A 49,237-nucleotide genomic window follows, 5' to 3' on the forward strand; every position below is an offset into this window, starting at 1 on the left:
GCAATCCTGCGGTTATTGCCAGCCGAACCGGCGGATGTAGAAGCCTTTCACCGCCTGGGTCAGCGCCATGTACGCCAGCAGAATCACCGGCAGGAACACGAAGTACAGCGATGGCAGCGCCTGCAATTTGAAGTAGTGCGCCAGCGGCCCCATCGGCAGAAAGATGCCGACCGCCATGATGATCCCGGTCATCACCAGCAGCGGCATGGCGGCGCGGCTTTGCAGGAACGGAATCTTCGGCGTGCGGATCATGTGTACGATCAGCGTCTGGGTCAGCAACCCGACCACGAACCAGCCGGACTGGAACAGGGTCTGGTGATCCGGGGTGTTGGCGTCAAACACGTACCACATCAAGGCGAACGTGGTGATGTCAAAGATCGAACTGATCGGGCCGAAGAACAGCATGAAGCGCCCGACATCGCCCGGCTGCCAGCGTTGCGGTTTTTTCAGCATTTCCTCATCGACGTTATCGAATGGAATCGCAATCTGCGAAATGTCGTAGAGCAGGTTTTGCACCAGCAGGTGCATCGGCAGCATCGGCAGGAACGGAATGAACGCGCTGGCCACCAGCACCGAGAACACGTTGCCGAAGTTGGAACTGGCGGTCATCTTGATGTACTTGAGCATGTTGGCGAAGGTGCGCCGCCCTTCGAGCACGCCCTCCTCCAGCACCATCAGGCTCTTTTCCAGGAGGATGATATCGGCCGCTTCCTTGGCGATGTCCACCGCACTGTCCACGGAAATGCCGATGTCGGCGGTACGCAGCGCGGGCGCGTCGTTGATGCCGTCGCCCATGAAGCCGACTACATGGCCGTTGCCTTTGAGGATGCGCACGATGCGTTCCTTGTGCGACGGCGTTAGCTTGGCGAAGACATTGGTGGTTTCCACGGCCACGGCCAGTTCAGCATCGCTCATGCGCTCGACGTCGTTGCCCAGCAGCAGACCTTGTTGCGCAAGGCCCACTTCGCGGCAAATCTTCGCGGTGACCAGTTCGTTATCACCGGTCAGCACCTTCACTGCCACACCGTGTTCAGCCAAAGCCTTGAGCGCTGGCGCGGTGCTTTCCTTCGGCGGATCGAGGAACGCCACATAGCCGATCAGCGTCAGTTCATTTTCATCAGCCAAGCTATAAGTGTCGCGACCTTCCGGCATCGAGCGGGCAGCCACCGCCACCACACGCAAGCCTTCAGCGTTGAATGCTGCGGTGACCTGACGAATCCTGGTCAGCAATTCATCGCTCAAGGCTTCATCGACCTCGCCATGACGCACGCGGCTGCACACCGCCAGCACTTCTTCCACCGCACCTTTGCAGATCAGTTGATGTGGCTGGCCACGTCCTTCGACCACCACCGACATGCGCCGACGATTGAAGTCGAACGGGATCTCATCGACCTTGCGAAACGCCGTGCCGACTTTCAGTTCACGGTGGATTTCCACGTGCTCCAGTACGGCAACGTCGAGCAGGTTTTTCAGACCGGTCTGGTAGTAGCTGTTGAGGTAGGCCATCTCCAGCACGTCATCGGAGTCTTCGCCCCAGACATCGACATTACGCGCGAGGAAGATCTTGTCCTGAGTCAACGTGCCGGTCTTGTCGGTGCACAGCACGTCCATGGCGCCGAAGTTTTGAATCGCATCAAGACGTTTGACGATGACTTTTTTACGCGACAGAAACACCGCGCCTTTGGCCAACGTCGAGGTGACGATCATCGGCAGCATTTCCGGGGTCAGGCCAACGGCAATCGACAGCGCGAACAGCAGCGCTTCAGTCCAGTCGCCCTTGGTGAAACCGTTGATGAACAGCACCAGCGGCGCCATGACGAACATGAAACGGATCAACAGCCAGCTGACTTTGTTGACGCCTTGCTGGAACGAAGTGACCGCGCGATCAGTGGCGCCGACACGCTGGGCCAAAGCACCGAAATAGGTGCTGTTGCCGGTGGTCAGAATGACCGCCACAGCGGTGCCGGACACTACGTTGGTGCCCATGAACAGGATGTTGTCCAGCTCCAGCGGATTGCGCGTGTCGCGATCAGCCTGACGCGGAAATTTTTCCACCGGCATCGATTCACCGGTCATCGCCGCTTGGCTGACGAACAGATCCTTGGCGCTGAGCACGCGGCAATCAGCAGGAATCATGTCACCGGCCGAGAGCACGATCAGATCGCCCGGCACCAGTTGCTTGATCGGCAATTCGCTGCGCGGCGCATCACGGCGCATCACCGTGGCGGTGTTGCTGACCATGGCTTTCAGCGCGTCGGCGGCCTGGTTGGATTTGCTTTCCTGCCAGAAGCGCAGCAGCGTCGACAGCACCACCATGGAAAAAATCACCACGGCGGCTTTGAGGTCTTCGGTCAGCCACGAGATCACCGCCAACAACGTCAGCAGCAGGTTGAACGGGTTTTTGTAGCAGTGCCACAGGTGCGTCCACCACGGCAGAGGCTGCTCATGTTCGACTTCGTTGAGACCGTATTGCGCACGCAGCGCATCGACTTCGAAATCAGTGAGGCCATCGGAGTGCGTGCCCAATGACGACAGCAATACACCGCTGTCGCACTGCGCGGCATCGACCAACGTGTTGGCTAGCGTGGGCGGGACTTCACGGCTGACCGTGGTGTCGTTGATCGATTCCAGCAGCGCCAGGCGACGGAAGTGCCGGGCGATGTGGCGGGTCCGCAGAAAACCTGCGAAGAATTCCTTGAGCGTAAGTTTCATGGCTGTTGCCCCTATGGTCAGCCGGGAAACCGTCAAGCAGGTACGGCCGCGCCTCGTCCGCCGGAAAAACCGGCACGGCAAGGCCTGGCGCGCCGGTCAGAAACGACAGGCGTGTCGATAGGGCTGCGATCACGACGATAAAGTCGCAATCACGCTCTGTTCAGCGTCGATGAGAAGGAACGTCCAGACATGGCCCAGGACGGGTCATGCACGGGATGCCGCTGCTCGCTGTTACGGCGAGACAACGGCAGAGAAAGGCTGCGCGTTATCTTGCCGAGAATCTGCCGGTTACCGAGACCGGCCGACAACTGTCACTCGAACAAGTACCCACTGTGGGTCTCCGCTATTGATGAAAACGCGCGAAGCTTACGCCCCGATGATGTGAGAGTAAACCGGCAAAAGGAGGTGTGTCGGGGAATGTGGGGGATGTTCAGGAAGGGTTCAGGATGATCGTTCCCACGCTCTGCGTGGGAATGCAGCCCGGGACGCTCCGCGTCCCTATCGAAGGCCGAACGCGGAGCGTCTGTTGAGGCATTCCCACGCAGAGCGTGGGAACGATCTGGCCTGGAAATCGGCGTTAGCTGGCAGTCGCCAACAACAGATCCGCCATCGAACGATGCCCACGGTTCTTGCCATGCTCATACAGCGAGCCGGCAATCTCGTCCGCGCGGATCGGCAACACCGACAGCAACGTGTCGCTCAGACCATGGCTGGCCTGGCAGAAGCCCTGCATGTAGATGCCGGCCTTGCAGCGTTCGTCGGTGATCAGTTTGTAGTTGCGATCGACCTCGAAGTCGCCGAGGTATTCTTCCAGCGGTGCCAGCAGTTTGCGGTGCATCTGCCGCTCGTAACCGGTGGCCAATACCACCGCATCATAGTTGCGCACGGTGACTTCGCCGGTGGCGTTGTTGCGCAGAGCCAGTTCGATACCGTTGTCGGTGGCGGTGGCTTTCTCGACGGTAGTCAGGGTGCGGAACGCGTGGCGGGCAATCCCCGAGACTTTCTGGCGATAGAAGATGCCGTAGATGCGTTCGATCAGGTCGATGTCGACCACCGAATAGTTGGTGTTGTGGTACTCGTTGACCAGACGCTCACGCTCGGCGCTGTTCTGCTGGAACACCAGATCGGTGAACTCCGGCGAGAACACCTCGTTGACGAACGGGCTGTCATCGGCAGGCTTCAAGGCCGAACCGCGCAGGATCATGTCGACCTGCACCGACGGGAACGAATCGTTCAGGTCGATAAAGGCTTCTGCGGCGCTCTGCCCGCCACCGATGATCGCGATGCTCATCGGCTGATTGTTCACGCACGGCTGCTTGGCCATTTGCGACAGGTATTGCGAATGGTGGAACACACGGGTGTCACCTTTCAGTGCCTTGAACGCCTCCGGAATGCGCGGCGTGCCACCGGCGCTGACCACCACCGAACGAGTGGTCCGTACATGCTGCTGGCCGTCGCTGCCACGGGAAATCACGCGCAGCGCCTCAACCTGTTGGTTGTGCAGCACCGGCTCGATGGTCAGCACTTCTTCGCCGTAACGGCTCTGCTCGGTGAACTGCCCGGCGACCCAGCGCAGGTAGTCGTTGTACTCCATGCGGCACGGATAGAACGTGCCGAGGTTGATGAAGTCGACCAGACGACCGTGGTGTTTGAGGTAATTGACGAACGAGTACGGGCTGGTGGGATTGCGCAGGGTCACCAGATCCTTGAGAAAGGAAATCTGCAACTCGCTCTGCGTCGACAGGGTGTTGCCGTGCCAGCTGTAGTTGGCCTGCTTGTCGAGGAACAGCACATCCAGCTCGCCGTGGGTCGGCCCGCGCTCTTGCAGAGCGATGGCCAGCGCCAGGTTCGAAGGGCCGAAACCGACGCCGATCAGGTCGTGAACGATGGGCGATGCAATTGCCTGTGTCATTTCCAGTGTCCTCTGGATGAACCCCTCAACGCGGGGATAAAGCCTGGGTGGCCTGACCGGCCTGAATCAGGTCAGCAGGTCGTCTGTTGAGTAGGAACGAGGACGATGAACGGAAATTTAACCAGCAAGGATCAATGGGCATCCCATTGTTTAATCCGCAAGCGGCAATGTTTCATGGCGTTGACGATGTGTTTTTCTACCAACGCCTTGGAAATCCCGAGGTGCTCGGCAATTTCCGGATGGGACAGACCTTCGATCTTGCGCAGCAGAAAACTTTCACGGCAACGCGGCGGCAACTCGGCCAGCGCGCGCTGGAGCATCTCCAGACGCTGGCTGTGGTCAAGCGTGCCATGGGGCGACGGGGTGAAATAGCGTTCTTCACTGTCCAGCACATCGAGTGATTCGACCTGGCGCAAGGCGTTGCGCCGATGATCATCGATGACCAGGTTCAATGCCGTGCGGTAAAGGAAGGCCCGCGGTTGTTCGATCGGCGTGTCGCTGGAACGCTCCAGCACCCGCACATAAGCGTCATGCACCACATCTTCGGCCACCTGACGGTTGCCCAGCTTGGCGTTAAGGAAACACACCAGCTCACGATAGTAGTTTTCCAACATGACTCCCGACCGCATCGATGCAGTTCCTGTCCTTGAGCACACTGATCCCGCCACGGAATTGGCAGTAGCAAGATAGTGGCAACTTGAGGTGCGTAATTTATAGTAATTCTCATATAGATTTAAAGAGCTGATTCCACATCCCGACCAAATAGTCCTGCCCGGACACCTGTTACATGATGTGTTGGCGCTTAAATTCCCTTGCCCATGCATCGTTTACAGGACAGCTCCCCGTATCTGTCGTGCCATGCGACAGCGTTCAGCGCCCCTGCACGCCTGTGTACTGGCCGAATGACGGGCCGAACCCACTGGCCGGAACCCTGCATGAAACGTCCCCGCCCCGCCCGACGCGCCTTGTTCGCCGCCCTTTGTCTGATTCCCGTGATCGCCGTTGCCGCGTGGCAAGTCCTGCCGCCGGGGCGCGACGCCCTCGCCACGGTGCAAGTGACTCGCAGCAGTATCGAAAACAGCGTGACCGCACTGGGCACGTTGCAGCCACGCCGTTACGTGGATGTCGGTGCGCAGGCCTCCGGGCAGATTCAGAAGATTCATGTCGAGGCTGGCGATGCGGTCAAGGAAGGCCAGTTGCTGGTGGAGATCGACCCCTCCACGCAAAAGGCCAAACTGGATGCCGGGCGGTTTTCCATCGAGAACCTCAAGGCGCAGCTGCAGGAGCAACGCGCCCAGCACGATCTCGCGCAACAGAAATACCAGCGCCAGCAAAAGCTCGCCGCCGGTGGTGCCACCCGTGAAGAAGACGTGCAGACGGCTCGCGCCGAAGTCCGCGCGACACAGGCCCGCATCGACATGTTCCAGGCGCAGATCCGTCAGGCTCAGGCCAGCCTGCGCAGTGACGAAGCGGAACTTGGCTACACACGCATTTATGCACCGATGAGCGGCACAGTCGTGGCCGTCGGCGCCCGGGAAGGCCAGACACTCAATGCGCAACAGCAAACCCCGCTGATCCTGCGCATCGCCCGGCTCTCGCCGATGACCGTATGGGCCGAGGTTTCCGAAGCGGACATCGGCCACGTCAAACCCGGCATGACCGCCTACTTCACCACCCTCAGCGGCGGTAGCCGACGCTGGAGCAGCACGGTACGGCAGATTCTGCCAGTGCCACCGCGCCCGCTCGAACAGAATCAGGGCGGCAGCCCCACCAGCGGTCGCAGCGGCAGCGAACGCGTGGTGCTCTACACCGTGTTGCTCGACGTCGACAACGCTGACAACAGCCTGATGACCGACATGACCGCGCAGGTGTTCTTCGTTGCGCAACAGGCACAGGACACCCTCACCGTGCCGACCGCCGCCCTGCAACCCGGCTCACGGCCGCAGTGGCAACGCGCGCAGATCGTCGCCGCCAACGGCGAAATCCAGGCACGTGACGTGCGCACCGGCATCAGCGACCGTTTGCGCACACAAGTGCTTGAAGGCCTGGTCGAAGGCGATCACATCCTCAGCGCGCCGGCCACCGGCAGCGGAGGCTGAATGCAAACCCCTCTGATTGACCTGCGGCAGATCCGCAAATCCTACGGCGGCAATGACAGCCCGCTGGTGGAAGTATTACGCGGTATCGACCTGTCGATTCATGCTGGCGAGTTCGTCGCGATCGTCGGCGCATCCGGCTCCGGCAAATCGACTTTGATGAATATTCTCGGCTGTCTCGACCGCCCTACCAGCGGCGAATATCGCTTCGCCGGCGAAGATGTCGCCCAGCTCGATACCGATGAACTGGCCTGGCTACGCCGCGAAGCGTTCGGTTTTGTGTTCCAGGGTTATCACCTGATTCCGTCCGGCTCCGCCCAGGAAAACGTCGAGATGCCGGCCATCTACGCCGGCACCCCGGCCGCCGAACGCCACGCCCGGGCCAGTGCCTTGCTGGAGCGGCTCGGCCTGGGCAGCCGCACCGGCAACCGCCCGCATCAGCTTTCCGGCGGTCAGCAACAGCGGGTGTCGATTGCCCGGGCGTTGATGAACGGCGGCCACATCATTCTCGCCGACGAACCCACCGGTGCCCTCGACAGCCACAGCGGCGCCGAGGTCATGACCCTGCTCGACGAACTCGCCGGTCAGGGCCATGTGGTGATTCTCATCACCCACGACCGCGAAGTCGCGCAGCGGGCCAAACGCATCATCGAGATTCGTGACGGGCTGATCATCAGCGACACCGCCGAACAGCCGTCAGCGCCACCACGCAGCGCCAACCCCGGCGCCTTGCAAGCCGTGGATCTGCGCCAGCGCCTGAGCACCGGCAGCACCGAGACCGGCGCCTGGAAAGGTGAACTGGTCGACGCCGTGCAAGCGGCGTGGCGGGTCATGTGGATCAATCGTTTTCGTACTGCGCTGACACTGCTGGGGATCGTCATCGGCGTGGCCTCGGTGGTGGTGATGCTGGCGGTGGGCGAAGGCAGCAAACGCCAGGTGATGGCACAGATGGGCGCCTTCGGTTCCAACATCATTTACCTCAGCGGCGCCGCGCCCAACCCGCGCACGCCACCGGGCATCATCACCCTCGACGACGTCGCCGAGCTGGCCGCCCTGCCCCAGGTGGAACGGATCATGCCGGTCAACGGCTCGACCGCTGGCGTGCGTTTCGGCAACGCCGACCACAGCAGTTACGTCGGTGGCAACGACACCAATTTTCCAACCATTTTCAACTGGCCGGTGGTTCAGGGCAGTTACTTCACCCAGGCCGATGAAGACAGCGCCGCCGCCGTGGCGGTGATCGGTACCAAAGTGCGCGACAAGCTGCTCAAGGATGTCGCCGACCCGATCGGCCAGTACATCCTGATCGAAAACGTGCCGTTTCAGGTGCTCGGCGTTCTCGCGGAAAAGGGCTCGAGCTCCGGCGATTCCGACAGCGACAACCGCATCGCCGTGCCCTACTCGGCGGCCAGCACGCGCCTGTTCGGCAGCCGCAATCCGGAATACGTGGTGATCGCCGCCAAGGACGCACGCAAGGTCAAAGACGCCGAGCAGGCGATCGAACAGGCGATGCTGCGGCGGCACAACGGCAAGAAGGATTTCGAACTGACCAACAACGCCGCAATGATTCAGGCCGAAGCACGCACGCAAGGCACGCTGTCGCTGATGCTCGGCGCCATTGCTGCAATCTCTTTGCTGGTCGGCGGTATCGGCGTGATGAACATCATGCTCATGACCGTGCGCGAACGCACCCGGGAAATCGGTATCCGCATGGCCACGGGTGCACGACAGCGCGACATCCTGCGCCAGTTCCTCACTGAAGCGGTGATGCTCTCGGTGGTCGGCGGCATTGCCGGCATCAGTCTGGCGATGCTGGTCGGCGGCGTGCTGTGGTTCAGCGGCGTGGCGATCGCGTTTCAATGGCTGGCCGTCATCGGTGCTTTCGCCTGCGCGCTGGTCACCGGCGTCCTCTTCGGCTTCATGCCTGCCCGCAAGGCTGCCCGGCTCGACCCGGTCACGGCCCTTACCAGTGAATGATCGATCTATGAAAGCGCCACTGACACTCCTTGCCGCCAGCCTGTTGCTGGCGGCCTGCAACAGCCCTGCGCCGCGCCCCGACAGCGGCGTGCAGCCACCGCCCGCGTGGCAGTCGCCTGAGCAGCCCGGTGCCGTGCAGAGCAACCGCCAATGGTGGACGCAGTTCGGCAGCCCCGAACTTGATCGACTGGTCGAACAGGCGCGACTGGGCAGCCATGACCTCGGCGCCGCTGTTGCGCGAGTCAGGCAAGCCCAGGCCAGTGCGACGATTGCCGGCGCCCCGCTGCTCCCGGAAATCAAGGCCGGGCTCAATGCCAATCGACAGAAACTGTTGCACGGCAAAGGCTATAGCCAGCTGGACGTCAGCCCGGATAATCGCTCGCTGGATTATTACGACGCCGAGTTGAGCGCCAGTTACGAAATCGACTTCTGGGGCGGCAAACGCGCGGCCCGCGACAGCGCCGTATTCGGCGTCCAGGCCAGCGAATTCGACCGTGCCACCGTCGAGCTGACCCTGCAAAGCGGCGTGGCCAGCAGCTACACCCAAGCCTTGGCGTTGCGCGAACAGGCGCGCATTGCCGAACTCAATCTGGCCAATGCGCAGAACGTCCTGCACCTGGTGCAAACCCGTTTCGACGCCGGCAGCGCCACCGCGCTGGAACTGGCCCAGCAAAAAAGCCTGGTAGCGGAACAGCAGCGCAAATTGCCGCTGGTGCAACAACAGGCCCGCGAAGCCTTGATCACCCTCGCCGCCCTGCTCGGCCAACCAGTGCAGACACTGTCGTCACCGCAACAGTCGTTCGAACAGTTGCAGTGGCCGAATATCGCCAGTGGCGTGCCCAGCGATCTGCTGAGCCGGCGTCCGGACATCGCCAGCGCCGAAGCCAAACTGGCAGCGGCTCAGGCTGACGTCACCGTCGCTCGCGCGGCCATGTTGCCGAAAATCACCTTGACCGCCAGCCTCGGCACCGGCGCCGATCTGGCGGCGGACCTGCTGCGCACCACGTTCTACAACCTGTCTTCCGGCTTGACCGCGCCGATCTTCAACAACGGTCGCCTGAGCGCCGAGCGCGACAAGGCCAAGGCGCGTCAGGACGAACTGCTGGAAACCTATCGAGGGGCGATCATCAATGGCTTCGCCGACGTGGAAAAAGCCCTGAGCAGCATTCGCGGCCTCGACGAACAGCGCCAGTGGCAAAGCGAAGAGCTGAGCCAGGCGCAGACCGCGTTCGACATCGCGCAAAGTCGTTATCAGGCCGGTGCCGAAGACTTGCTGACGGTGCTGCAAACCCAGCGCACTTTGTATGCGGCGCAGGATATGAATGTGCAACTGCGCTTGTCGCGACTGCAGGCGAGCATTGCCTTGTACAAAGCGTTGGGCGGTGGCTGGCAGGTTATCTGACAGCAACATCTCTTGTAGGAGCTGTCGAGTGCAACGAGGCTGCGATCTTTTGATCTTGCTTTTAAGAGTCAAGATCAAAAGATCGCAGCCTTCGGCAGCTCCTACACGGGGATCGTGTCGTGACTGATTGAATTCTCGGGGCAAAAAAAATCGCAGCACCAGGCTGCGATTTTTTTTGCGCTTAGAGTTGCCGGCCTTTCACTTTCAGATGCCGGGCATACCACGGGCGCTGCGGCACTTTGCGGAACAGCTCGGCCATGTTGTCTTCATCGCCAAACGTGATGCGCAACGCCAGCTTCATGGTTTCCGGGTCCATTTCCACCGAACGGCCGATTTGCAACCCCGGCACGGTGCTGCAGCCATGGGTGTCCGGCCCCAGCCAAGGATCGTCGACCTCAACCCAGCGCCCCGGCGCAAACCACGGCACACCGTTGACTTCCAGCCGGCTGACTTCGCCCGGGTGGAAACGCTCATGTGCACGGAACCAGTCTTCGATACGGTCATCGATCCAGCCGTGGAAACGCCAGAACACCGGGTTCACATGGGAGGAAAACGGGTCGCCGAGAAAGTCGTTTTCCGGCGCATACCAGCGCGCCGCGAAGTCCGCCTGATCGCGCGCCATCGGCACCGGAATGTTGTTGGACGGATCCCGCGCCACCGACGCCCAGCGCATGTGCAGCCAGTCGTGCAGGCCCAGTTCGACTTCCGAGCCGAACTGGCCGAGGCTGAGTTTCGCCAGGTAGCGTGGGTCGCGGTACTGCGATTCCCACACCTGGAAATTGCTGTGGTAGGTCTCGGCCGCTTTGATGTCGCTGACCCACTTGGTGTACTCGTCGTCACCTTCGGTCAGCCAGGTGGGCGGCAGCGCGTCACCGTCGTGATTGTCGAAATAGCGGGCGAAGCCCTGGCGGTCACGCTCCAGTTCCGGCTGCGGCATCGGGAAGGCCTGCCATGACGGCAGATCCTGCATCGAACGGGCCTTGCCGAGCATGTGCCGGTGCATGAAGAAGAAGTCGATGCCCGAACCATTGCGATCCTTGCTCGGCCCACGGGCATCGCGCTCCTTGTCACGGGGGCCGGGTTGCCAGCCGATACCGCGCAGGGCGTCGCGTTTTTTCTCCGAGAGTTTGTGCCACTTGTCGCGGCTGGCGTGCCAGAGCTGGTGGAACAGGCGATGTTCCGGCGCGACCAGCCACGCCAACAGCGTCGGGTTCAACCCGGTGCGTTCGCGGGCCTCGGGAAAACGTCGCTTGATGGCGATGAAGTGATTGTCCAGTTCGGGCAGCGCCAACGGCCGATCCAGGCGCAACACTTGCCCGGTGAACGTGCCACTGCCGGCATTGCCGAATGCCGCCCAGACTTCGTCGAGTTTGACTTTGAATTCGTAGACCGGCGGCGCGTGCGGCGCATCGGTACGCATCAGCCGCCAGTACAATTCGGCGCCGTTGCCCGGTGCCAGATCGCCGATCACTTGATAACGCGCAGGTTCTGCTGAACGCAGATTGGCACCGGTATCGAGAAACCCACGCAGGCCGCGACCCCGGTGGGCAATGTCGAGAAACAGCTCCAGGCCTTCGCGTGGCAAGCCATCGAGCCCCGCCGCAGCGCCGCTGAAACGGATATCCCAGACGCCGCGCAGGTTGTCCGCCAACTGTTGACCAGCCGTATCGGCCAGGTCGACCGTGGCCTCTCCCGGGGTGATCGGAAACTCCTCGCGGGTCAGCTCACGATGTGCATAAAAAGCGGCAGGCAGCGCGGCGCCCGTGAGTGCCATGCCCGCCATGAACCAGCGTCGAGAGATCGTCATTGCCCTACCTGTGTCAGCCATGAAGCAGGCTTTATCCAAGCTAGAACGTTTGCTCGCCGGGGAAATTTACGGCCCCGGCAAAAGATCGCGATGCGCCGTCAGCGCTTTTCCTGCGCGCGACTAAATTACCCGCCCGGCCACTCGTTCCTCCCAGATAGCAAAGGCCCCTGCGCCTGCACCTCGACGGCGAACCTGAATGAGATGGCAATGACAAAACCGCGTTCGAAAAAGGCTCTATTTATCGGCCTGCCGCTGGCCTTGGCGATCAGCGCCGGCGCAGGGTTTCTGGCCTGGGATTACTGGTTTCGGGACAACCCCGGCTACCCGGTAAAAGTGATGAAACAGGCGACCGAGTTGCAGGATCGCATCCTCTCGTTTGACAGCCACATCACCGTACCGCTGAGTTTCGGCGCCCACGGCAACGAAGCCGACAAGGACGGCTCCGGCCAGTTCGACCTGATCAAGGCCAATCGCGGGCGCTTGTCGGGCGCTGCGCTGACCGTGTTCGGCTGGCCGGAAATGTGGAATGGCCCCAATGCCCCGCATCGCCCCACCGAAGGTTTTGTCGAAGAAGCCCGCAACCAGCAGGAAGTCCGTTACAAGATCATCACCGGCATGGTCCGCGACTTCCCCAATCAGGTCGGCATCGCCTACACCCCGGATGATTTCCGCCGCCTGCATGGCGAAGGCAAGTTCGCGATTTTCATCAGCATGCTCAACGCCTATCCGCTGGGCAACGACCTGAGCAAACTGGACCTGTGGGCCGGGCGCGGCATGCGCATGTTCGGCTTCAGCTACATCGGCAACAACAGCTGGGCCGACTCGTCGCGGCCGCTGCCGTTCTTCAATGACTCGCCGGACGCCCTCGACGGTCTCTCCGATATCGGCAAGCAAGCGGTGCAGCGTTTGAACGATCTGGGCGTGATCATCGACGTTTCGCAGATGTCGACCAAAGGCCTGGAACAGGTTGCGCAGTTGAGCCGCACGCCGTTGGTGGCCTCGCACTCGGCGCCGCGTGCGGCAGTGGATATTCCGCGCAACCTCAGCGACAAGGAACTGCAACTGATCAAGAACAGCAACGGCGTGGTTCAGGTGGTTGGTTTCTCGCAGTACCTCAAACCGCTGACTCAGGGCACGCAGGACAAACTCAACGCCCTGCGCGCACGCTTCGATCTGCCGCCACTGCCAAACCTGGCCATGGCGCTGATGCCGGGCGATCCGATCATCACCGCATGGTCGGAACAGAAACTCGGCCAGTACGCCAGCGGCCTCTACGGCATCCTTGAAGAAGAACCCAAAGCGACCCTCAAGGATCTCGGTGACGCCATCGATTACACGGTGCGCAAAATCGGTATCGACCATGTCGGCATCTCGTCCGACTTCAACGACGGCGGCGGCATCAAGGGTTGGGAGAACGTTGGCGAAATCCGCAACGTCACCGCCGAACTGATCCAGCGCGGCTACTCCGAAGCGGACATCGCCAAGCTGTGGGGCGGCAACTTCATGCGCGTCTGGGATCAAGTGCAGAAAGCCGCGAAACCGGCGCTGATTTCCCGTCAGGACACTGCCAAGCCATGACTGACCGCCGGACCTTTCTGAAACAGGCCGGTGTGATGGCGGCTGCCCTGCCATTCGGCGCCAGCCTCGCGGCGCCGGCAATGGCCACGACTTCGCCAGTGGCTTCTGCGAACAAATGGACGCAATTGCGCCAGCTGTTCGATCAGGACCCGCAGGCGATCCACTTCGCCAACTTCCTGATCACCTCCCATCCCAAACCCGTGCGCGAAGCCATCGAACGCCATCGCGCCACGCTCGACCGGAATCCGGGACTGGCGATGGATTGGGATCTGGGGAGCAACGAACAATTGCAGCAAAACGTGCGGGTCTGGGCTGGCAAGTATCTGCAAGCCAAGCCCGGCCAGATCGCCCTCACTGGCAGCACCACCGAAGGCCTGGCGATGATTTATGGCAGCGTGCAGGTGCGCGCGGATCAGGAAATCCTTACCACCGAACACGAACACTATTCCACGCGCAACATCCTCGATTTCCGCAGCCGCCGCGATGGCACCCGGGTGCGCAAACTCAAGCTGTTCGAAACGCCGCAAAGCATTTCCATGGATCAGGTGCTCGACACGATCAACCGCAACATTCGCCCTGAGACCCGCGTACTCGGCATGACCTGGGTGCATTCGGGCAGCGGCGTGAAATTGCCGATCAGCGATATTTCGCGGCTGGTCGATGAACACAACCGTCAACGTGACGACAAGGACCGCTTGATCTACGTGGTCGACGGCGTGCACGGCTTTGGTGTCGATGATCTGAGTTTCCCGCAGATGAACTGCGACTTCTTTATCGCCGGCACCCACAAGTGGATGTTCGGCCCACGCGGCACCGGCATCGTTTGCAGCCGCAGCGAAGAACTGAAGTACGTCAGCCCGAGCGTGCCGACGTTCTCCGAAGCCACTTCCTTCGCCACCATCATGACCCCGGGCGGCTATCACGCCTTCGAGCATCGTTGGGCGGTGGACGAAGCGTTCAAATTGCACCTGCAACTGGGCAAGGCCGACGTTCAGACGCGCATTCATCAGCTCAACAGCTATCTGAAACAGCGCCTGCGCGAACACGCGGACATCGAACTGGTGACCCCGCTCGAGCCGAAATTTTCTGCCGGTTTCACGTTCTTCCGGGTCAAGGGCCAGGACAGCGACGAAGTGGCTGCCTACCTGATGCAAAACCGGGTGATCTGCGATGCGGTCAGCCGCGACGTCGGCCCGGTGATTCGCACGGCGCCCGGTCTGCTCAACAACGAAGCCGAAGTGGAGCGTTTCATGGCCCTCCTCGAAAAAAAACGGCGCGCCTGATCCCTCGACTCCAGTTTTCCTTTCACAGAGACGACTCATGAAAAAGCCTCACGCCTGTTTCACCTTCAAGGCCCTGCCCGCGCTGGCCCTGACCGCGCTGTGCGCCGGCCTGCTGCCTGGTGCTGCTCAAGCGGCGACGCCGCCGGCGCCGGGCAAAGTGTTCAAGGACTGCAAGGACTGCCCGGAAATGGTCGTGCTGCCGACTGGCACCTTCACCATGGGCACCCCGGATGACGAAGTCGGCCGCGAACCGGACGAAGGCCCGCGCCACGACGTGACCTTCAGCAAACCGTTCGCCATCAGCCGCTTTCAGGTGCTGGTCGGCGAGTGGGACGCGTATGTGCGCGAAACCGGCAACAAGCCTTACGACTTCGATGATCGCCCGGGCCGCCGCTGCACCGCTGGCAAACCGGAATTCAAACAGACTGCCCGCGACCCGGCCGTGTGCATGAACGTCGCCGAAGCCCAGGGCTACATCGATTGGTTGTCGAAAAAAACCGGTCATGCCTATCGCCTGCAAAGCGAATCGATCCGCGAGTACGCCGCACGCGGCGGCAGCAGCGGGCCCTTCCCTTTCCCGTTCGATGAAGGCAACAACTACCAGATCTCCAAACACGCCAACACCTATGGCGCCGCCGACGGTTACAACTTCACCTCCCCGGCCGGCACATTCCCGGCCAATGCCTTCGGCGTTTACGACGCTCACGGCAACGTCTACGAATGGACCGCCGACTGCTATCACAAGGATTATTCCGGCGTACCGAACGACGGTCGCCCATGGACTCAGGAAAACTGCGAACGCCAGGTCATGCGTGGCAACGACTGGGGCGAGGCGCCGGTGTTCTCGCGTTCCGGCAACCGCAACAGCAGCTGGCCAACCAGCAAGGGCGACTGGCTCGGGTTTCGCGTAGTGCGCGACCTCTGATCCTGCCCGCCACGACCGCAGTGCCGTCTGCGGTCGTTTAAAGAAAGTCCGTGACCATTCGTTTTCCTTTAGTACCGGCACTCCCTCCGCACCGAAGCAGGAATCCTCCATGACCAAGCCTACGCGTGGGGCGATCAACGAATTGTTCGCCTTGCTCAAGCCCTTCCGCCTGATCGTCTCTGTGTCCATCGTGCTCGGCATGATCGGCGGCCTGAGCGTCACCGTGCTGCTGGCAACCATCAACAATGCCCTGCACTCCGACGACGGCCTGACCCGCACGGTGGTGATGATTTTCGCCGGCCTCTGTGCGCTGGCCTTGCTGACGACGATTCTGTCCGACATCGGCACCAACTACGTCGGCCAGCACATCATCGCCAAATTGCGCAAAGAGCTGGGGGAGAAGGTCTTGTCGGCGCCAATCGACCAGATCGAACGCTATCGCAGCCACCGGTTGATCCCGGTGCTGACCCACGACGTCGACACCATCAGCGACTTCGCTTTCGCGTTTGCCCCGCTGGCGATATCCATGACCGTCACCCTCGGCTGCCTCGGCTATCTGGCCATGCTGTCCTGGCCGATGTTCCTGATGATGCTGGTGGCGATTGCCATCGGCACGACCATTCAGGCGATTGCCCGGGCCAAAGGCATGCGCGGTTTCTACGCCGCCCGTGATTCCGAAGACGAACTGCAAAAGCACTACAACGCGATTGCCGAGGGTGCCAAGGAACTGCGCATTCATCGCCCGCGTCGCCAGCGTATGTTTGTCGCCGGGATTCAGAAAACCGCCGAGAAGATCTGCGACACCCAGATCAAATCCATCAACACCTTCGTCATCGCCAAGTCCTTCGGCTCGATGTTGTTCTTCGTGGTGATCGGCATGGCGCTGGCCCTGCAATCCTTCTGGCCCAGCGGCGACAAAGCGGTAATGAGCGGCTTCGTCCTGGTGCTGCTGTACATGAAGGGGCCGCTGGAGCATCTGGTCAGCACGTTGCCGATCATCAGCCGTGCGCAGATTGCCTTCCGCCGCATCGCCGAACTGAGCGAGCAATTTTCCTCACCCGAACCGCACCTGCTGCTGGAAGATCAGGGCAAGAAACCCGGCGCGGTCAACAGCCTCGAACTGCACAACGTGCGTTACGCCTTCCCGCCTGTGGAAGGCAGTGAGCCGTTCCGTCTGGGGCCGGTGAACCTGCGTATTGAACAGGGCGACATCGTGTTTATCGTCGGCGAAAACGGTTGCGGCAAAACCACGCTGATCAAATTGTTGTTGGGTTTGTATGCGCCGACCGAAGGCGAGATCCGCGTCAACGATCAGCCGATCACCGCGCTCAACCGCGATGACTACCGGCAGAATTTCACGACGATTTTTGCCGACTATTACCTGTTCGACGATCTGATTCAGGGCGACCGCGAAGTCCCGCAGGACGCGACCCGCTACCTCGAACGTCTGGAGATCGCGCACAAGGTCAGCGTGCGCGACGGCGCGTTCAGCACCACCGATTTGTCCACCGGCCAGCGCAAGCGTCTGGCACTGGTCAATGCCTGGCTCGAAGAGCGGCCGGTGCTGGTGTTCGATGAATGGGCGGCCGATCAGGACCCGACGTTCCGGCGTATTTTCTACACAGAGTTGTTGCCAGACCTCAAACGTCTGGGCAAGACCATCATCGTGATCTCCCACGATGACCGTTACTTCGACGTCGCCGATCAACTGGTGCGCATGGAGGCCGGCAGGGTCAAGAGCGAACTGCAAACCGCTTGATCGACGCGGCCGCGGCCAGGCCGGAAAAATAATTTTCCGGTTTGCCGCGGCTTCCTCGTCTTAATGAGATGAATAAGAACCATTAACAACTATACCTGCCAAGGTCTTAACCTCATGTCCGCATCCCGTTTCATGCTTCGCCCTCTGACTCGAGCCCTGCTGGTGCACGGCGCGACACGCACTCGACTGGCCGGCACCGGCCTTGGTCTGGCACTGACACTCACGGCAGCGCCGTATGTCCAGGCCCAGGAATGGACCCTGAACATCCCGTCGCAGCCACTGGCGCAGGCGCTGCAAACCCTTGGCCAGCAGACCAGCCTGCAAATCATCTACAGCCCGGAAAGCCTGCAAGGTTTGCGCTCCAGCGCACTCAACGGCCGCTACCAGGACGATGAGTCACTCAAGGCGATGCTCAACGGCACCGGCATCCGCTACCAGCGTGACGGCAACACCGTGACCGTCCTCGGCCCGGCCACCGGCAGCGCGATGGAGCTGGCCCCGACCAACGTCAACGCCAGCCGCCTAGGCGCCACCACCGAAGGCAGCAACTCCTACACCACCGGTGGCGTGACCATTGGCAAGGGCGTGCACTCGCTGAAGGAAACCCCGCAGTCGGTCACGGTGATGACCCGCAAGATGCTCGATGACCAGAACCTCAACACCATCGAACAGGTGATGGAAAAGACCCCGGGCATCACCGTGTATGACTCGCCCATGGGCGGCAAGTATTTCTACTCGCGCGGCTTCCGTATGACTGGCCAGTACCAGTACGACGGCGTGCCGCTGGATATCGGCAGCAGCTACGTGCAGGCCGACAGCTTCAACAGCGACATGGCCATCTATGACCGCGTGGAAGTCCTGCGTGGCGCGGCCGGCATGATGAAAGGCGCAGGCGGCACCGCCGGTGGCGTCAACTTCGTGCGCAAACGCGGCCAGGACACTGCGCACACGCAACTGTCGCTGTCGGCAGGCACCTGGGACAACTATCGTGGCCAGGTCGACACCGGCGGCCCGCTGAACGACTCCGGGACCATCCGTGGTCGCGCCGTGGTCACCGAACAGACCCGTCAATATTTCTACGACGTGGCCAGCCGCAAGGATCAGATCTACTACGGCGCCCTGGACTTCGACCTCAGCCCCGATACCACCCTGGGTCTGGGCTTCGCCTGGGAAGATGTTGACGCCACCCCGTGCTGGGGCGGCCTGCCGCGTTACGCCGACGGCTCCGACCTGCACCTCAAGCGCTCCACCTGCCTGAACACCGCGTGGAACAACCAGCGCAGCAAACGCGCCACCTACTTCGCCGACCTGAAACACCAGTTCAACGACGACTGGTCGCTGAAAGTCGCCGGGGTGTACTCGCGTAACACCCAGGACATGGAATACGCCTTCCCGAGCGGCGCGGTACCGGTCGGTGCCACCGCATCGAACACCCTGATGCTGGGCAGCATTTACGCCTACGACCAGCGCGATTACGGCTTCGATGCCTATGTCGACGGCAAATTCGACGCCTTCGGTCAGCAACACGAACTGACCATCGGCGCCAACGCCAGCCGTTCGCACAAGGATGACTTCTACGCCGTCGCCGCGCTGCCACAACGGCAGAACGTGCTCGACCCCAACCACCACATCCCGCAACCGGACGAAAGCTACTACCTGGCCAACGCCTCCCGTGGCGGCCCGGTGGACATGCACATCAAGCAATACGGCGCCTACTCGATCGCCCGCCTGAAACTGGCTGATCCGCTGACCCTGGTCCTGGGCAGCCGTGTCAGCTGGTACAAGTCCGATACCGATTCGGTGCAGTACTTCCGTGGCGAAGGCACCCAGGTCGATACCGAGTCCACCGAAACCGGCCAGGTCACGCCGTTCGCCGGTGTGCTGTTCGACCTCAATGACAACCTGACTGCCTACGCCAGCTACACCGACATCTTCACCCCGCAAGGCGCCTACAAGACCATTGATGGCAGCACCCTCAAGCCATTGGTCGGGCAGAGCTACGAACTGGGGATCAAAGGCGAGTGGTTCGACGGTCGTCTGAACAGCTCCTTCAACCTGTTCCGCACCATTCAGAAAGATGCCGCCCAGGATGACCCGCGTTGCGAGGACAGTTCTTGCTCGATCAACTCCGGCAAGGTTCGCGCGCAAGGCTTCGAAGCTGAAGTCAGCGGTGAAGTGATTGACCGCCTGCAATTGCTCGCCGGTTACACCTACACCCAGACCAAGGTGCTGGAAGATGCCGACGCCACTCAGGATGGCGTGGTTTACAACTCCTATGTGCCGCGCCACTTGCTGCGTGTGTGGGGTGACTACAGCCTGAGCGGGCCACTGGATCGCGTGACAATCGGTGCGGGTGTCAACGCGCAGACGGGCAACTACCGGACTTCGCCTTTGGGCGGTGACAACATTGATGGCGCCGGTTATGCGGTCTGGAACGGTCGCATTGGCTACCGTATCGATGACACCTGGTCGGTGGCGCTTAACGGGAACAACCTGTTTGACAAGCGTTACTACTCGACCATTGGTACCGAAGGGTTCGGTAACTTCTATGGTGATCCGCGTAACTTCGTGATGTCGGTCAAGGCTGACTTCTGATTGGGTGTGATGTGAGAGAGCCCCGCTTTGGCGGGGCTTTTTTTCGCCTGTTGGTCTTGGTGGCCTTGGCGGCTTTGGGGCCGACCATGCTCCTTGGGTTTTGGGGGCATATCCGTTGCTGCGGGTGGTGCCGCTGGCGGTTTCGCTCTTACAGCGAGTCACCTTTTCCAAACGCCGAAAAGGTAACCCAAAAGGCTTTGCCCCGGCGTACGGCACTTCGCTGAGGCTCAGTGTTCCCTCGCTACGGTGTCCATCCGGGGGCATCGCCTACGGTTTGCTTCGCTGCACCTCCTCTCGATGTATGCGGCTGCGCCGCACGGCGCTGCGCGCCTACCCCCGGATGAACACCTCCGCTCGGCCTGCCGAAGGGACAAAAAATCAAAAGCCAAAGCCAGAGCCAGAGCAAGAGCAAGAGCAAGATCAAAAGCCCCTCACCCTAACCCTCTCCCGGAGGGAGAGGGGACTGATTGAGGTGTTTGGGAGAGCTATACCGACTTGCGATACCGCATTGAACTCAGGCTCTAAAAAAGCAAACCAATCAGCCCCTCATCCTCCAAAAAAAGAGAGGAATGATTGAGGTAATTGGGCGAGCTACGCTGACATGCGATACCGCGCTGAACTCAGGCTCTAAAAAGCAAACAAATCAGCCCCTCACTCTCCAAGAAAAAGAGAGGACCGATCGAGGTGTTTGGGCGAGCTACGCCGACGTGCGATACCGCGCTGAACTCAGGCTCTGAAAAGCAAACAAATCAGCCCCTCACCCTCCGAGAAAGAGGGGACTGACTGAGATGTTTGGGAGAGCTACGTCGAAGTGAAATACCGAGTCGAACTCAGATTTTGAAAAGCCCAAAAATCGGCCCCCTCTCCCTCTGGGAGAGGGCTGGGGTGAGGGGTGAATCCAACACCAATCCTAAGCCGAACACGCTGTTGCTCCTCACCACTCAACAGGATGAGCGTTAGCTCGGCTGCGGCTTTTGATCTGCAAGGCGACGTCGGAAGGCTGAGTGGAGGGATTGATCCGGGCGTGGGAGCGCAGCGACCGTTTGGCGCAGCCAAACACAGCGAGAGGAGGTGCAGCGAAGCAAACCGTAGGCGCTGCGCCCGGATCGATCCCGGAGCGAAGGAACCCCGAGCTTTAGCGAGCGGGCCGCACGTAGGAGCAAGCCTTTTGGGTTACCTTTTCGGCGTTTGGAAAAGGTGACCCGCCGTAAGGGCGGAACCCTAATCAGCCGTTACCGCAGCAACGGATATTCACCCAAAACCCAAACACCCCCCAATCACCCCAACACCCCCGCCAACGCCCGGCTCAGGCGTTCATGCACCCGCAAAACATCAGGCATCACCGAAGCCATCCGCAGCAAATCATGCGTCAGCCCCGGACAGTGCTCAACCTCGACACTCACCCCCTGCCCACGCAGTTTGTCAGCATAAGCCTGCCCCTCATCAAACAATGGATCGAAGCCCGCCAACAACACAATCGCCGGCGCCACACCGCGCAGATCCTCCGCCAACAACGGCGAAAAGCGCCAATCCAGATAGTCTTGCGGACTGCGAGCGTAATGCTGATAAAACCAGTCAAGCGTATCGTTCTCCAACAGATAACCCTCACTGAACAACAACCGCGAATCGTGCACGCGCGATGCATCGGTCACCGGATAGCACAACAACTGTGCCTTGGGTGCGATGGCCACAGTGTGCGGTTGCACCACCGCCTGCAGCGCCAGCACCGTGGCCAACGTGGCACCGGCGCTGTCGCCACCAAACGCCACGCGTGAGGCATCAAGGCCAAGACTTACGGCGTTTTCCGCCAACCATGACAAAGCGTCTTCGCCATCCTCCAGTGCCGTTGGAAAACGATGCTCCGGGGCCAGTCGATAGCCGACCGACAACACCGCACACGGCGTGCGCTGGCAAAACTCGCGGCACACACCGTCGTGCGAATCGAGGCTGCCGACAACAAAACCACCACCATGGAAATACACCAGCACCGGCATCGGCGAGGCCCCAGCATTGGGGTGATACAGACGCAGTGCCAACGGCGCACCATCACGTGCCGAGGTGTCGATTTCGCTGACCATCAGGTCTTGCGGCGCCGGCCAGCGCAATTGCGCAGTGGTCTGCTCGAAAGTCGCGCGGGCTTCGCTCGGGGTCATTTGGTGCATGGCCGGCAGGCCGGCGTCCTGGCTGTCTTGGGCCAGGTCGAGAAAGGCTTCCAGATCAGGGTGTAACGACATCGCTAAAATCCTTGTATCGGCAAAAAAAGGGGCGCACCTCGGCAGCGCCCCCGGAGATGACTGAGCGCGTGGCGATCAGCCCACGCGTGCCATGCAATGCTCGACCAACGCCTCCAGCTCACGCTGGAAATCGTCCATCAAGGCATCCATCGTGCCGGCGCGATAACGCTGGCTGCTGTAGATGCAACGCAAGGCCAACTGACCGTCATAGACCTGGCCGACAATTTCCAGCCAGTTGCCCAGATTGGCTTTCAGGCTGTAGTTGTCGCCGGTTTCTTCCAGCGCTGGCACCAGCAGTGCCTGCTCGTCGAAACTCTGGTCAAACTGCCCCAGGTAGTTGAACGTGACCCGTGCTTGCGGCAGTTCGGCCAGTTGCCGCGCCACCTCAGCCCCAGCCAGATGACGCAATACGCCATAGCCGATGCCCTTCTGCGGTACCGCTGCCAACTGTGCCTGCACATTGACGATCGACTGGCCGATGTCGTCGCTGTCGGGGCGCAAACGCACCGGGAACATGCTGGTGAACCAGCCCAGGCTGCGGCTCAGGTCGATGGACTCGAACAGGTCTTCACGACCATGGCCTTCGAGCAGAATCAGCGCCGACGGTTGTTGACTCCAGCGGCACAGGGCACGACTGAGCGCCGACAACAGCAGGTCGTTGATCTGCGTGCCGTATACCGCCGGAGCCTGTTTGAGCAGTTGTTCAGTGTGCTCGCGAGACAGTTTCAGTCGCGCCTGCGCCTGCTGACGCACGAGGTTTTTGCCCCGCAGGTTGTCGCATGGCAAATCGACGCCCGGCTGATCCAGTTGCTCCCGCCAGTACGCCAGTTCCTGCTCGGCAATCACCGGCGCCTGCGCCTGCAAAGCCTCGGCGAACGATCGGTAACTGCTGGTGCGAATCGGCAGTTTCGGTTCGAGCCCCTGCACACACGCCTCGTATGCCACTTTCAAATCGTCGAGCAGAATTCGCCACGACACGGTGTCGACCACCAAGTGGTGAATCACCACCAGCAGGCGCGCCTGGCCATCCGGCAAGGCGACATGCATCACCCGCCAGACCGGCCCGTCGTCGAGTTTCAGGCTGCGCTGGGCGAGGTTGGCCAAGGCTTCGACCTGTTCGCTGTTGTCCGCCTCGCGGCGCCAGAGCAACGCTTCGCCCTGTTCACTAAGGTCACAGTAACGCTGCAACCAGCGCCCGCCTTCGTGGGAGAACCGCAGGCGCAGCGAGTCGTGATGTTGCGCGATCCAGCCCAGTGCCTGCTCCAGTGCATCGAGGTCCAGCGGCTGGCGCGCACTCAACAGCAATGACTGGTTGTAGTGATGCGCCTCGGCCATGCCTTCGGCAAAGAACCACTCCTGAATCGGCAGAAGATTGAACAAACCCTCGGCGGCGACGTGCGTGACGTCCGCCTGCGGTTTTGGCGTGCCCTCCTTCGCCGCTTCCTGCTCGACGATGCCGGCGATGGTTTGATAACGCATCAGGTCGCGCAGCTTGAGATCCATCTGCAACGTCGGATGGTTTCTGACGCGGGAGATCACCTGCAAACTCAGAATCGAGTCGCCGCCCAGTTCAAAGAAATTATCGCTGATGCCCACTTGTTCGACTTGCAGCACCTGCGCCCAGATGTCCGCGAGCAGGCATTCCTGCTCGTTGCGCGGGGCCAGGTATTGCTCGGTTTTGAACTCGGGTTCCGGCAGCGCCTTGCGATCAAGCTTGCCATTCGGTGTCACCGGGAAAGCACTCAGGCAAACGATCTGCGCCGGCACCATGTATTCCGGCAACGAGGTGCGCAGACCCGCCTTGAGTTCATCGCCAATGTCTTCGCCGGTCGCAGTGACCACATAACCGATCAGTTGCTTGCCGGAAGCATTGTCGCGGGCGATCACCAGTGCGTCGGTGACCGACGGCAACTGGCGCAGACTGGCCTCGACTTCGCCCAGTTCGATGCGGAAGCCGCGGACCTTGACCTGATGGTCGATACGGCCGACGTAATCGACCACACCGTCGGCACGCAAACGCACCAGGTCGCCGCTGCGATACAGGCGTTCACCCGCCGCGAACGGGTTGGGCACGAAGCGCTCGCAAGTCAGCTCCGGACGGCCGTGATAACCCCGGGCGACGCCATAGCCGCCGATGTACAACTCGCCGGCAAAGCCTGGCGGCAGCGGGTTCATATCCTCGTCCAGCACGTACAGCGAGCGTGCGCCCACCGCACGGCCGATCGGCGCATACGCGGCTTCGCAATGCTGGCTGACCGGGACTTTCCAGAGCATCGGCGTGACCACGGTTTCGGTCGGCCCGTAGCCGTTGGTGAAGTACTGCGGACGCAGCGCAGCCTTGACCTGCTCGAAGGTCTGATCCGGCACCGCATCACCGCCGAAGCAGTAGATGCGCACTGGTGGCGGCGCGATACCGCTGGCCGCGGCGTACTCGGCCAGCTGCTTGAGATAGGCCGGCGGGAAGCAGGCAATGGTGATGCCGTAATCATGCAGCGCCTGATAGGTCTGCTCCGGTGTCCACAGGCAACCGTCGCGAATCACCAGACGACCGCCGCTGTACAGGGTGCTCAACCAGCGCTCATGAGCACCGTCGAAGGCGAACGACATGAAGTGCAGTTCGCAACTGCTGGCGTCCATTTCATACAACTCGGCGATGGCCTGACAGTGCATGCTCAGCGGGCCTTGCGTCACCGCGACGCCTTTCGGTCGGCCGGTGGAACCCGAGGTGTAAACCAGATACGCCAGGCCCTGTTCCTGCACCCGGCAGTCGGGGGCGTGGTCGGCATAACGGCTTTCATCAAGGTGATCGATTTCCAGGCGCAGCAGACCTTGCGGCGCCGGCAAGGTCGCTCGCAGGCTGCTCTGGGTCAACAACAGCGCCATGCCCGAATCTTCGATCATGTACGCCAGACGCTCCGGCGGATACTCGATGTCCAGCGGCACATACGCCGCACCGCTCTTGAGCACGGCGAGGAAGCTCACGACCATTTCCAGCGAGCGTGGCAAGGCCACGCCGATGACCACTTCCGGACCGGCGCCGTGTTCGATCAGGCAGTGCGCCAGTCGGTTGGCGCGTTGCTCGAGTTCGGCGTAGGTCAGGTTCATCCCGGCGCATTGCAGAGCAATAGCCTGCGGCTGTTGTTGCGCGTGACGGCTGATCAATTCCGGCAACAGCGCCGCTTGATGGGTATGCGCCGGTTCAGCACTCCAGACCTGCGCCGCTTGCCATTGCTCACCGCTCAAGCGCTGCAAATTACCGAGGCGTTCGTACGGCGCCGCCAGCATCGCGGCGAGGGTGTTTTCCATGGTCTGGCGAATACCGACGACGGCCTCGGCGCTGAAGTGGCTGCGCAAATACAGGTATTCGATCGATAACTCGTCACCGAGCATCACCGCGAGGTCCATCGGCACGTTGGTCACACCGTGGCCGATGGATTTGCCGAAGGTCAGGTCAGTGTCGTTGTCTTCCTGCAGACGGTCGTCGATCGGGAAGTTTTCGAACACCACAATGCTATCGAACAACGCCTGACCACCGAGGCTGGACCAGCGCTGTACATCGGCCAGCGGCGCCTGGGAGTAATCGCGAATGTCGAGGTTGTAGGCCTGCACTTCGCCCAGCCAGTCAGCCAGACGCTGATCGGCTTGCGGCGTCTGAATGATCGGCAAGGTATTGATGAACAGACCGAGCATGTTGCCGACATTCGCCAGACTTTCCGGACGCCCCGACACCGTGGCGCCAAAGGTCACCGTCTGCTGCCCGGTGTAGCGTTGCAACAGCAGCAACCATGCGCCCTGAATCAGCGTGTTGGGGGTGATGCGCAGGTCGCGGCAGAACTGCAACAGCCGCGCGGTCTGCGCTGTGTCCCAGTTCGAATAGATCGCATCGTGACCGGCAACATCGGCGCTGTGGCGCGGGTGCATCGCCTGGCTCAGTGCCGTCGGCTCGCTGACCACCGCCAGGCGCGCCTTCCAGAACAACTCCTGGGCGTCCTGATCCTGTGCCTGCAGCCAGGCGATGAAGTCGCGGTAACGACCGTTCTCGCCGATGATTTCGCCCTTGGCGTAATACTGCAGGACCTCACCGAACAGCCGCGAACTGCTCCAGCCGTCCATGAGGATGTGGTGGCTGGTCCAGATCATCTGGTACTGATCGTCGCTCAGGCGCAGCAGGGTCACCCGCAACAAACGCGCATCGGCCAGATTGAAACCGAGCGCGCGGTCATCGCTGGCAAACGCGGCAATCCGCTCCTCACTGGTCTCCTGACCACGCCAATCGAGCACCTGCATTTGCAACGGCGCATGGCGATGCACCACCTGCAACGGTTTGGCCAGGCCGTCCTGCCAATGGAAACTGGTGCGCAGAATCGCCTGACGGGCGATGACAAATTCCCACGCCTGGCGGAAGCGTTCCACATCCAGGCCCTTGATCGGCAGGCTGACCTGTTGCACGTAAAGGCTGCTGCCGTTATCCGACAGCGTGTGGAAGAGCATGCCTTCCTGCATCGGCGACAGCGGGTAGACATCCTCGATCATGTCCGCCGGCACTGGCAACGCATCGAGCTGCGCCTGATCCAGTTCGGCCAACGGATAATCCGCAGGCGCCTCGCCAGTCGAGTGCTCGAGTGAGACCACTGCAGCCAGCTTCTGCACGGTCTGCTGCTGGAACAGGTCTTTGGGGGTGAAGCCAATCCCCTGCTGACGCGCGCGGCTGACCAGTTGAATCGAGATGATCGAGTCGCCGCCCAGCGCAAAGTAGTTGTCGGTCACGCCGACCCGCTCGATCTTCAGAATGTCCTGCCAGACCTCGGCCAGTTGCTGCTCCAGCGGCGTCGACGGCGCCACGTATTCGCGCTGCGACTGGCTGACGTCCGGTGTCGGCAAGGCCTTGCGGTCGAGTTTACCGTTGGGGGTCAGCGGCAACTGTTCGAGGAACAGCCACTGCGCCGGCACCATGTATTCCGGCAGGTGCGCCTTCAACGCGGCCTGCAGCGTTTCACTCAAATCGTCCAGTTGTTCGAGGCTGAGGCTGCTGTCACTTGGCACCACATACGCGACCAGTTGCTGGCCACTGTGGCCATCCACCGCCAACACCACACCTTCGCGCACATTGTCCTGAGCGAGCAGACGCGCTTCGATTTCACCCAGCTCGATACGGAAACCGCGCACCTTGACCTGATGATCGATACGCCCGACGTATTCGATTCGGCCGTCCTCCGTGAAGCGAGTCAGGTCGCCGGTGCGGTACATGCGCTCGCCACTGCTCGAGAATGGATTGGGCAGGAAACGTTCGGCGGTCAGGCCCGGGCGGAACAGGTAGCCACGGGTGATGCCGTCGCCGGCCAGATACAGCTCGGCCGCCACGCCAATTGGCGCTTGCTGCAATTGCTCATCGAGCAGGTACGCCGTGGTGTTGACCAGCGGCCGGCCGATGTTCGCCTGACCACCAAGTTCGCGGCGGGTGCAGGTCGAATAGGTGGTGTCTTCCGACGGCCCGTACAGGTCGTAGACATGCGCCACCGCCGTCTCGCGGTAGAGCGTGTCGACCAGGCTCTGCTTCAACGGCTCACCGGCGAGGTTGATGATGCGCACGCCCGGCGGAATTTGCCCGGTGCGTTGCAGCGCGGCAATCGCCGACGGCACGGTGTTGATCAGGCGCACCTGATCGCGCTCCGGCAAGTCCGGCAGCTCCAGGGCATTGCGCGCCATGACGATCGAGCCGCCGCGTGCGAGGGTGACGAAAATCTCCCACACCGACAGGTCGAAGCACACCGACGTCGACGCCAGCACACCGTGCAGATCGTCTTCGCTGTAGACCTCGGCAGACCAGTGAATCAGCGCCTGTACGTTGCGGTGGGCGATGGCAACACCTTTCGGTTTGCCGGTGGAACCCGAGGTATAGATCACGTAGGCCAGATTGGCCGAATCAGCGCGCGCCGGAAGATTGTCCGCAGGCTGCTCGGCAAACGCCGCACCTCCGGCCTCGACCAACACCACCTGTGCGTCGGTCTGCGGCAGTTGTGCCAGCAGCGACTGCTGCGTCAGCAAGACTTTCGCCTGACTGTCGTCGAGCATGTAGGCCACGCGATCTGCCGGGTAATCCGGGTCCAGCGGCACATAGGTGCCACCGGCCTTGAGCACCGCCATCAGGGCGATCACCAGTTCCGCCGAACGCGGCATCGCCACGCCCACGCGGATTTCCGCACCGACACCCAGCGCCAGCAGATGATGGGCCAGTTGGTTGGCGCGTTGATTGAGTTCGGCATAGCTCAGGGCGACGCCCGCATGACTCAGAGCCAGTGCCTGCGGATGCGCCGCGACGCGAAGCTCAAAACTCTGCGGGATCAGTCGCTCCGCCGGATACGCAGCCTGATTGGCGTTCCATTGCGCCAGGGTCTGGCGTTCGGCGAATGGCAGCAGGCCGATCTCACCGAGCAGACGCTGTGGCGCCTCAATGAACTGACGCAGCACTTCTTCCAGATGCCCTGCCAGACTCAGCACGCTGCGTTCGGCAAAGTGCTCGGTGAGGTAGTTGAAGTCCAGGTTCAAGACGTCGCTGGCCCCGGCGATCAGGGTCAGACCGTAGTTGGTTTGCTCGCGGTGCTCCAGGCTGCCAAAACGCAGACCGCCCGGGTTGGCTTCCAGCGCTTCGGACACCGGATAATTTTCAAACACCAGCAAGGTGTCGAACAGCGCTTCGCCACTCAACTGAGCCAGACGCTGGATGTCCTGCAACGGCGTCTGCTCGTAGTCGCGCAGCAACAGGTTTTTGTCCTGCACGCTGCGCACCCAGTCGCCGACGCTGAGCGTGGCCTGCGGGCTGGCGATTACTGGCAAGGTGTTGATGAACAGGCCCAATTGCTGCTCGATGCCCGGCAGATCCACCGGACGCCCGGACACCGTGGCACCAAAGGCCACCGTGGCCTGGCCGGTGTAGCGCTGCAACACCAATAGCCATGCGGCTTGTACCAGGCTGTTGAGGGTCACTTGCTGCTGACGGGAGAAACCGTTCAGGCGCTGAGTGAAGGCTTGGTCAAAATGCAGGCGATGCATCTGTTTGCCCGGCCCCGGCACGATACGCCCGTGGCAAGCCGAGGCCAGTCGGGTCGGTTCCTCCAGTGCGGCCAGCTGTCCGCGCCAGAAATCCTGTGAGGCGGCTTTGTCCTGACCTTGCAGCCAGACCAGGAAATCACGGTAACGACCCTGCGCGCCCGGCACCGGTTGACCGGCGTAATCCTGCAACACCTCGCCGAACATCCGCGAGTTGCTCCAGCCATCCATGAGGATGTGGTGGCAGGTGAAAATCAGCCGATGGCGATCATCAGCCGTGCGCAGCAGGCACAGACGCAGCAGCGGCGGATTCTGCAGATCGAAACCGCGCTCGCGATCAGCCTGCGCCCGCGCCTCAAGCACGGCTGGCAAGTCCGCCACACCGCGCACATCGACTTCGGGCATTTCCAGGGTCAACTGGCGATTGATCACTTGCAACGGCGCATCGAGACCGTCGCGGCCCCAGATGAACCCGGCACGCAACACTTCATGACGATCCACCACGCGTTGCCACGCCTGCTGGAAACGCGCCACGTCGAGGCCGTCGATATCCAGCAGCATCTGATAGACGTAGGCGCTGGCATCGGCGTCGTACAGGCTGTGGAACAGAATGCCTTGTTGCATCGGCGCCAGCGGATAGATGTCCTCGATGCGTTGGGCGGCGATCGGCAAGCTGTCCAGGTGCGCCTGGGACAACCCGGCCAACGGCACATCCGACGGCGTCAAACCACCGCTTGGATGGCTCAGGCAATGGTCGATCAACTCGCTCAGCGCCACTTCATAAGCACGGGCCAAAGCGTTGATGGTGGAGTCTTCGAAGACATCGCCACTGTAAGTCCAGGTCAGGCTCAGTTGGCCCTGATAGACCCGGCCATCGATGGTCAGCCAGTTGGCCATCGGCGCGTTTTCGTCCTGGCCGGCGCCCTTGTCTTCGGTAGCCGGCACCCACAGGGCGCCTTCGTCGAAGTTGTTGTCGAACTGGCCAAGGTAGTTGAACGTCACTTTCGGATGTGCGAGATCGTTCAATGCGGCTTGCGACTCGGCGCTGCCCAGATAACGCAGCAAGCCATAGCCGATGCCTTTGTGCGGGATCGCGCGCAGTTGCTCCTTGATGCCTTTGATCGAGGTTTCGAGACTCGCGTCCGGGGTCAGGCGCACCGGGAACATGCTGGTGAACCAACCCACCGTGCGGCTCAGGTCGACGTCATCGAACAGGTCTTCCCGACCATGCCCCTCAAGCTGCACCAGTGCGCTGTCGGTGTTGGTCCATTGGCACAGCACGCGGGCCAGCGCGGTCAGCAGCAGGTCGTTGACCTGGGTGCGATAAACCGCCGGCGCCTGTTGCAGCAACTGACGGGTGCGTTCGGCGTCGAGACGCGTATCGACGCTGCGTTCGAAACGGTTGCTCAACTGGCCCTGCGGATTGTCCAGCGGCAGTTCGACCGACACATCGCGCAGCTGCCCGCGCCAGTAATCCAGTTCGCTTTCCAGCTCGGCACTGCGGGCATGCTCCTGCAGACGCTTGCCCCAATCCTTGAACGCGCTGGTCTTGGCCGGCAGACGCACAGCCTGACCGCTGCTCAGCTGTTGATAGGTCGTTTGCAAATCCTCCAGCAGGATCCGCCACGACACGCCATCGACCACCAGGTGATGAATCACCAGCAACAGACGCTGGCTGGCGTCCGGCAAGTCAACCAATGCCGCGCGAATCAACGGGCCATCGAGCAAATCCAGACTGCGCTGCAACTCATGGCAAAGCGCTGGCAATGCGGCGCTGTCGTCCAGTGTGACCGTGCGCAGCAAGGCGTGCGCCTGATCCGCAGGCGCGTGGCGCTGCTGCCAGCCGTCGTTAGTCTGGCAGTAGCGCAGGCGCAGGGCGTCGTGGTGGCGTTGCAGGTGCAACAGCGCCTGTTCCAGTGGCGCCGCTTGCAGCGTGGTAGCCGGGGTCAACAGGATCGACTGGTTCCAGTGATGCCGCGCCGGGATGTCGCTATTGAAAAAGTAATGCTGGATCGGTGTCAGCAGCGCGTCGCCGAGCACTTCGCCCTGCTGCATCTGCACCGCGTCGCTCTGTTGCGCGACAGTCGCCAGACGTTGCACGGTCTGGTGCTGGAAGATGTCTTTGGGGGTGAAGCGAATGCCCGCATGACGGGCGCGGCTAACCACCTGAATCGAAATGATCGAGTCACCGCCCAGCTCGAAGAAGTTGTCGTTGAGCCCGACACGCTCGACCTTCAGCACGTCCTGCCAGATCTCGGCCAGACGCTGTTCCAGTGGGTTGCGCGGCGCGGCATACACTTCCTGTACCTGCGCAACTTCCGGATGCGGCAGTTGCTTGCGATCGAGCTTGCCGTTGGCCGTCAGCGGCAGACGCTCAAGGAACGCCCAACTGACCGGGACCATGTAGTCCGGCAGGGTCTCGCGCAAATGTGCCTTGATCGAATCGCGCAGTGCACCCTGCCCTTCGCCGTCCAGTTGTTCTTTCGCGACGATCCACGTCGCCAGTTGCTGGCCGCTGATACCGTCGACCGCCAGCACCACCGCTTCGCGCACCTCAGGGTGCTTGAGCAGTTGCGCTTCGATTTCGCCCAGCTCGATACGGAAACCACGAATCTTCACCTGATGGTCGATCCGCCCGATGTACTCGATCACGCCATCGCCGCGCAGCCGCGCCAGGTCACCGGTGCGATACAGGCGCTCGCCGGCCTGCGGATTGAACGGATCGGGAACGAATCGCGTGGCGGTCATGCCGGCCTGATTCAGGTAGCCCCGGGCCAGACCGGCACCGGCGATGTACAACTCACCGATGCAGCCTTGCGGCACCAGATTCAGCGAGCTGTCGAGCAAGTACCACGACAAGTCGACAATCGGCTCGCCGATCGGGCTGCTGTGGCTTTGCTCAAGATCAGCCATCGACAACGGTCGGTAAGTCACGTGCACGGTGGTTTCGGTGATGCCGTACATATTGATCAGCGTTGGCGCGCGGTCGCCGAAACGCTCGAACCACGGGCGCAGGCTCTGAACTTCCAGCGCCTCGCCACCAAACACCACGTAGCGCAATGAGTTGCTGCGCGTCGACTCGCTGGCGACCTGCATCAATGGCTTGAACGCCGATGGCGTCTGGTTCAGCACGGTGACGTTTTCATCGCACAGCAGGGTGTAGAAATCTTCCGGAGAACGGCTGATGTCATGCGGCACCACCACCAGTTTGCCGCCATACAGCAGCGCGCCGAAAATCTCCCAGACCGAGAAGTCGAAGGCGTAGGAGTGGAACAGCGTCCAGCTGTCCTGCGGGCCGAAATCGAACCAGTGCTCGGTGGCACTGAACAGCCGCATGACGTTGCCGTGCGGCAGCAATGCGCCTTTCGGTTTGCCGGTTGAACCGGAGGTGTAAATGACGTACGCCAGGCTATCCGGCGTGGTCAGGCACAGCGGATTGGTTTCAATGCGGTGTTCTGGCGCCTGATCCAGATCGAGGCACGCCAGCCCCGACGGCACCGGCAGTTGCGCGAGCAGATGGCCTTGGGTCAACAGCAGCTCGATGCCGCTGTCCTCGATCATGTAGCTCAAGCGATCATCCGGATAACCCGGATCCAGCGGCACATAAGCGCCACCGGCCTTGAGCACAGCGAGGATGGCGACAATCATGTCCAGCGAACGCTCGACCGCCACGCCAACACGCACATCCGGGCCGACGCCACGGGCGATCAACGCATGCGCCCACTGGTTGGCGCGACGATTGAGTTCGGCGTAGGTCAGGCGTTGCCCGTCATACGTCACGGCGACCGCGTCGGGATAACGCTCGGCCTGCGCTTCAATGGCTTGGTGAATGCACTGCTCAAGCGGTTGCTCGACCCGCTGAGGATTCCACTGCGCCAGCAATTGTTGCTGCTGACCGGCATCGAGCATCGGCAACTGGCCGATACGTTGCGTCGGCTCGGCGACGATGGCCTGCAACAACGCGTTCCAGTGTTGCGCAAGACGCTCGATGGTCACCGCGTCGAACAGATCCGTGGCGTACTTGAGCACGGCTTCGATGCCATGGGCCTGTTCGGTGGTGTTGAGGGTCAGGTCGAACTGCGCGGTCTGGCTCTGCCATTCCAGCGGCTCGATGTTCAGGCCATTCAAACGGGTTTCGACACTCGCGCGGCGCTCGGCCTGATGGTTGAACATCACCTGGAACAGCGGACTGTGACTGAGGCTGCGGCCCGGTTCCAGCGCTTCGACCAGTTGCTCGAAGGGCAAGTCCTGATGGGCCTGCGCTTGCTGCGCAGTCTGTTTGACCTGACGCAGCAGATCGACAAAGGACATCTGCCCGTCGATGTCGGCCTTGAGCACCTGAGTGTTGACGAAGAAGCCGATCAGCCGCTCGATTTCCACCCGGCCACGGTTGGCATTCGGCACGCCGACGCGGATGTCGGCCTGACCGCTATAACGGTGCAACAGGGCCTGGAACGAGGCCAGCAAGACCACGAACAGGGTGACGTTTTCTTGCCGGGCGAAGGCCTTGAGCGCGTGGCTCAGCGTCGGGTCGAGAATCAGGTTGTGGCTGGCGCCGGCGAAACTTTGCTCGATGGAACGCGGGCGATCCATCGGCAGTTCCAGCACCGGTTGTTCGCCGCCGAGTTTCTCTTGCCAGTAGGCCAGTTGCCGCTCCTGCTCACCGGCCTCCATCCACTGCCGTTGCCACAAGGCGTAGTCGGCGTATTGAATCGGCAAGGCCGGCAGACCGGCATCGTGACCGAGGTTGAAACCGGCGTAGAGCTGCACCAGTTCCTCGATCATCACTTGCAGCGACCAGCCATCGGAGACGATGTGGTGCAGGGTCAGCACCAGCACATGGTCATTGGGGGTGACTTGCAGCAGCGCTGCGCGCAAGAGCGGGCCGTGCTGCAGGTCGAACGTTTTCTGGCTCTGGGTCTGCACGAACGCCTGGATCAAAGCATCCGCGTCGTTGGTCAGCTCAGCGCTCAGTTGATGAGTCTCCAGTGCAAAGGGTCCTGCGGGCAGGACCACTTGCAAGGGTTGCGCGGTTTCCTGAGAGAACACCGTGCGCAAGGTTTCGTGTCGTTCGATCAGCGCCTGAACACTGCGCTCCAGCGCGCTGACATCCAGCGGGCCCTGCAAACGCAGGGCCGTCGGAATGTTGTAGGCCGCACTGTGCGGCGCCCACTGCCAGAGAAACCACTGGCGCTGCTGAGCGTAGGACAGCAGCAACGGCTCCTCAGCCGTGCGCTTGAAAACCGGGGCAATGTCAAAGAGGTTGACGCCTTTCTGCTTGAGCAGAACCGCCAGAGCCTTTCTTTGCTTAGCCGAAAGTTGTCCTACCGACTCGATTAACTCTTGCACGCGTTTTTCCCTCTCAAGAAATCAGTTTTTCCAGATCATCGAGGGATAGACGTTTGAGGGCCTCCAGGGATTTAGCCAATTCATCCTGAACGGGCGACATTTCGACGCGCAAGGCCTCGATTCGCGCACAGAACGCCTTGAGGGTGTCGGTTTCGAACAGCTCTTTGAGCGGCACCTTGTCGCCCAGACGCTCCTTGATCCGGGTCACCACCAGCGTCGCCAGCAACGAGTGCCCGCCAAGCTGGAAGAAGTTGTCCGCGAGGCCCACCTGCTCAACCTCCAGCACTTCCTGCCAGATCGTCGCCACTTCCCACTGCAAATCGCTTTGCGGCGGTTGGTAATGCTGCTGCGTCGGGCCGTCGCCCAAGGCCATCAGAGCCTTGCGATCGAGCTTGCCGTTGGGGGTCAGCGGGATGGCGTCGATCAGGTGCACGTGGCCCGGCACCATGTGCGCTGGCAAGCGACTGGCCAGTGCACTGCGCAAGCGTTCCACCCACACCGTTTGATCGACCACTGCCTGCGCCACCACGTAGGCGTGCAGGTGTTTACCGGCGGCACCGTCCTGCGCGAGCACCACGGTTTCGCGGACTTCGTTCTGCTCCAGCAAGCGTGCTTCGATTTCGCTGAGCTCGATACGGAATCCGCGAATCTTCACCTGATGGTCGGCCCGGCCGATGTACTCGATGTTGTCATCGCTGCCCTGGCGTACCAGATCGCCAGTGCGGTACAGGCGCTCGCCGTTGCTGGCGTACGGATTCGGCACAAAGCGCTCGGCGGTCAGTGCCGCGCGCAGCAGATAACCCCGGGTGACACCGGCACCGCCCAGGTACAACTCGGCAGGCACGCCACTCGGCAGTACTTGCAACTGGCTGTCGAGCAGATAGGCCACGGTGTTCGGCAACGGTCGGCCGATGTTCGCCTGCCCCTGGGGTGTGCGCAGGGTGAAGGTCGAATAGGTGGTGTCCTCCGACGGCCCGTAGAGGTCGTAGACCAACTGCACCGACGTGCTCGCGTAGAGCGTGTCGACCAGGCTTTGCTTGAGCGGTTCGCCGGCCAGATTGATGGTCGCCACCGAATGCGGAATCTGCCCGGCCCGTTGCAGCGCGGCAATCGCCGACGGCACCGTGTTGATCAGCGTGACCTGTTCGCGGGCCGGCAAATCGGCCAGCGCCAGCGCATTGTCCGCCAGCACCAGGCAACCACCGCAGGCCAGGGTGACAAAGATTTCCCAGACCGACAGGTCGAAGCAGATCGACGTCGAGGCCAGCACACCGCGCAGTTGGTCTTCGTGATAGACCCCGGCCGACCATTGAATCAACGCCGACAGGTTGCCATGGGTGATGGCCACGCCTTTCGGTTTGCCGGTGGAGCCGGAGGTGTAGATGACATACGCCAGATTCTGCGCAGTGACATTCACCAGCGGTGCCGTTGTCGGGAACGCGCTCAACGCGCCCTCTTCCACCAACAGCACCTTCGCGCTCAAAGTCTCAGGCAACAGCGCCAGTGCGGCCGGCTCGGTGATCAGCACGGCGGCGCGGCTGTCGTCGAGCATGTGCAACAAGCGTTCCTGTGGATAGTCCGGATCCAGCGGCACATAGGCGCCACCCGCCTTGAGGATCGCCAACAGCGCCACGAGCATGTCCGGCGTGCGGCGCATGCACACCCCGACCCGCACCTCCGACCCGACGCCCAGTGTTTGTAGCTGGTGCGCCAGGCGATTGGCCCGGGTATCGAGGCTCTGATAATCGATCCGTTGCTCGGCGAACAGCACCGCATGTGCTTGTGGCTGACGCTGCACCTGCGTAGCGAGATGTTCCAGCACTGTGCGCGCGTCCGTTGCCGTAACGTCGGCCTTGCCCCAGGCGATAGCCTGTTGACGCTGCGGCTCTGCGAGCAATTGCAGCGCACCCAACGGCTGAGAGGCATCGGCGAGGAACTGCGTCAGCAGGCTCTGCAGTTGCGCGCTCAAACCGCTGATTGCGGCCGCATCGAAACTGGCCCGGTCGTAACTGATCCCCAGGCTCAGTTCACGCCCGGTCACCGCCACCAGCGTCAACGGGTAGTTGGTCTGTTCCTGACGACGAATCGCCGAGAACGTCAGCCCCGTGGCCGGGCCCTGTTGCAGCGCTTCGGCCATCGGGTAGTTTTCGAACACCAGAATGCTGTCGAACAACGCACCGTTACCCGCACCGGCCCAACGCTGAATGTCGTAGAGCGGCGTGTGTTCGTGCTCGCGCAAGGCCAGATTGACGTCTTGCACCTGTTGCAGCCACTGGCTGACGACGATCTCGGCGGACGGCGCCGCGACCACCGGCAAGGTGTTGATGAACAGACCGATCTGCTGCTCGACGCCCGGCAAATCCGTCGGACGCCCGGCGACGGTGGCACCGAATGCCACATGGTCCTGCCCGGTATAACGCTGCAACAGCACCAGCCACGCCGCTTGCACCAAGGTGTTGAGGGTGACTTTCTGCTCGCGGGCGAAGCGGTTCAAGTCCGCCGTCAAGGTTTCGCTGAATACATGCTCGTGATCGGCGTAACCGCTGGCCGCGTGCTGCCCGCCCGACACGGCACTGGCCAGACGCGTCGGCTCATCAAGATCAGCGAGGGCTGTCGTCCAGAAATCACGACTGGCCTGCTGATCACGCTGACCCAGCCATTCGATGTAATCGCGATAACGCCCCTGCCCGACCGCCGGGGTCAGGCCGGCATAACGCTGCAGCACTTCGCCGAACAACTGCGAGGTGCTCCAGCCGTCCATGAGGATGTGGTGGCAGGTGTAGATCAGGTGATGCGTAGCCTCACCCGTGCGCACCAGCGTCACCCGCAACAGCGGCGCGCCGGTCAGGTCGAAACCGCTGGCCAAGTCCTCGCTGGCCAGTTGCTCCAGCGCCGCACCGATGTCAGCACGACCGCGCCAGTCCTGCATGCGCCATGGCATCTGCGCACTCTGACGAACCACTTGCACCGCCGCGACGGCATCCTGTGGCCAGACGAATGCCGTGCGCAGGATCTCGTGGGCATCAACGGTTTGCTGCCAGGCCTGCCGGAAACGCTCGGCGTCGAGGTGTTGCACATCGACGCGCAATTGATTGGTGTACGCCGGGCTGTCCGGATCGTTGACGCTGTGGAACAGAATGCCCTGCTGCATCGGCGACAACGGATAGAGGTCGACGATGTCGCGGGCCGGGATCGGCAGCGCCGACAGCTGTGCCTGGGTCAGTGTTGCCAGACTGAAGTCCGACGGCGTCACAGCCGCCTCGCCACTGTCGCAGCAATGCTCGATCAAACGCTCCAGCTCGCGACGATAGGCCTCGGCCAGCGCCTCGACCGTTTCTGTGCGATACATGCCGGTGCCGAAGGTCCAGGTCAATTCCAGCTCACCGCCATAGACCTGACCATCAACGCTCAGCCAGTTACCCAACGGTGCAGCCGCGTCCTGATTGGCGCCGGTGCTTTCACCACTCGGCACGAACAGCGCGCCGGCGTCGGCGTTGAACGCACCGTCGAACTGGCCGAGGTAGTTGAAGGTCACGCGCGGCTGCGGCAATCCCTGCAACTCGGCGGATTGGCTCAGGTAACGCAACACTCCAAATCCGATGCCTTTGCCCGGCACCGCACGCAATTGCTCCTTGATCGCGCAGAGGGACGCACCCGGCGTAGCTTCGGGTGTCAGGCGCACCGGGAACAAGCTGCTGAACCAGCCCACGGTGCGGCTCAGGTCGATGTCGTCGAACAGGTCCTCACGGCCATGACCTTCGAGCTGAATCAGTACCGAAGGCTGTTCGCTCCAGTCACACAACACCCGCGCCAGGGCCGCCAGCAGCAGGTCGTTGATCTGCGTGCGATACGCCGCTGGCGCCACTTTCAGCAGTTTGTGGGTCAGTGTCTGGCTCAGGCGCGAGCTGGCGCGGCCCGCCTGTTCGCGGGTCTGGGTGTCCTGGGGGAAATCGCGTGGCAGTTGCGCGTCGCTCGCCTCCAGGGTTTGCCGCCAGTAACCACTTTCAGCGGTCAGCGCTGCGCTCTGCCCGTAACGATGCAGATGTTCGGCCCAACTGTGCAGCGAGCTGCTTTTGCCCGGCAAGACCAGCGGCGTGCCCGCCGCCAGCGCAGTGTAAGCGTGCTGCAGATCTTCCAGCAGAATGCGCCACGACACGCCATCCACCACCAAGTGATGAATAACCAGCAACAGGCGCTGCTCAGCGTTCGGCAGATTCACCAGCACCGCCCGCACCAAACGCCCTTGTTGCAGATCGAGACTGCGTTGGGCGTCGTCGGCGAGTGCCGGCAAAGCGTCCACGCTGGCAAGTTCGCGCACCCACAACAGCTCCGGATCACGTTGGGTCTGCGGCATTGCCTGCCAGATATCACCGCAGGCCTGGAAATTCAGCGTCAATGCTTCGTGCTGTTCGATCAGCGCCGCCAGCGCTGTGCGCAGAGGCGCGGCGTCGAGCGGTGTGGTCGGCTGCAGCATCACCGACTGGTTCCAATGCTGACGCTGGGCAATCGCGGTTGCGAAGAACCGTGCCTGAATCGGCAGCAATGGCAACGGTCCGCGAGCGGCCGGTACCGCAGCCGTGACGGGTTTGGCTTCGATCAGCTTGGCCACAGCGGCCAGTTGGCCGATGGTCTGTTTTTCGAACAGTTGCTTGGGGCTCAGCTTGATGCCCTGGCGTTTGGCGCGAGCGATGATTTGCAGGCTGAGGATCGAGTCGCCGCCCAGTTCGAAGAAGTTGTCGGTGCTGCCCACGCGCTCCAGTTTGAGCACGTCGGCCCAGATCGCCGCGAGTTTTTCTTCGATTTCACCCACTGGTGCGACGAAGTGTTGAGTGACCACACCCGGCACCGGCAAGGCACGTTTGTCGAGCTTACCGTTGGCCGTCAGCGGCAATGTTTCCAGTAACACAATCTGTGTGGGAACCATGTAGTCCGGCAGGCACGCCTGCAATTGCTCGCGCAGCGCCTGCGCCTGCAAGGTCAGCCCCGCCGTTGGTACACACCACGCAACCAGTTGCAGACGCGTCGGGTCGTCATCCAGTGCCAGCGCCAGCACCGCCGCTTCGCTGACGCCGTCCAGGCCCAGCAACACCCGCGCGACTTCCGCCGGTTCCACGCGATAACCGCGCACCTTGACCTGATCGTCGGCGCGGCCGATGAATTCCACCGTTTGCTGACGATTGCGGCGTACTCGGTCGCCGCTGCGATACACCCGCGCACCCGGCGCGCCGAACGGATCCGGCAGGAAGCGCTCGGCGGTCAGCCCTGGCTGATTCAGGTAGCCCAGCGCGACGCTGTCACCACCGATATACAACTCGCCGGCCACCTGATCGGCAACGTTGTTCAGCACATCGTCGAGCACGTAAACGTGAGCGCCGGCCAGTGCGCTACCGACCGGTACGCTGCGCGTCAGGGTCAGATCACCGACTTCATGGGCCAGTACGCCCACCGTGGTTTCGCTCGGCCCGTAGTGGTTGATGATGCGGCAGCCCGGTTTGAGCTCGCGCACGCGCTCGACCAGCGCTGGCGAGCATGCTTCACCGCCGACGATCAGCGCGTGTTCCGGTAGCACGTCGGCAGCCCGCGTGGCCTGCAGCAACGCGGCCAGATGGCCCGGGACGATTTTCAGCATGCCCACTTGATGCCTGGCCATGTACTCGGCAAACCGGTCCGGATCGAAGCCCAATTCTTCCGGCAAGACATGCAGCAGTCGTCCCGAACACAGCGCACCGAACAGCACGGTAAAACCAAGGTCGGCGGCGATGGTCGAGACCAGCGCCATGCTGGCGTCCGCTGTCGGCGCCAGTCGCTCAAGCACACCGCGCACATAACTGCCCAGCGCGCCATGGCTGACCAGTACACCTTTCGGTTGCCCGGTGGAACCGGAGGTGTGAATCACATACGCCGGTGATTGCGCGCACAGCGTCACGGCGGGGCAAGTGTCCGGCATGGACTGCCACTGCTGCGCTGCAAAGGCGATGCCCTGACAACCATCGACCGCCAGCGCGGACACGCGTGCATCGCCGTCGGCGCACAACAGCAGCCGTGCTTTCGCAGCGCCGAGCATCTGCTGCAAACGTGCGTCCGGCGCTTTGACGTCCAGCGGCATGTACACCGCACCCGCCTTGAAGATCGCCAGCACCGAAGTCAGCCAGTCCAGCGAACGCTCCATCAGCACCGCCACCGGCTGGCCATCGCGCACGCCTTGGGCGCGCAAATGATGGGCCAGCCGATTGGCCGCCTGATCCAGCACCTGATAACTCAAAGCCTGATTCAGGTCGCGCGCGGCCAGCGCTTCAGGCTGGCGGGCGACCTCACGATCCCAGTGCTGCAACACCGACAACGCCGGTTCGGCGGGTGCCGGGAGTGGCGCTGGCGAGATCTGCGCAACACTGTGCAACGGCGCTTGCGGCGCTTTCAGCAATTCGCTGAACAGACCGAGCAAGGCCGGCACAAAAGCTTCGACGGTTTCCGCCCGATAGAGGTCGCTGGCATAGGTCATCTGGCCGTGAATCAGCGTGCCGTCATCGGTAATGTCCAGCGCCAGATCGAAGTGAGTGCCATCCTTGTCCAGCGGATACTCGGCCACGCTCAGCCCGGGCAGCGCCATCGAACGCTGCTTCTGCATACCGACGTTCTGGTTGAACTTGGCCTGGAACAGCGGGTTGTGGCCCAAGGTGCGTTCTGCCACCAACTCGTCCACCAGTTGCTCGAACGGCAACTCTTGATGCGCCTGCGCACCGAACGCGGCTTCACGCACCCGCGCCAGCAAATCCTCGAAACTGCCGCGTTCATCCACCTCGCATCGCAGCACCTGAGTGTTGACGAAAAAGCCGATCAGCCCTTCGACTTCAGCACGGCCACGGTTGGCATTCGGCACGCCGACGCGAATGTCACGCTGCCCGGCCTGCCGCGACAGGAACAACGAGAACCCAGCCAGCACCAGCATGAACAGACTGATGCCCTGGCTACGGGCAAAGGCGTTGAGTTGCAGGGACAGCGGCGCACCAAAATCAAAACTCAGGGTCTGGCCCTCGAAGCTTTGCGTCAGTGGCCGGGCAAAGTCCGGCGCGACTTCCAGCAGCGGGTGTTCTTCACCCAGTTGCTGACGCCAGTAATCGAGTTGCCGTTCGCCCTCGCCGGCCTCCAGCCAGCGGCGTTGCCAGATCGCGTAGTCGGCGTATTGCAGCGCCAGCGCTGGCAATTGCGGTTCGCGTTCGAGGCTGAACGCCTGATAGCACTGGACGAATTCCTTGACCATCACGTCCATCGACCAGCCGTCAGAGACGATGTGGTGCATGCTCACCACCAGCACGAACTCTCCGTCGGCCAGCGCAAACAGACTGGCGCGCAGCAGCGGCCCGTGGCGCAAATCGAATGGCCGTGCGGTGACGCTCTGCACCTGTTGCGCCAACGCCTGCTCGCGCTCTGACGGCGGCAGCCCGGTCAGGTCAATGCGTTCCACGGCCAGGGGTTGCTGATCAAGGATGACCTGGTGTGGCTGATCACCGTCAGTCTGGAACACCGTGCGCAGGACCTCATGGCGCGCCACCAGGTGATCGAAGGAGCGCTGCAGCGCCGCTTCGTCCAGACGCCCGTTCAGGCGCAGGCCGGCGGCCATGTTGTAGGCGGCGCTTTGCGGTTCGAGTTGCCAGAGAAACAGCAGACGCTGCTGAGCGAACGACAACGGAATCGGCGCGACATCGTGCCGACTGACCGGCAGCGGCAACAGGCTGAAGTCCTTGCCGTCCTCGCGCAGCTTGGCCAGAAACAGCCGACGCTGTTCCAGCGGCAAGCCGACGAACCTCTTCGCGATACGTTCCGCCATGGTGCCGCTCATACTTCTTCTCCTTGCAAAGCATTCATGAACTGATCCATATCGGACCAGTCGTCGTTCGTTGCACTGTCAGCCAGTTGCGCCAGCACCCCCGCCAGTTCACCCAGCAGCGGTTTCTCGAACAGGCTGCGCAGCGGCAACACCACGCCCAATTGAGTTTTGATGCGCGCGATCACCTGCGCGGCCAGCAGCGAATGGCCGCCCAGTTCAAAGAAGTGATCATCCAGACCGACCCGTGCCACTTGCAGGACCTCTGCCCAGATTTGCGCCAGTTGTTGCTCGGTATCGGTTTGCGGCGGGCGATAGTCGCCTTGCAGTTGACTCGGATCCGGTGCCGGCAAGGCCTTGCGATCGAGTTTGCCGCTCGGTGTCAGCGGCAGGTTCGCCAGCAACAGCAGATGGCCCGGCACCATGTAATCCGGCAGATTGGCTTGCAGCGCCGCGCGGATTTGCTGACGGAACGCCGTTTGCGTCGCTGCACTTTGCAGCACCGCCGGATCGCTGACCACGTAGGCCACCAGTTGCAAACCACCGCTTAGCGGAACTGCCAGCACCACCGCCTCGCGGATGCCGGGGCATTGCTGCAGGCGCGATTCGATTTCGCCCAGTTCGATGCGGAAACCGCGAATCTTCACTTGATGATCGACCCGGCCGATGTACTCCACGGCGCCGTCAAGTCGCAGTCGCGCGCGGTCGCCGGTGCGGTACAGGCGCTGGCCGTCGGCGAACGGGTCGGCGATAAAGCGCTCGGCGCTGAGGGTCGGCTGGCGGTGATAACCCCGCGCCAGGCCAGGCCCGCCGATGTACAACTCGCCCACCGCGCCTTGTGGCAGCAGGTTCAAATCATCGTCGAGCACGTACAGGCGGCGTGCGTCGAGACCGTGGCCGATCGGGATGCCGCGCCACGACACGGCGTCGGCCGTCAGCGCGGTGCAGTCGTGAATGGTCGAAACCACCGTGGCTTCGGTCGGCCCGTAGGTGTTGAGCAAGCGCACATGGCCCAAACCGGCCTGTTGCCACAGGCGCAAACCGTCAACCGCCATCGCCTCGCCGCCGACGTGAATCTGCCGCAGCGCAGCGAAACCGGCCGGTGGATTAGCGGCGTATTCCTGCACCAGCCAATACCAATAAGCGGCCGGCAGATCAGCCAGGGTGATGCCGTGTTCGACAATGACCTGATGCAACGCCGCGCTGTCCCACAACCGCGCATCACGCAGGACGACTGCGGCACCGTGACACAGCGGCGGGAAAAACTGCTCGACGAAGCCGTCGAAGCTGCTGGTGGCGAACTGCAAAACGCGATCGCCTTCGCGCAAGTCGCTGTAATCGATGGCGCGGGCGATGAACTCGCTCAACGCGCCATGACTGACCGCGACGCCTTTCGGGCGGCCGGTCGAGCCTGAGGTGTAGATCACGTAGGCGAGGTTTTGCGCGGCGACCGTCACAGGCAGATTGTCGGCAGGATCACTGTCGGCCAACTGCTCCAGACACAGGCAATCGACGTCATCCAGATCCGGCAGGCTGGCGAGGCTTTCGCGATCGGTCAGCAGCAGTTTCAGGCCACTGTCATCGAGCACGTGGCGCAAACGTTCGGCCGGTGTCTGCGGATCCAGCGGCACGTAAGCGCCGCCGGCCTTGAGCACCGCCAGCAATGCCACTGCCAGTTCCAGCGAGCGCCCCAGCGCCACGCCGACCAGCACGTCAGGGCCGACACCGCGAGTGCGCAACTGATGGGCCAGACGATTGCTGCGGGTGTTCAACTCGGCATAGCTGAGTGACGGCGACGGCTCGGTCGCGAGAATCACCGCCGCTGCCTGCGGCGTGCGCGCCACCTGCGCTTCGAACAGGGTCTGCACACTGGCGAAAACCGGTTCTGCCTTGGTGACTTGAATCAGTTGTGCACGTTCAGTCTCCGCCAGCAGTTCGACTTCGCCGACGATTTGCTGCGGATCACGGCACACGGACGCGAGGATGTTGCGCCAATGCCCGGCCATCGCAGCGATGGTTGCGGCATCAAAAATATCGGTGGCGTAGGTGAAGGCCGCGAACAACTGCTCGCCCTCCTCGCGGGTGTCGAGCATCAGGTCGCTGGTGGCGGCATGTTGGCGACCGCTGCCGGCCAATTGCTCCTCAGTCAAATAGCCCACCTGCAAACCGGACTCGAGTTGCACGTGCTGCAAGTCGGTCACCAGCGGCTGGTGGTTGAACATCACCTGGAACAGCGGGTTGTGGCTTTGGCTGCGCGCCGGTTGCAAGGCTTCGATCAAGGCGTCGAACGGCAGATCCTGATGAACCTGCGCGCCGAGTGCGGCCTGACGCAGGTTCTGCAACAGATCGGCAAAACGTGTTTGCGCGGTGACTTCGCTGCGCAGGATCTGCGTGTTGACGAAGAAGCCGATCAGCCCTTCGGTTTCGCTGCGGGTGCGGTTGGCGATCAGCCCGCCAACGCGAATATCGGTCTGGCCGCTGTAGCGATGCAGCAACGTTTTGAACGCGGCCAGCAACACCACAAACAGTGTCACGCCCTGACGCTGGGCAAGGCTTTTCAGCTCCTGACGCAGCGCTGCGTCGATCACCGTTTCCAGACGCGCGCCCTGATGACTGGATTGCGCCGGATAGGCACGATCGGTCGGCAGCTCCAGCACCGGATGCTCGGCGCCCAATTGCGTACGCCAGTAATCCAGCTGACGTTCGCGCTCACCGGCCTCCAGCCAACTGCGTTGCCACAACGCGTAATCGCGGTAATGCACGGTGAGCGCCGGCAACGACGGCTCGCGCCCCGCCACCCGTGCGTCATAGATGCGCATGAACTCATCGATGAGAATGTTCATCGACCAGCCATCGGCGATGATGTGGTGCAAGGTCAGCAGCAACACATGCTCCTGCTCGGCCAGGCGCAACAGGCGCAGACTGAGCAGCGGGCCATTCTCCAGATCAAAGGCTTGACCGGCCTCAGCCATCATGTGCTGTTGCGCCAGCGGCCAGCGCTGGGCTTCGGGCACCGCACTGAGATCGGTGATCGCCAGTTTCAACGGCCGCGGTTCAGCGACGCGCTGAACCGCGCGCTCACCATCCTGACCGAAGGTGGTGCGCAAGCACTCGTGCCGCGCCGCCAACTGACTGAACGCCTGCTCCAGCGCCTGCGCTTGCAAGTCTCCCGTAAGACGTACCGCCATTGGCAAGTTGTAAGCAGCGCTGTGCGGGTCCAGTTGCCAGAGAAACCACATCCGCTGCTGGGCATACGAAAGTCCGTCTCGCTCGGCGATCCCGTCACAGGCAGTCATGGGCAGCTGCGCAAAATCGATGCCCTCACGGGCCATACCGGCGAGGAACAAACGGCGTTTGTCCTGTGGCAGTTCGATAAAACGACGGGCTAGTTTCTGGGCGTCTGCGGCATTCATGCATGGGGTCCTTGCTGATCGGCGGCGTGACCAGGAGACCCGGTCGTATCAACAAGAACGAATGACAAACGCGATGATTTAGCGCGCTGGCGCAACAGCGGCTCGACGGTAGACACACAAATGCCGAAGCCGGTACGAGACCGGCTTCGGCAGCTTTACCAACAGACGTGGGAATTGCTCAGAGCGGACCCTGTGAATGCCCCTCAGCCATGGCGACAATCACTTTACGCGGACCTTCGAACGGCGAACGCGCGTGCGCCGAGAGCATGTTGTCGAGCATCAGCACATCGCCCTCCTGCCAGGGAAAGCTGATCGCGCACTCATCGAGCACCGCGCGAATCTGCGCCAGCACCTCGTCTTCAATCGCCGAGCCGTCACCGTAGTAAACGTTACGCGGCAAGTCTTCTTCGTCGACAATGTCCAACAGGCTTTCACGCACTTCCGCTTGCAGGTTGGAAATGTGGAACAGGTGCGCCTGATTGAACCAGACGTTGTCACCGGTCACCGGATGGACCGCCACCGCCTGACAGGTCTGGCGGGTGCGCAGTTCACCGTCATCCTTCCATTCGCAGACAATGCCGTGGGCCTTGCAGTAGGCCTCGACGACCTCGCGATCGTCAGTGTCGAACACGTCTTCCCAGGCCACATCCAACCCGTTGCCGAAGTTGCGCACATACATCAGCCCTTTGCTGACGAAGCGCTCGCGAATCGCCGCGGGAACACGCCGATAGACTTCACGGCTGTCGGCAATCGGCGTCTCGCCACCGGACTTTGCCGCGATCATGCTGTAGAACCAGATTTTCATCGGCCAGTCGCGGGAGTAGGCCTGCTCGTTGTGCAGCGGAATGCTCTGGTGCGCCGGGTATTCGGTCGAGGTGTACACGCCCTGCGTCACGTTGGTGCGCGGCGTCGAGCCGAATTCATAGTTCAACAGCGGATGGCCAAAACTCGCCGCGAACTGCCGGAACTGTTCGGCACCGTTCAGACGGAAACCGCGAAACAGTACCCCGCCGTCGCGCAGCAGATGCTCGTCCACCAGTTCTTTCAATTCATCGAACACTGCCAGCAAGTCAGTGTCCGCATCGGTCGCTTCCACCAACAACGGCAAGCGCCCCCGTTGCGGCAGCAGTGGCCGAACGGAAAATCCCACAGCAACAGCCATGACTGGCCTCCTGTAATCACTCGATAGGTGAACCGCGCTAAAAGGCCGGCGCCGCTGCCTGGGCATGACGGCGGTGATGGACTTCCAGATGGGTCTTGATCGTGCGAATGACCCGGGCTTCGTGCTCATGAATGAAGAAGTGCCCACCGGTCATCATGTCCACGGAAAAACTGCCCAGGGTTTCCTTGCTCCAGCCGATCAGTTGCTCGGTGGTCGCGCGGTCTTCCTTGCCGCCCAGCACGTGCACCGGACAATTGAGCAAGGGCCGCTGCGCCGGTGTGAAACGCCCGCACATCATGAAGTCGGCGCGCAGCACCGGCAGGGTCAGGCTCATCAGCTCTTTGTTGGCCAGCACTTCTTCACTGGTGCCCTGAAAAGTGCGCAGTTGATCGATCAATTCCTCATCGCTGCGCGCTTCGGCAAAGCCGCGATCATAGTCACTGCGCAGGGTCGGCGCGGCCGTGCCGGAAGCGAACAGCGCCACCGGCTCCGGCGCACCGAGCTCGCGAAAAGCATGTGCCAGCTCGCACGCCAGCAGCGCACCGAGGCTATGCCCGAACAGCGCGTAAGGCGTTTGCAAGCCGGGCTTGTGCTCGCGGGCCAATTGCCGGGCCAGTGCACGCATGTCGATTTGCAGGGGTTCGTCGAATCGGGCACCGCGCCCGGGCAATTCCACCGGTTGCAGGTGCAACCACGACGGCAGTTGGCGCCGCCAGCGGCTGTAGACCATGGCGCTGGCGCCCGAATAGGGCAGGCACAGCAGTGTCAGCTTTGTCACCGCGTTTACCTCAATAGGGTTATCTGTAAAAGAGAACGGATGAGGTGACGCGGGAATTAGTCGGTTGGCCGATCACTTCAGATGACGGAAACTCTGCACCGCCGACGCGAGGACTACTGCCCCGGCAGCAATCGCCAACCAAAAGCCGCTGCGTGCGCCGAAAGCATCGACCAGCGCGCCCGAACCAGCGGCGCCAATGGCAACGCCGATACTCAAACCAGTCACCAGCCAGGTCAGCCCTTCGGTGAGCTTGGCCGGCGGCACGATGCGTTCGACCAGTGCCATCGCGACAATCAAGGTTGGCGCGAAGAACAGGCCGGCAATGAATACTGCCAGCGCGAGGTCGATAATATTGCTCGCCAGCAACAGTGGCAGCGTCGTCACTGCCGTCGCCACCCCGCCATACAGAAACAATTGCGGCAACGGCAGTTTCGAGCGCATCGCCCCAAACGCAATCCCGGCCAGACACGAACCGATGGCATACACCGACAGCACAATGCTCGCCGCCGCCGGTTGCCCCTGTTGCTGAGCGAACGCGACGCTGACGACATCGACCACACCGACGATCACGCCCATGGCGATCATTAACGCCAGCAACAGCTGAATGTCCGTCGAACCAATGATTGAGCCGTGGTGCTCGAGGGCGTGCGGATGCACCGGCGGCTCGGTGCTGCGCTGGGCGACAAACGCCGTCACGCCGATCGCCAGCGCCAACAGCGCCGCCAGCGGCCCGGCCTCGGGGAACACCGCCACGCACAAGCCCACCGACAGCGGCGGACCGACAATAAAGCAGACTTCATCGAGTACCGACTCCAGCGCGTACGCCGTCTGCAGTTGTGGCTGGCCGCGATAGATTTCCGTCCAGCGCGCCCGCACCATCGCCGACATGCTCGGCATGCACCCGGCCAGCGCGGCGAAGACGAACAGCGTCCAGGTCGGTGCCTGCAAACGCGTGCACAGCAGCAACATCAACAGCGCCCCGCCGCCGATCAATGCCGATACCGGCAGAATCCGCCCCTGACCGAAGCGATCAACCAGCCGCGAAACCTGTGGCGCACAGAACGCCGTTGCCAGGGCGAACGTCGCCGCCACCGCACCGGCCAGCGCATACCCGCCCTTCAACTGCGAGAGCATGGTGATCACGCCGATACCGGTCATGGAGATCGGCATGCGCGCGATCATTCCGGCCAGCACAAAATTGCGTGCACCGGGGGCGTTGAACAATTCGCGGTAGGGGTTTGCCATGGGTTGCAGCCTCGTCAAGGGCCGCCAAGTTGCCATAGGGTCGCGAGGCGTGGAAGCGAGGAATTGTTGGTGGAATGTGAAGGCCTTGCAGATCAAAAGATCGCAGCGTGGCGCCCCGCCAACAGGGGATCGCATTGCAAG

At 62.0% G+C, this 49,237-nt stretch carries 19 protein-coding genes; 8 read left to right on the forward strand and 11 right to left on the reverse strand.

What is annotated here, in order from left to right:
• Positions 1 to 12: 12 nt before the first annotated feature.
• The 3 genes from mgtA to ACM6IN_RS14950 form a co-directional block, all read right to left on the reverse strand.
• Positions 13 to 2,712, reverse strand: coding sequence for a magnesium-translocating P-type ATPase (mgtA, locus tag ACM6IN_RS14940; RefSeq protein ID WP_414916272.1), 2,700 nt, complete (start codon positions 2,710 to 2,712; stop codon positions 13 to 15).
• Positions 2,713 to 3,289: 577 nt separating this feature from the next.
• Positions 3,290 to 4,624 carry a lysine N(6)-hydroxylase/L-ornithine N(5)-oxygenase family protein gene (locus ACM6IN_RS14945; RefSeq protein ID WP_414916273.1) on the reverse strand — a complete coding sequence of 445 codons (1,335 nt, stop codon included), beginning with the start codon at positions 4,622 to 4,624 and terminating at the stop codon, positions 3,290 to 3,292.
• 131 nt (positions 4,625 to 4,755) lie between these two features.
• On the reverse strand, positions 4,756 to 5,238 hold the full coding sequence (locus tag ACM6IN_RS14950; protein ID WP_414916284.1) for a sigma-70 family RNA polymerase sigma factor: 483 nt from the start codon (positions 5,236 to 5,238) through the stop codon (positions 4,756 to 4,758).
• A 321-nt stretch (positions 5,239 to 5,559) separates the two neighbouring features.
• Here ACM6IN_RS14950 and ACM6IN_RS14955 point away from each other — a divergent pair, with 321 nt between their 5' ends.
• From ACM6IN_RS14955 to ACM6IN_RS14965, 3 genes are read left to right on the forward strand one after another with little or no spacing between them, the layout of a single operon-like run.
• On the forward strand, positions 5,560 to 6,723 hold the full coding sequence (locus tag ACM6IN_RS14955; protein ID WP_414916274.1) for an efflux RND transporter periplasmic adaptor subunit: 1,164 nt from the start codon (positions 5,560 to 5,562) through the stop codon (positions 6,721 to 6,723).
• A complete protein-coding gene (locus ACM6IN_RS14960; protein ID WP_095111775.1) occupies positions 6,724 to 8,697 on the forward strand; it encodes a MacB family efflux pump subunit in 1,974 nt (657 codons plus the stop codon).
• Between the two features lie 7 nt (positions 8,698 to 8,704).
• Positions 8,705 to 10,099, forward strand: coding sequence for an efflux transporter outer membrane subunit (locus ACM6IN_RS14965; RefSeq protein WP_414894161.1), 1,395 nt, complete (start codon positions 8,705 to 8,707; stop codon positions 10,097 to 10,099).
• Positions 10,100 to 10,280: 181 nt separating this feature from the next.
• Here ACM6IN_RS14965 and ACM6IN_RS14970 read toward each other — a convergent pair whose 3' ends face one another.
• A complete protein-coding gene (locus tag ACM6IN_RS14970; RefSeq protein WP_414916275.1) occupies positions 10,281 to 11,906 on the reverse strand; it encodes a PvdJ/PvdD/PvdP-like protein in 1,626 nt (541 codons plus the stop codon).
• Positions 11,907 to 12,113: 207 nt separating this feature from the next.
• Here ACM6IN_RS14970 and pvdM point away from each other — a divergent pair, with 207 nt between their 5' ends.
• From pvdM to ACM6IN_RS14995, 5 genes are all read left to right on the forward strand, one after another.
• The gene (gene pvdM, locus ACM6IN_RS14975) at positions 12,114 to 13,484 is read left to right on the forward strand and encodes a pyoverdine-tailoring dipeptidase-like protein PvdM (protein WP_414916276.1); all 1,371 of its coding nucleotides are present in this window, start codon (positions 12,114 to 12,116) and stop codon (positions 13,482 to 13,484) included.
• The gene (locus ACM6IN_RS14980; RefSeq protein ID WP_414916277.1) at positions 13,481 to 14,767 is read left to right on the forward strand and encodes an aminotransferase class V-fold PLP-dependent enzyme; all 1,287 of its coding nucleotides are present in this window, start codon (positions 13,481 to 13,483) and stop codon (positions 14,765 to 14,767) included. The genes pvdM and ACM6IN_RS14980 overlap by 4 nt, the downstream gene beginning before the upstream one ends.
• Before the next feature lie 37 nt (positions 14,768 to 14,804).
• A complete protein-coding gene (locus tag ACM6IN_RS14985; RefSeq protein ID WP_007913354.1) occupies positions 14,805 to 15,692 on the forward strand; it encodes a formylglycine-generating enzyme family protein in 888 nt (295 codons plus the stop codon).
• 109 nt (positions 15,693 to 15,801) lie between these two features.
• Complete coding sequence (locus ACM6IN_RS14990; RefSeq protein ID WP_095111780.1) at positions 15,802 to 17,451, forward strand: cyclic peptide export ABC transporter; 1,650 nt, start codon at positions 15,802 to 15,804, stop codon at positions 17,449 to 17,451.
• Positions 17,452 to 17,565: 114 nt separating this feature from the next.
• Positions 17,566 to 20,046, forward strand: a complete 2,481-nt coding sequence (locus ACM6IN_RS14995; RefSeq protein ID WP_414916278.1) for a TonB-dependent siderophore receptor — start codon at positions 17,566 to 17,568, stop codon at positions 20,044 to 20,046.
• 1,277 nt (positions 20,047 to 21,323) lie between these two features.
• Here ACM6IN_RS14995 and ACM6IN_RS15000 read toward each other — a convergent pair.
• From ACM6IN_RS15000 to ACM6IN_RS15030, 7 genes are all read right to left on the reverse strand, one after another.
• The gene (locus tag ACM6IN_RS15000; RefSeq protein WP_007917116.1) at positions 21,324 to 22,280 is read right to left on the reverse strand and encodes an alpha/beta hydrolase; all 957 of its coding nucleotides are present in this window, start codon (positions 22,278 to 22,280) and stop codon (positions 21,324 to 21,326) included.
• Positions 22,281 to 22,355: 75 nt separating this feature from the next.
• Positions 22,356 to 34,676, reverse strand: coding sequence for a non-ribosomal peptide synthase/polyketide synthase (locus ACM6IN_RS15005; protein WP_414916279.1), 12,321 nt, complete (start codon positions 34,674 to 34,676; stop codon positions 22,356 to 22,358).
• A gap of 13 nt (positions 34,677 to 34,689) precedes the next feature.
• Positions 34,690 to 42,513 (reverse strand): amino acid adenylation domain-containing protein, encoded by a 7,824-nt coding sequence (locus tag ACM6IN_RS15010; RefSeq protein WP_414916280.1) that lies wholly within the window; start codon positions 42,511 to 42,513, stop codon positions 34,690 to 34,692.
• Positions 42,510 to 45,911: an amino acid adenylation domain-containing protein gene (locus tag ACM6IN_RS15015; protein ID WP_414916281.1), complete on the reverse strand. Its 3,402-nt coding sequence runs from the start codon at positions 45,909 to 45,911 to the stop codon at positions 42,510 to 42,512. The genes ACM6IN_RS15010 and ACM6IN_RS15015 overlap by 4 nt, the downstream gene beginning before the upstream one ends.
• 178 nt (positions 45,912 to 46,089) lie before the next feature.
• Positions 46,090 to 47,073 (reverse strand): TauD/TfdA family dioxygenase, encoded by a 984-nt coding sequence (locus ACM6IN_RS15020; RefSeq protein ID WP_414916282.1) that lies wholly within the window; start codon positions 47,071 to 47,073, stop codon positions 46,090 to 46,092.
• A 37-nt stretch (positions 47,074 to 47,110) separates the two neighbouring features.
• Entirely contained in the window at positions 47,111 to 47,851 is a 741-nt protein-coding gene (locus tag ACM6IN_RS15025; protein WP_007917127.1) for a thioesterase II family protein, read from the reverse strand.
• A 72-nt stretch (positions 47,852 to 47,923) separates the two neighbouring features.
• Positions 47,924 to 49,096: an MFS transporter gene (locus ACM6IN_RS15030; protein WP_414916283.1), complete on the reverse strand. Its 1,173-nt coding sequence runs from the start codon at positions 49,094 to 49,096 to the stop codon at positions 47,924 to 47,926.
• Positions 49,097 to 49,237: the final 141 nt, after the last annotated feature.

This window comes from Pseudomonas sp. IT-P395, from assembly GCF_949767675.1.
In the GTDB taxonomy this organism is placed as follows: domain Bacteria; phylum Pseudomonadota; class Gammaproteobacteria; order Pseudomonadales; family Pseudomonadaceae; genus Aquipseudomonas.

Coding starts and splice junctions, on each gene's coding strand:
- ACM6IN_RS15030 (WP_414916283.1), bottom strand. CDS start 49,096: ATGGCAAACCCCTACCGCGAATTGTTCAACGCCCCCGGTGCACGCAAT.
- ACM6IN_RS15020 (WP_414916282.1), bottom strand. CDS start 47,073: ATGGCTGTTGCTGTGGGATTTTCCGTTCGGCCACTGCTGCCGCAACGG.
- ACM6IN_RS14970 (WP_414916275.1), bottom strand. CDS start 11,906: ATGACGATCTCTCGACGCTGGTTCATGGCGGGCATGGCACTCACGGGC.
- ACM6IN_RS15015 (WP_414916281.1), bottom strand. CDS start 45,911: ATGAATGCCGCAGACGCCCAGAAACTAGCCCGTCGTTTTATCGAACTG.
- ACM6IN_RS14985 (WP_007913354.1), top strand. CDS start 14,805: ATGAAAAAGCCTCACGCCTGTTTCACCTTCAAGGCCCTGCCCGCGCTG.
- ACM6IN_RS14980 (WP_414916277.1), top strand. CDS start 13,481: ATGACTGACCGCCGGACCTTTCTGAAACAGGCCGGTGTGATGGCGGCT.
- ACM6IN_RS14990 (WP_095111780.1), top strand. CDS start 15,802: ATGACCAAGCCTACGCGTGGGGCGATCAACGAATTGTTCGCCTTGCTC.
- ACM6IN_RS14950 (WP_414916284.1), bottom strand. CDS start 5,238: ATGTTGGAAAACTACTATCGTGAGCTGGTGTGTTTCCTTAACGCCAAG.
- ACM6IN_RS14995 (WP_414916278.1), top strand. CDS start 17,566: ATGTCCGCATCCCGTTTCATGCTTCGCCCTCTGACTCGAGCCCTGCTG.
- pvdM (WP_414916276.1), top strand. CDS start 12,114: ATGACAAAACCGCGTTCGAAAAAGGCTCTATTTATCGGCCTGCCGCTG.
- ACM6IN_RS14945 (WP_414916273.1), bottom strand. CDS start 4,624: ATGACACAGGCAATTGCATCGCCCATCGTTCACGACCTGATCGGCGTC.
- mgtA (WP_414916272.1), bottom strand. CDS start 2,712: ATGAAACTTACGCTCAAGGAATTCTTCGCAGGTTTTCTGCGGACCCGC.
- ACM6IN_RS15010 (WP_414916280.1), bottom strand. CDS start 42,513: ATGAGCGGCACCATGGCGGAACGTATCGCGAAGAGGTTCGTCGGCTTG.
- ACM6IN_RS14965 (WP_414894161.1), top strand. CDS start 8,705: ATGAAAGCGCCACTGACACTCCTTGCCGCCAGCCTGTTGCTGGCGGCC.
- ACM6IN_RS14960 (WP_095111775.1), top strand. CDS start 6,724: ATGCAAACCCCTCTGATTGACCTGCGGCAGATCCGCAAATCCTACGGC.
- ACM6IN_RS15000 (WP_007917116.1), bottom strand. CDS start 22,280: ATGTCGTTACACCCTGATCTGGAAGCCTTTCTCGACCTGGCCCAAGAC.
- ACM6IN_RS14955 (WP_414916274.1), top strand. CDS start 5,560: ATGAAACGTCCCCGCCCCGCCCGACGCGCCTTGTTCGCCGCCCTTTGT.